This is a genomic window from Nocardia pseudobrasiliensis NBRC 108224, assembly GCF_001613105.1.
GTDB lineage: Bacteria > Actinomycetota > Actinomycetes > Mycobacteriales > Mycobacteriaceae > Nocardia > Nocardia pseudobrasiliensis.
Window position 1 is genome coordinate 1 of sequence record NZ_BDBS01000038.1, and the last position, 57,671, is coordinate 57,671.

General features: G+C 68.4%; 50 protein-coding genes (1 of these 50 running past the window's edge). 35 read left to right on the top strand and 15 right to left on the bottom strand.

Features of this window, described 5'->3' with window-relative positions:
• Positions 1-340: 340 nt before the first annotated feature.
• The 5 genes from NP4_RS27520 to NP4_RS27540 are packed head-to-tail and all read right to left on the bottom strand — an operon-like array spanning position 341 to position 7,554.
• Positions 341-1,402, bottom strand: a complete 1,062-nt coding sequence (locus tag NP4_RS27520; RefSeq protein ID WP_068003849.1) for an ABC transporter ATP-binding protein — start codon at positions 1,400-1,402, stop codon at positions 341-343.
• Positions 1,402-2,223: a carbohydrate ABC transporter permease gene (locus NP4_RS27525; protein ID WP_068003851.1), complete on the bottom strand. Its 822-nt coding sequence runs from the start codon at positions 2,221-2,223 to the stop codon at positions 1,402-1,404. Before NP4_RS27525 ends, NP4_RS27520 begins: the two co-directional genes overlap by 1 nt.
• A complete protein-coding gene (locus NP4_RS27530; RefSeq protein ID WP_245997597.1) occupies positions 2,220-3,104 on the bottom strand; it encodes a carbohydrate ABC transporter permease in 885 nt (294 codons plus the stop codon). Before NP4_RS27530 ends, NP4_RS27525 begins: the two co-directional genes overlap by 4 nt.
• Positions 3,091-4,503 carry an ABC transporter substrate-binding protein gene (locus NP4_RS27535; protein WP_068003856.1) on the bottom strand — a complete coding sequence of 471 codons (1,413 nt, stop codon included), beginning with the start codon at positions 4,501-4,503 and terminating at the stop codon, positions 3,091-3,093. Before NP4_RS27535 ends, NP4_RS27530 begins: the two co-directional genes overlap by 14 nt.
• Before the next feature lie 15 nt (positions 4,504-4,518).
• Positions 4,519-7,554 (bottom strand): alpha-mannosidase, encoded by a 3,036-nt coding sequence (locus NP4_RS27540; RefSeq protein ID WP_068003857.1) that lies wholly within the window; start codon positions 7,552-7,554, stop codon positions 4,519-4,521.
• Positions 7,555-7,608: 54 nt separating this feature from the next.
• On the opposite strand from NP4_RS27540, the gene NP4_RS27545 reads away from it, so the two are divergent.
• Positions 7,609-7,821: a hypothetical protein gene (locus NP4_RS27545; protein ID WP_068003861.1), complete on the top strand. Its 213-nt coding sequence runs from the start codon at positions 7,609-7,611 to the stop codon at positions 7,819-7,821.
• A gap of 4 nt (positions 7,822-7,825) precedes the next feature.
• On the opposite strand, the gene NP4_RS27550 is transcribed toward NP4_RS27545, so the two are convergent.
• Positions 7,826-8,575, bottom strand: coding sequence for a copper homeostasis protein CutC (locus tag NP4_RS27550; RefSeq protein WP_068003863.1), 750 nt, complete (start codon positions 8,573-8,575; stop codon positions 7,826-7,828).
• An 89-nt stretch (positions 8,576-8,664) separates the two neighbouring features.
• On the opposite strand from NP4_RS27550, the gene NP4_RS27555 reads away from it, so the two are divergent.
• Positions 8,665-10,110, top strand: a complete 1,446-nt coding sequence (locus NP4_RS27555; RefSeq protein ID WP_068004169.1) for an aldehyde dehydrogenase — start codon at positions 8,665-8,667, stop codon at positions 10,108-10,110.
• Here the strand turns inward: NP4_RS27555 and NP4_RS27560 are convergent.
• Positions 10,107-11,153, bottom strand: a complete 1,047-nt coding sequence (locus tag NP4_RS27560) for a GAF domain-containing protein (RefSeq protein WP_068003867.1) — start codon at positions 11,151-11,153, stop codon at positions 10,107-10,109. The two genes, NP4_RS27555 and NP4_RS27560, sit on opposite strands and share 4 nt — an antisense overlap.
• A 319-nt stretch (positions 11,154-11,472) precedes the next feature.
• Between NP4_RS27560 and NP4_RS27565 the strand changes: the two genes are divergently transcribed.
• The 10 genes from NP4_RS27565 (at position 11,473) to NP4_RS27610 (ending at position 21,373) form a co-directional block, all read left to right on the top strand.
• Entirely contained in the window at positions 11,473-12,243 is a 771-nt protein-coding gene (locus tag NP4_RS27565) for a helix-turn-helix domain-containing protein (protein ID WP_068003869.1), read from the top strand.
• A gap of 224 nt (positions 12,244-12,467) precedes the next feature.
• Positions 12,468-12,656 (top strand): hypothetical protein, encoded by a 189-nt coding sequence (locus NP4_RS42000; RefSeq protein ID WP_174556178.1) that lies wholly within the window; start codon positions 12,468-12,470, stop codon positions 12,654-12,656.
• Positions 12,657-12,789: 133 nt separating this feature from the next.
• Positions 12,790-13,701 (top strand): dihydrodipicolinate synthase family protein, encoded by a 912-nt coding sequence (locus NP4_RS27575; RefSeq protein WP_068003873.1) that lies wholly within the window; start codon positions 12,790-12,792, stop codon positions 13,699-13,701.
• A gap of 3 nt (positions 13,702-13,704) precedes the next feature.
• Complete coding sequence (locus NP4_RS27580) at positions 13,705-15,177, top strand: aldehyde dehydrogenase (NADP(+)) (RefSeq protein WP_068003877.1); 1,473 nt, start codon at positions 13,705-13,707, stop codon at positions 15,175-15,177.
• Complete coding sequence (locus NP4_RS27585) at positions 15,174-16,367, top strand: NAD(P)/FAD-dependent oxidoreductase (RefSeq protein ID WP_068003883.1); 1,194 nt, start codon at positions 15,174-15,176, stop codon at positions 16,365-16,367. Before NP4_RS27580 ends, NP4_RS27585 begins: the two co-directional genes overlap by 4 nt.
• A complete protein-coding gene (locus NP4_RS27590; protein ID WP_068003887.1) occupies positions 16,364-16,696 on the top strand; it encodes a (2Fe-2S)-binding protein in 333 nt (110 codons plus the stop codon). Before NP4_RS27585 ends, NP4_RS27590 begins: the two co-directional genes overlap by 4 nt.
• Positions 16,693-18,165, top strand: a complete 1,473-nt coding sequence (locus NP4_RS27595) for an NAD(P)/FAD-dependent oxidoreductase (protein ID WP_068003889.1) — start codon at positions 16,693-16,695, stop codon at positions 18,163-18,165. The genes NP4_RS27590 and NP4_RS27595 overlap by 4 nt, the downstream gene beginning before the upstream one ends.
• A 50-nt stretch (positions 18,166-18,215) precedes the next feature.
• A complete protein-coding gene (locus tag NP4_RS27600; protein WP_068003891.1) occupies positions 18,216-19,217 on the top strand; it encodes a proline racemase family protein in 1,002 nt (333 codons plus the stop codon).
• A gap of 17 nt (positions 19,218-19,234) precedes the next feature.
• Positions 19,235-20,659: an amino acid permease gene (locus NP4_RS27605; RefSeq protein ID WP_068003895.1), complete on the top strand. Its 1,425-nt coding sequence runs from the start codon at positions 19,235-19,237 to the stop codon at positions 20,657-20,659.
• A gap of 54 nt (positions 20,660-20,713) precedes the next feature.
• Positions 20,714-21,373 carry a GntR family transcriptional regulator gene (locus tag NP4_RS27610; protein WP_068003898.1) on the top strand — a complete coding sequence of 220 codons (660 nt, stop codon included), beginning with the start codon at positions 20,714-20,716 and terminating at the stop codon, positions 21,371-21,373.
• 29 nt (positions 21,374-21,402) lie between these two features.
• Here NP4_RS27610 and NP4_RS27615 read toward each other — a convergent pair whose 3' ends face one another.
• Positions 21,403-22,602: an acyl-CoA dehydrogenase family protein gene (locus NP4_RS27615; protein ID WP_068003900.1), complete on the bottom strand. Its 1,200-nt coding sequence runs from the start codon at positions 22,600-22,602 to the stop codon at positions 21,403-21,405.
• A gap of 180 nt (positions 22,603-22,782) precedes the next feature.
• On the opposite strand from NP4_RS27615, the gene NP4_RS27620 reads away from it, so the two are divergent.
• From NP4_RS27620 to NP4_RS27655, 8 genes are read left to right on the top strand one after another with little or no spacing between them, the layout of a single operon-like run.
• Positions 22,783-23,736 (top strand): pseudouridine-5'-phosphate glycosidase, encoded by a 954-nt coding sequence (locus NP4_RS27620; RefSeq protein ID WP_211335844.1) that lies wholly within the window; start codon positions 22,783-22,785, stop codon positions 23,734-23,736.
• Positions 23,726-24,415 carry an HAD family hydrolase gene (locus NP4_RS27625; RefSeq protein WP_068003902.1) on the top strand — a complete coding sequence of 230 codons (690 nt, stop codon included), beginning with the start codon at positions 23,726-23,728 and terminating at the stop codon, positions 24,413-24,415. Before NP4_RS27620 ends, NP4_RS27625 begins: the two co-directional genes overlap by 11 nt.
• Positions 24,416-24,424: 9 nt before the next feature.
• A complete protein-coding gene (upp, locus tag NP4_RS27630; protein WP_068003905.1) occupies positions 24,425-25,150 on the top strand; it encodes a uracil phosphoribosyltransferase in 726 nt (241 codons plus the stop codon).
• Positions 25,147-28,893, top strand: coding sequence for an amino acid adenylation domain-containing protein (locus NP4_RS27635; protein ID WP_068003912.1), 3,747 nt, complete (start codon positions 25,147-25,149; stop codon positions 28,891-28,893). The genes upp and NP4_RS27635 overlap by 4 nt, the downstream gene beginning before the upstream one ends.
• Before the next feature lies 1 nt (position 28,894).
• Complete coding sequence (locus NP4_RS27640) at positions 28,895-29,125, top strand: tautomerase family protein (RefSeq protein WP_068003915.1); 231 nt, start codon at positions 28,895-28,897, stop codon at positions 29,123-29,125.
• Entirely contained in the window at positions 29,125-30,438 is a 1,314-nt protein-coding gene (locus NP4_RS27645) for an MFS transporter (protein WP_068003919.1), read from the top strand. Before NP4_RS27640 ends, NP4_RS27645 begins: the two co-directional genes overlap by 1 nt.
• A gap of 2 nt (positions 30,439-30,440) precedes the next feature.
• The gene (locus NP4_RS27650) at positions 30,441-31,625 is read left to right on the top strand and encodes a questin oxidase family protein (RefSeq protein ID WP_068003935.1); all 1,185 of its coding nucleotides are present in this window, start codon (positions 30,441-30,443) and stop codon (positions 31,623-31,625) included.
• Between the two features lie 13 nt (positions 31,626-31,638).
• Positions 31,639-32,469, top strand: coding sequence for a nitroreductase family protein (locus NP4_RS27655; protein ID WP_169813815.1), 831 nt, complete (start codon positions 31,639-31,641; stop codon positions 32,467-32,469).
• Here the strand turns inward: NP4_RS27655 and NP4_RS27660 are convergent.
• Positions 32,466-34,097, bottom strand: coding sequence for an ABC transporter substrate-binding protein (locus NP4_RS27660; protein ID WP_068003945.1), 1,632 nt, complete (start codon positions 34,095-34,097; stop codon positions 32,466-32,468). The genes NP4_RS27655 and NP4_RS27660 overlap by 4 nt on opposite strands.
• A 182-nt stretch (positions 34,098-34,279) precedes the next feature.
• Between NP4_RS27660 and NP4_RS27665 the strand changes: the two genes are divergently transcribed.
• Positions 34,280-35,479, top strand: coding sequence for a cation:proton antiporter domain-containing protein (locus NP4_RS27665; protein ID WP_068004176.1), 1,200 nt, complete (start codon positions 34,280-34,282; stop codon positions 35,477-35,479).
• Here NP4_RS27665 and pcp read toward each other — a convergent pair whose 3' ends face one another.
• The 3 genes from pcp to NP4_RS27680 are packed head-to-tail and all read right to left on the bottom strand — an operon-like array spanning position 35,480 to position 37,754.
• Positions 35,480-36,094 carry a pyroglutamyl-peptidase I gene (gene pcp, locus NP4_RS27670; protein WP_068003948.1) on the bottom strand — a complete coding sequence of 205 codons (615 nt, stop codon included), beginning with the start codon at positions 36,092-36,094 and terminating at the stop codon, positions 35,480-35,482.
• Positions 36,094-37,110 (bottom strand): DUF979 domain-containing protein, encoded by a 1,017-nt coding sequence (locus NP4_RS27675; protein WP_245997594.1) that lies wholly within the window; start codon positions 37,108-37,110, stop codon positions 36,094-36,096. Before NP4_RS27675 ends, pcp begins: the two co-directional genes overlap by 1 nt.
• Positions 37,068-37,754: a DUF969 domain-containing protein gene (locus tag NP4_RS27680; RefSeq protein WP_068004198.1), complete on the bottom strand. Its 687-nt coding sequence runs from the start codon at positions 37,752-37,754 to the stop codon at positions 37,068-37,070. The genes NP4_RS27675 and NP4_RS27680 overlap by 43 nt, the downstream gene beginning before the upstream one ends.
• Positions 37,755-37,958: 204 nt before the next feature.
• Here NP4_RS27680 and NP4_RS27685 point away from each other — a divergent pair, with 204 nt between their 5' ends.
• The 5 genes from NP4_RS27685 (at position 37,959) to NP4_RS27705 (ending at position 42,441) form a co-directional block, all read left to right on the top strand.
• Positions 37,959-38,891: a family 2A encapsulin nanocompartment shell protein gene (locus NP4_RS27685; RefSeq protein WP_062512208.1), complete on the top strand. Its 933-nt coding sequence runs from the start codon at positions 37,959-37,961 to the stop codon at positions 38,889-38,891.
• On the top strand, positions 38,863-40,854 hold the full coding sequence (locus NP4_RS27690; protein WP_068003954.1) for a family 2A encapsulin nanocompartment cargo protein cysteine desulfurase: 1,992 nt from the start codon (positions 38,863-38,865) through the stop codon (positions 40,852-40,854). Before NP4_RS27685 ends, NP4_RS27690 begins: the two co-directional genes overlap by 29 nt.
• The gene (locus tag NP4_RS27695) at positions 40,851-41,270 is read left to right on the top strand and encodes a rhodanese-like domain-containing protein (protein ID WP_068003960.1); all 420 of its coding nucleotides are present in this window, start codon (positions 40,851-40,853) and stop codon (positions 41,268-41,270) included. Before NP4_RS27690 ends, NP4_RS27695 begins: the two co-directional genes overlap by 4 nt.
• Positions 41,271-41,363: 93 nt before the next feature.
• Positions 41,364-42,212: a hypothetical protein gene (locus tag NP4_RS27700; protein ID WP_147287915.1), complete on the top strand. Its 849-nt coding sequence runs from the start codon at positions 41,364-41,366 to the stop codon at positions 42,210-42,212.
• A 19-nt stretch (positions 42,213-42,231) separates the two neighbouring features.
• The gene (locus NP4_RS27705; protein WP_114755580.1) at positions 42,232-42,441 is read left to right on the top strand and encodes a hypothetical protein; all 210 of its coding nucleotides are present in this window, start codon (positions 42,232-42,234) and stop codon (positions 42,439-42,441) included.
• 48 nt (positions 42,442-42,489) lie between these two features.
• Here the strand turns inward: NP4_RS27705 and NP4_RS27710 are convergent, their stop codons facing one another.
• Both NP4_RS27710 and NP4_RS27715 read right to left on the bottom strand, forming a co-directional pair.
• Positions 42,490-43,023 (bottom strand): hypothetical protein, encoded by a 534-nt coding sequence (locus NP4_RS27710; RefSeq protein WP_068003970.1) that lies wholly within the window; start codon positions 43,021-43,023, stop codon positions 42,490-42,492.
• A 222-nt stretch (positions 43,024-43,245) separates the two neighbouring features.
• On the bottom strand, positions 43,246-43,977 hold the full coding sequence (locus NP4_RS27715; RefSeq protein ID WP_068003973.1) for a MerR family transcriptional regulator: 732 nt from the start codon (positions 43,975-43,977) through the stop codon (positions 43,246-43,248).
• A 225-nt stretch (positions 43,978-44,202) separates the two neighbouring features.
• Between NP4_RS27715 and NP4_RS27720 the strand changes: the two genes are divergently transcribed.
• From NP4_RS27720 to NP4_RS27760, 9 genes are all read left to right on the top strand, one after another.
• Positions 44,203-46,440: a SulP family inorganic anion transporter gene (locus NP4_RS27720; protein ID WP_068003974.1), complete on the top strand. Its 2,238-nt coding sequence runs from the start codon at positions 44,203-44,205 to the stop codon at positions 46,438-46,440.
• A gap of 299 nt (positions 46,441-46,739) precedes the next feature.
• On the top strand, positions 46,740-48,968 hold the full coding sequence (locus NP4_RS27725) for a SulP family inorganic anion transporter (protein ID WP_068003976.1): 2,229 nt from the start codon (positions 46,740-46,742) through the stop codon (positions 48,966-48,968).
• A 237-nt stretch (positions 48,969-49,205) separates the two neighbouring features.
• Positions 49,206-49,871 carry a (2Fe-2S)-binding protein gene (locus tag NP4_RS27730; RefSeq protein ID WP_068003979.1) on the top strand — a complete coding sequence of 222 codons (666 nt, stop codon included), beginning with the start codon at positions 49,206-49,208 and terminating at the stop codon, positions 49,869-49,871.
• A 183-nt stretch (positions 49,872-50,054) separates the two neighbouring features.
• Complete coding sequence (gene thrS, locus NP4_RS27735) at positions 50,055-52,094, top strand: threonine--tRNA ligase (RefSeq protein ID WP_174556179.1); 2,040 nt, start codon at positions 50,055-50,057, stop codon at positions 52,092-52,094.
• A complete protein-coding gene (locus NP4_RS27740; RefSeq protein WP_373863875.1) occupies positions 52,091-52,675 on the top strand; it encodes an ATP adenylyltransferase in 585 nt (194 codons plus the stop codon). The genes thrS and NP4_RS27740 overlap by 4 nt, the downstream gene beginning before the upstream one ends.
• A gap of 1 nt (position 52,676) precedes the next feature.
• Entirely contained in the window at positions 52,677-53,348 is a 672-nt protein-coding gene (gene pgsA / locus NP4_RS27745; protein WP_068003986.1) for a phosphatidylinositol phosphate synthase, read from the top strand.
• A 10-nt stretch (positions 53,349-53,358) separates the two neighbouring features.
• Positions 53,359-54,333: a phosphatidylinositol mannoside acyltransferase gene (locus NP4_RS27750; protein WP_068003995.1), complete on the top strand. Its 975-nt coding sequence runs from the start codon at positions 53,359-53,361 to the stop codon at positions 54,331-54,333.
• Entirely contained in the window at positions 54,330-55,454 is a 1,125-nt protein-coding gene (locus NP4_RS27755) for a glycosyltransferase family 4 protein (protein WP_068003999.1), read from the top strand. Before NP4_RS27750 ends, NP4_RS27755 begins: the two co-directional genes overlap by 4 nt.
• Positions 55,454-56,494 (top strand): NUDIX hydrolase, encoded by a 1,041-nt coding sequence (locus NP4_RS27760; protein WP_068004203.1) that lies wholly within the window; start codon positions 55,454-55,456, stop codon positions 56,492-56,494. The genes NP4_RS27755 and NP4_RS27760 overlap by 1 nt, the downstream gene beginning before the upstream one ends.
• 234 nt (positions 56,495-56,728) lie before the next feature.
• On the opposite strand, the gene NP4_RS27770 is transcribed toward NP4_RS27760, so the two are convergent.
• Positions 56,729-57,671 carry the 3' portion of an NAD(P)/FAD-dependent oxidoreductase gene (locus NP4_RS27770; RefSeq protein ID WP_068004006.1) on the bottom strand. Its footprint extends 284 nt past the window's final position, so the window shows 943 of its 1,227 coding nt (coding positions 285-1,227); its start codon lies beyond the right edge, outside the window; it ends in the stop codon at positions 56,729-56,731.

The window sequence follows — 57,671 nt, forward strand, 5'->3', positions numbered from 1 at the left end:
GTAGCCCAGGCGGTCGGCGACCTGTTCGACGGTCAGACCCGCGATCAGCAGTTCCTCGGCGAGCATGCCGATGGTCTCATTGGCGAGTTCGCGGAAGGTGGTGCCCTCGTCGGACAGTCGACGGCGCAGGGTGCGCACGCCGAGGCCGTGCGCGGATCTCGGCATTCGGATCGAGCAGTTGCTCCTCGCGAATACCGGTGTGCCGCAAGACATCCGGTATCACCAGGTCGCGTCCGGCCGCGTACTGCACCAGCAGGGCGGCGCTGGTGATGGATCGCAGGTCCACCCTGGGAATCGTCCCAGATCAGCGCGGGTCCGTCGGTGGTACCGGGCGGTAGCTTCACAGCAGCATCCCGGAGTCGGGATCGAACAGCAGCGTGCGGCCGGGCTCGGGAACCGCGGTGAGTTCGTCGCCGATACGGGGCTGATTCGCCTCGGGGACGGTCACGCCGAGATGGATGCCCTCGGCGCAGTCCAGTACGACCAGGGCTGTGACGCCGAGGTTTTCCACCACCGACACCCGGCCGCGAATGCCGTCCGGCGGTTCGCCGGGCCGCAGGCTCAGATACTCCGGACGGATTCCGACGGTGACCGCACTGCCCTCGGCCCGCTCGAGTGTCACCGGCAGGGTCGCGCCCGCGGCGGCCACGCCGCCCGCGACCACGCGGCCGGGAAACTGGTTCATGGGCGTGGATCCGATGAAATTCGCGACGAAGGTGTCGGCCGGGCGCTGGAAGACCGCGCGAGGCGTGCCGATCTGCCGGATGCGTCCGGCGTCCAGTACGGCGATGCGATCGGCGACCGCGAGCGCCTCGGCCTGATCATGGGTCACGAAGACCGTGGTCACCGCGAGTTCGCGCTGCAGGCGTTTGAGGAAGGTCCGTGTCTCCAAACGCAATCGGGCGTCCAGATTCGACAGCGGCTCGTCGAGCAGCAAAACATCCGCGCCCATGGCGATCGCCCGGGCCAGTGCGACCCGCTGCTGCTGGCCGCCGGACAGCTGGGCGGGACGGCGTTCGAGCAACCCGGCCAGGCCGAGTTCGGCGCCGGTTTCCGCCGCCACCGAGCGACGCCGCGCGCGGGGAGCGTGGCGCACGCGCAGCGGATAGCCGATGTTCTCGGCGACGGTCATATGCGGGAACAGCGCGTAATCCTGGAACACCATGGCGAGATTGCGCCGCGCCGGTTCGACGGTCGTCACATCCCGATCGCCCACGAGCACACTGCCGCCCTCGGCGCGCTCGAGACCGGCGAGGGTGCGCAGCAGGGTGGTCTTACCGCAGCCGGACGGACCGAGCAGGGCGAAGAACTCACCGTCGGCGATCGTCAGCGAGAGCTCGTCCACCGCGCGGACCCCGTTCGGGTACACCACCGACAGGCCGTGAATGTCGATGCCAGCCATCAGCCCTTGATACCTCCGTGGAAGCGGAATCCGTAGCGCCGGTTCACCAGCAGGAACAGCACTACCACGGGAATCGAGTACAGCAGCGAGAACATCGGCAGCGCACGCAGATCCGCGGCCCCGCCCTCGTTCTGCATGGTGTGGACGATCACCGCGGCCGGTTGTCTGCCGGTGTCCTGCAGCAGCAGGAACGGCAGCAGGAAGTTGCCCCAGGCGTTGACGAACGACCACACCAGGATCGTGGCCAGTCCTGGTCGGGCGATCGGCAGCACGACCTGGCCGAGCACTTGCCGCGCCGAGGCGCCGAAGACCCGGGCGGATTCCTCGTAGGACGAGGGGATCGAGTCGATGAAATCCTTGAGCATGAAGATCGCCGCGGGCAGCAGTCCGCCCGACAGCACGACAGCGGTGCCCAACCGCGAATTGATCAGTCCCAGTTGGTACATCATGAGAAAGATCGGCACCATCGCCGCGGTCCCGGTGACCACGCTCGACAGCAACAGCAGCACATACAGCACCGCCCCGCGTCCCGGAATCCGCACGCGCGCCAGCACGTACGCCGCCAGCGCCGCCAGCGCCACGGTGATCGCGGTGCTCACCCCGCACAGGATCAGCGAATTCGCCAGCGAGGGCAGCACATTCGGATTACGCAGGGTGGCGGTGAGATTGGCGGTCGTCCAGTGCGGCCAGCGCACCGTCAGTCCCGGATCACGATCGAACGGCGCGGACGCCAGCCACAACAGCGGCAGCGCGAAGAACACCATGACCACCGCGATCAGCGTGTAGAAACCGATCCGGCCGAGCACCCACCGCGGCGTCATGTCCGCCTCCTGAGCAGTCGCAGATACAGCACGGCGATCACCAGGTTGACCGCCAGCAGAATCGCCGAAACCGCGGCGGCGTAACCGAGTTGGTCGCCGACCAGCGCCTGGTCGTAGATGAAGACCGGCAGTACCTCCGAGGCGTGGTTGGGGCCACCGGCGGTGAGCAGATACGGCGTGAAGTCGTTGGCGGTCCACAGCGTGATCAGCAGCGTATTGGTCAGCACCTGGCCCCGGATATGCGGGAAGACAACATCTCCGAGCAGTCGCCATCCCCGAGCGCCGCACAGTCGCGCCATCTCCAACTGCGCGGGCGGCACCGTGGCCAGCGCGGAGCTGTAGAGCATCATCGAGAACGCCGTACCCCGCCAGGTGTTGAAGACGATCAGCGCGAGCATCGGAAAGCGGATCAGCCACGCCGTGGAGTGATTGCCCAGCAGGGCGTTCAGCGTGCCGGACTTCTGATCCAGCAGCGCGAACCAGAGGAACGCCACCACGGTGCTCGGCAGAATCCAGGCCAGCAGCACCAGCCCGTGTGTTCCGGTGCGCACCGCCTTCGGCGCCCGCGGCAGCGCCCACGCAAGTCCGAAGCCGAGCAGGTTCTGCCCGATCACGGCCGAGCCCGCCACATAGATCACGGTGAGCAGGAGCGCGTTGCGGAAGTCCGGATCGCCCAGCGCCTTGGTGACATTGCCGAATCCGACGGTGTTCGGATGCACCGAATTCGGCCCGGCGAGTTCGTAATTCGTCGCGCCGATGTACAGCGTCCACAGCGCCGGGAAGATCAGGAAGATCCCGATCACCAGTACGGCGGGCGCGAGCATGGCCAGCGCCCGCCGCGCGCCGAGTCCGGCGGAATCTCGTGCCTCAGTTGTCGACAACGTTATCCCTGCCCACGAGGTCGGCCAGTTTGCGCGAATAGGCCGCCGCCGCGGCGTCGGGCGTGCGACCGCCGATCACATCGGCGGTCGCCTGCTGGATCAGCGCGGAGACCCGGGTGTAGGCGCCCTCGGAGGGCCGGAAGTAGGTGTGCGGCAGGGCATTGGCGGCGATGTAGTTCATCAGCGGCTCCCGGGCCAGCAGCGCGTTGTTGACGTCGGTGCGCGGCATGATCTGTGACGAGCCGAGATAGTCGCGCTCGTAGGCTTCCATCGCCGGGGCCGAACTCATGAAGGTGAGCAGCGACCACGCCTGCTGCGGATAGGCGGTATTCGGATTGATCAGCCACACGGCCCCGCCGGAGAAGGTGAGATGGTCCACCCCGTTCACCCCCGCGCCGGGGCGCATCGCGGGAATCAGCGCGTAGCCGACGGCGCTGTCGCGGTTGGGCATCGGGTCGGCGCCGACCGTCGGCGACAGGATCGAGCGCCACATGTAGTCGCTCTCGGGATAGATGCCGATCCGCCCGGCGGCGAATTCGGCGAAGGACCGATCCCGTCCCTGGGCCTCGAGGTCGAAATTCGGATCGGTCAGGCGTCGGGTGAAGATCTGCTGATAGAAACCCAGCGCGGCGCGCATGGCCGCGGTATCGCCCTGCCATTTGCCGTCGGCGAAGATCAGCGCGCCCGCCCCGGCCAGCAGCGGCAGGAAACCGTTGATGGTGGTGGTCTCGGCCATGGCCGTACCGCCGGCCAGCTGGATCGGGGTGATACCGGGCAGCTTCGCCAGAGCCGTTGCGGCGGTGAGGATATCGTCCCAGCTGTGCGGCTGCCAGTCGGTCGGCAGGCCGGCCCGCGCGAACAAATCCCTGTTGTAGAACAGCACCCGGCCGTCGGTGCCCTTGGGTATGCCGTAGTCCTGACCGTGGAATCGGTCGAGTTGGCGCACCGACGGATAGATCTGACTCCAGCCGTCCCAGTTCGCGACCGTCTCCGCGCCGACCACCTCGGCGAGCGGTTTGATCAGATAGCTCTGGGCGAAATTGCCGACATCGGTGCCGTCGATATCGAGGATGTCACCGCCGCCCCCGGTGCGCAGCTGCAGGATCTGCTTCTGCTGGTACGCGCCGTCGCCCGCACCGCTGCCCTGGAACTTCAGCCGGACGGTGACGCCCCGCGCCCGCTGCTGCTCGACGAAGTGCGGGATGACGTAATCGGTGAGCCACTTGGCGATCGCGGCGTTCTTACCGCCCGCGATCGCATTGGAGGCGATGGTCAGGGTCACGCTCGTGGCATCGGCGTTGAGTCGCGGATCGCTGACCCGGGCCGGTCGGCCCAGGCAGGCGGTCAGCAGCAGACACGACGTGACCACGAGGGTCAGGAGTCCGGTTCGTCTTCGCACGGCAGGCCCCCATGATCACCGGGCGAGCCGTAGCGTGCGGATCTCGAAGGGGCGCAATGTCATATCGATACCGTTCTGCGTGATTTCGTAGTGCGTCGTCTCGTCCCAGGGCCGTTCCAGCAGATCGGTGGCCACGGCCGCGCGTATGGTGAAGCCCGTGGTCAGTCGCGCCGCGGCGCGGCCGCCGCCGGATTCGTAGAGCCGCACGATCACATCTCCGGAGCGGTCGTCGGCGAGTTTCACCGCTTCCACGACCACAGCGGGATTGTCGATCTCGATCAGCGGCGGCACCGCGGCATCCGCGCCGAGGATCTCCCGCACGGGCAGATTGATCCGATAACCCTCGCGCACCGCGGTATTCACCTCCGCGCCAGGGACCAGCGCGTGGCGGAATCGATGCACGCCGTGATCGGTATCGGGGTCGGGGAAGCGCGGCGCGCGCAGCAGCGAGGCTCGCACGATGGTGACGATGCCGCCGCCGTCGCGGGCCGCGCGGCCGACGTCGTGGCCGTAGGTTGCGTCATTGGTGAGGGCGATGCCGTAACCGGGTTCGGCCAGCAGCACCCAGCGGTGCGCGCAGATCTCGAAACGCGCCGCCTCCCAGCTGGTGTTGACGTGGGTCGCGCGGTGAATGTGTCCGAACTGGATCTCCGCGGTCGACCGATCGGCCTGAACGTCCAGGGGGAAGGCGAGTTTGAGGAATTTCTCGGTTTCGTGCCAGTCGACCTCGGTGTCGATCTCGACGCCGCGCCCGCCTGCGGTCAGGGCGAGCCGCTGGCGCACGGTCGAGGATCCGAAGCGGCGCACCAGGCGGACCGCGGCCCGATCCGGGCCGGATTCCTCGAGGACGATCTCGTCGACGCCGACCAGATCGGTGACGGTATTGCGGTAGAAGCGATCCACATCCCAGGCGTCCCACCGATTCGGCACATCCGGATGCAGTTGGAGCAGATTGCCGCGCAGGCCGGGCGCGATGACCTCGCGGTCGGCGGTGAGATCGCGCACCGAGCGCAGTAATCCATTGGCGTCCAGGACGATTCGCAACGCCTCATTGCTCAGTACGAAGCCGCCGTCGGCCGCCTCGGCGGTGACCGGGCCCGCCAGCGTGTGCGCCCGGGGGCCCGCGCCCATACCGGGAACGCCCTCGTGCGCGTGCGGGGCGGCGTTGAACACCACCGGTGTCGGGCCCGCTCCGGCCAGTCGGCGCTGGGCCCGGTCGATGATCTCGGTCAGCTCCGAAGCCACCGTGGCGTAGGCCAGTTCGGCGTCGCGATATACCCAGGCGATCGAGCTGCCCGGCAGAATATCGTGGAACTGGTTGAGCAGCACCGTCTTCCATATGCGGTCCAGCTGGTCGTAGGGGTACTCCTCGCCCAGACGCACCGCGGCGGTGGCGGCCCACAGCTCGGCCTCGCGCAGCAGATGTTCGCTACGCCGATTGCCCTGTTTGGTTCTGGCCTGGCTGGTGTAGGTGCCGCGGTGCAGTTCCAGATACAGCTCGCCGACCCATACCGGGGCGCTGGCGTACTCGGCCTCGGCGGTGCGGAAGAATTCGCCCGGCGATTCCACCGTGACCCGCGGCGAACCCTCCAGATCGGCCAGACGCGCCGCGCGGGAGAGCATTTCGCGCGTCGGCCCGCCGCCGCCGTCGCCGTAGCCGAACGGGACCATCGAGCGGGTCGCGACGCCCTTGTCGGCGAAATTGTGTTCCGCGTGGGCCAATTCGGCGCCGGAGAGCTCGGAGTTGTAGGTGTCCACCGGCGGGAAGTGGGTGAAGATCCGGGTCCCGTCCAGACCCTCCCACCAGAAGGTGTGATGCGGGAATTTATTGGTCTGGTTCCAGCAGATCTTCTGGGTGAGAAACCAGCGCGAGCCCGACTGCGCGATCAGCTGTGGCAGCGCGGCGGTGTAGCCGAAGGAGTCCGGTAACCACACCTCGCGGGTCTCGAGGCCGAATTCGTCGAGATAGAAACGCTTTCCGTGCACGAATTGGCGGGCCAGCGCCTCCGCGCCGGGCATATTGGTATCCGATTCCACCCACATGCCGCCGACCGGTACGAACCGGCCCGCCGCGACCTGTTCGCCGACCCTGGCGAACAGCGCGGGGGAGTGCTGTTTGATCCAGGCCAGCTGCTGGGCCTGCGACATCGCGAAGACGAAGTCCGGATGTTGGTCCATCAGCGCGGTGACATTGGCGACCGTCCGGGTGACCTTGCGGACGGTTTCGCGCAGCGGCCACAGCCAGGCCGAGTCGATATGCGCGTGTCCGATCGCCGAAACCCGGTGCGCGCCCGCGTGGGCGGGTCGCGACAGCGCCTCGGCGAGTTCGGCGCGCGCGGCCTTGGCGGTGGCGGGGATGTCGTGGACGTCGAGCGCGTCCATGGCGTGTTCGAGCGCGCGCAGCAGTTGCCATCGGCGCGAACCGGTCAGGGGTAATTCCCGCATGAGCTGGGTCGCGACCTCGATATCGGCGACCAGCTCGGCCACCTCGGTATCGAGTACGGCCAACTCGATCCGCCCGAGCCGATACAGCGGCCGGTCACCCGCGGTCGCCGGATCGCCCAGCGGCGTCGGACCGAACGGATGCGGGGAACGACCGTCCAGAATGACCGGATTCGCGGCCGCCTCCACATAGAGCTGAATCTGTTCGCCACCGGCGGCCGGTGCGGCGATCCGCACCCACGCATTGCGCGGGCTGAGCCCTTTGACGACCGTGCCGTCGGGTGTATAGACCAGGCCCTCGCATTGAAAGCCCGGTATCGCGCCGTCGAATCCGAGATCGATGACCGCCTCCACGGTCCGCCCGGCCCAGGCCGCGGGTACCTCCCCGGTGATCCGCAGCCAGGTCGTCGCCCAGGCCGGACCCCAGGGTTGCCCGCTGCGGGTCTCGCGATAGTCGGCGGCCAGGGCCTCGGCCACGGGCACCGGCTCGCCGGGTGCGTGCCACCATTCGACCCGCACCGGCGTCGTCACCGGGTACACCGCGGGCCGAATGCGCTCCACCAGCATCCGTTCGATTCGGTCCTCGACCAGCATCCGATCGTCATGCATCCGCGACTCCGAAGGTCAGCGTCGACAAACTCCGCAAAACCATGGAACCACAGGATGTTCCGCCGCGACGGTCACTTCGGCGCGGCGCAGATGATCGCGTGGGTGGTGGTTCGTCGGGCGGGTGAGCTCGGTGCGGCGGTGGTCGTGGACCTCGGAACCGAATACGAGGCCGAGGCGATCAGCGGTCGAGTGCGCCTTGGCGCGGTGGGTTTCGTCGTGGTCACAAGGTCGAATACTGCTCGGCGGCGACCGCGAGGGAACGAGTAGCGGACTACTCGAATCGGACGGTATCGCCCGATACGGCGGCGCGCAGATCGGCGACCCCACGGTCATCGGTATCGAAGTGATCGAAGCCGTCGGGTACGCCGACGCCCGAAAACGACACCGCACCGGACGCGGCCCCGCGCACCGGCGCGCGCACCGCTGCGTGGATATCCCCGACGCCGGTGGCGGCGATGACCGCACGGGCGTTGGCCGCCCGAATACCGCCGCAGGCCATGACGGCGATTCGTCCGGCCGCCCGGGCGACCAGCGCGGCGATGGCCGGTGCGCCGTCGACGGCCGACTGTCGTGCGCCGGAGGTGAGCACGCGGGTGAATCCCAGTTCGATGGCCTGATCCAGGACTCGGTCGGGGGAGGCGGAGGCATCGATGGCGCGGTGCAGGGTGACCTGTTCACCCTGGGCGGCCTCGATCATTGCCGCGCAGGCCGCGGTGTCGAGCAGGCCGTCCGCGTCGAGCGCGCCCACGACCACCCCGTGCGCGCCGGAGCCGATCGCGGTCCGGATATCGCGTGTCATGAGCTCGATCTCGCTCGCCGTGTAGTGGAAATCGCCGGGGCGCGGGCGAATCAGGGGGTGCACCTCGGTCGCGCCCGCCCGCTCGACCGCGAGTTCGAGCAATCCCGCACTCGGCGTCAGGCCGCCCTCGGCCAGGGCGCCGCACAACTCCACCCGATCCACTCCGTGGCGCGCCGCGATGTCCACGCCGGTGATCGTTTCGACACTGATCTCGATCCGCACCCACTACTGATAGCACCGGCTGTCTCGGTGACCGGGCGGATTTTCTGCAACACGTTACAGAAGTGCCCGAAATCAGTACCGTTGTCGCCATGGACCACGCGAAACTGTTCATCGGCGGCACCTGGGCCGAACCCTCCAGTTCCGAACGCCTGCAGGTGATTTCGCCTGCCACGGAGGAACAGGTGGGCAGCGTCCCGGTGGTGACCCGTGCCGATGTGGACGCCGCGGTGGCCGCGGCGCGGCGCGCGTTCGACTCCGGGCCGTGGCCCGCCACGCCGCCCGAGGAGCGGGCCGAGGTGCTCACCCGGATCGCGCGGGGGATCGAGGAGCGTTCGGCGGATCTGATCGCCGCGCTGTCGGCCGAAACCGGTGCGCCCGCCGCCACCGCGATCACGCTCAATCAGATTCCGGCCGTCGCCGCGCTGGATTCCTATGCCGCACTGGCCAAGTCGTACCCGTGGACGCAGACCCGCACCGGGCCGTTCGGCACCACGAGGGTCTCGCGCGAACCGCTGGGCGTCGTCGCCGCGGTCACGGCGTGGAATGTGCCGCTGTTCCTGGCGGCGAACAAATTGGCCCCGGCCCTGCTGGCCGGTTGCACGTTGGTGCTCAAGCCCGCGCCGCTGACGCCGTTGTCCACCAATCTGTTCGCCGAGATCTGCGCCGGGGCGGGGCTGCCCGAGGGCGTGCTGTCGGTGCTGCCCGCCGACGCCGAGGTCGCCGAATATCTGATCGGGCATCCGGACGTGGACAAGGTCACCTTCACCGGCAGCACCGCGGTCGGTCGGAAGGTCGGGGCGATTGCCACCGGGCAGCTCAAGCGGGTCTCGCTGGAATTGGGCGGCAAATCCGCGGCGATACTGCTGCCCGACGCGGATCTGGCCGCGACGATTCCCGGCCTCGCCTTCGCGGGTCTGATGAACAGTGGTCAGGCCTGCGTCGCTCAGACCCGGATCCTGGCCCCGCGCGGGCGGTACACCGAAATCGTCGACGCGCTGGGCGACCATGTGCGTTCGATGCGCGTCGGCTGTCCCGACGATCCGCAAACCCAACTGGGACCGCTCATCTCGCGTCGCCAGCGCGAACGGGTCGAGGGCTATATCGAGACCGGTAAGCGCGAGGGCGGGCGCGTGGTGACCGGCGGCGGCCGACCCGCGGATCTGGATCGCGGCTGGTTCGTCGAGCCGACCGTCTTCGCCGATGTCGACAACTCCGCGACCATCGCGCGCGAGGAGATCTTCGGCCCGGTGCTGGCGGTGATTCCGTACGACACCGAGGACGAGGCGGTGGCCCTGGCCAACGACTCCGAGTACGGCCTGGCGGGCTCGGTGTGGACCACCGATATCGAACGCGGTGCGGCGATCGCGGCCCGCGTGCGAACCGGTACCTACGCGATCAACTGGTACGCCTTCGACCCCGGTTCGCCGTTCGGCGGTTACAAGAACTCCGGTATCGGGCGCGAGAACGGCCCGGAGGGTCTGGATTCGTTCTGCGAACAGAAATCGCTGCTCATGCCGATGGGCTGGGCGCCCTAGCGGCGCTGTCGCCGTCGGGGCGCACGGCGTTCGGCCGCGGGCGGGCCGGATCGGGTGCGGGCCAGGGCCAGCATGGCCAGGCCCGCGTCGCGGGTGAGCATGTCCAGATCCTCGAGGACCCCGCCGACCGCCTCCCCGGCGGCCCGGATGTTCTCCGGCGCCGCCGCGGCCTGATCGAATACGGCCCGCAGCGTATGCAGCTGCAGGCCGATATCGAACAGGTGCCGGACCAGGCGATCGCTGGCGATCGCGAAGGCCGATTCGACCCCGAGTAGATCGCGCCCGGGATCGAACGAAAGCCGCTGCCGCGCCTCGGGATCGATCGCGAACGGCCCGGCACGGCCGGGACTCAGCAGGGCCGCCACCAGCGCGCGGCCGATCGGGTCGAAGCCGATATCGGAGGTGGCCCCGATACTGCGGGCGATGGCCTCACCGGCGAAATCGGCGTAGAGCCGCAGCAGGCGCAACTGCTCGTCGGCGGGCTGATGCGGATCGCGGAAATGGGTCGACACCATCCCGATGACCCGGCCGGAATAGTCCAGCAGCGGCGTGGACTGCACGCCCCGGAACCCCGCCGAGGCGGCGATATCGCGGTGCGGGGCGAAGCCGGGCTCCTCGGCGACGTCGAATACCGTTGTCTGACCGGCCTTGGCCGCGCTGCCGCATACCGAGCTCTCGTCCTCCACCACCGCGAAGTATTCCGAGAATTCGGAGTCGAACCCGTATTCGGTGATCAGCAGCAGGGCGCCGGTGGACGGGTCGACCAATTGGACGTCGCCGAAATCCGCGCCCGTCAAACCCAGTGCCGCGTCCAGGACCCTGGGCAGCAGCGCGCCGACGGAGGACACGTCACAGAGTTGTTCGGTCAGGCGGTGCAGTTCGCGCACCGCGTCGGGCCGATCCAGCGCGAAGCGCATCGCGGACGCGAAATGCTCTGCGCGCCAAGCCAATGTCGACGCATCCGCCACGGTGGGAGGCGGCAGATCACGATGGGCGTTCTCGATTCGTTCCAGCGCGTGCGCGGGATCCCAGCGCGAACCCATGGGCACAGCCCCCTATCCCTCGGGTGCATGGCTGGCCAGAGTGTACGACGACACATAGGCTCGAGACAGGGGCGCAAGGGCCCTGAACCTGGGAGCGGAGGCGATCTCACCGCTACCCGGGCGCCACGCCGTGCCGATCAGCCCCCTCCAAAGATCGGACCGGAGCGGCGCCCGGACGCGCCGCAGCGCGTTTGGGAACCGAAGTCTGCTCTGCCCTACTATCCAAACCGCGAGAATGGCTACCGCGCAATGATCTTCGGTGAAGTGTCAAAGTCCTTGGCCGCCGAGGCGGGGCGGGACGAGACGGGAGGAGAGGGCCGTGGCGCTGGAAATGCCCAGCTTGGCCGGGTGGCTGCGTAGTGTGCGCACCTTTCGGGGCCTCACCCGCGAGGCGGCCGCCCTACGCGCGCATGTCAGCGTCTCCTACATCCGGCGCATCGAGAACGAACAGCTGATCCCGGGACGGCAGATTCTCGATCATCTCATCTCCGCGTACGAACTGGACGACCCGCAGGCCCGTTTCACCCGCGAGCTGTGCGAGCCGCCCTATGAACTGCCCCCGCTCGAGGTGCTGCGCAAGCTGATCGCCACCCCCGATCGACTGGCCAATCTCGAACAGCTCGATCGCATCGGCATCCAGTCCATGTACATCGACCCGCTGCAGAACGTCCTCGCCTACAACAACTCCTACGCCGACGCCGTACCCGGCGTGATCGAGGAGGGCAGCGCGAATCTGCTGCTGTGGGCCTTCCCGCCGACCGGCGGCACCCCGGCGATGGACGAGCGGTATCCGGAACCGCATCTGAGCCTGGAGACCGTCATGCGGGTGGCCCTGGCCCGAGCGGCGTTCGGTCGGCACCGCGACGCCCCGCGAGCGGTCCATCTGTTCGAACTCTTGTGCCGCAACGACCGATTCGTGGCCGTCTGGGAGGGCGGTATCGACGTGGCCTACACCCGCGAGCCGGGGAATCTGCTGCAGCGCTTCGATCCCGACACCGGGAAGCCGTACACGGCCAGCGTCGAGGTCACCGAGATGCCGGGTTTGTACGGCGTGCGCCTGTTCACCTCGGTGCCGCGTCGTTCGCCCTGATCGGGCCGGTCGCATCTCCGACTCGAACGCGGCGGTCACCTGCTCGAGGATCGGGGCCGACCGGCGCAGCTGGGCTGGGTGCATATGGCTCAGCGCGCTCGACCGCATCCGGAACCCGGTTCACCAGACCGGATTCCACCGCGCGGTCGATCAGGCCCACCACGCTGTGGTGGCGCAGCCCCAGTTGATGCTGGGGCCGGTGTCAATCCGACCTCGTGCGCCTGTTGATCGAGGTCGCGGTGACGTCGCGGGTGTCGGCGATCAGGCCCGATGCGGGTGGAGATCGGTCCGTTCGAGCCGTTATTCGTGAACATCCGCGCGCGTGGAAGAACCTGCGCGCCATCATCGAACGGGCCACCGGCGCGCCGGTCGACACGCTGCCCATGGTGCGGGTTCGGCTCGAGGCGCGCTAGCTGCTCGAAAGCCGCTTTCCACCAACTTCTTTCGCTGTCAAGACCTTGTCGGGGGTGAGCTCGGCGAGTACTGTGCAATGTCACACATCACATATCACTCGTATTCGCGGCTCGTCCTTCGATGGAGGCTTGTATGTCCGAAACGATCTCCGCCGCCGAAACCCGGCCCTGGCACGGCGTTCTGGTCGCGACGGCTCTGCCGTTCGCCGACGACCACTCGGTCGATCACGACGCCTATGCCGAACATGTGCGCTGGTTGGCCGACAACGGATGTCACGGCATCAGCCCCAACGGTTCGCTGGGGGAGTATCAAACCCTCGACGACGACGAACGCGCGCGAGTGGTGTGCACCGCCGTCGCCGCGGCCCCGCCGGGCTTCACCGTGATGCCCGGGGTCGCCGCCTACGGCGCGCTGCAGGCCAGGGCCTGGGCCGAACAGGCCGGGGAAGCCGGGGCGCAGGCGGTGATGCTGTTGCCGCCCAATGCCTATCGCGGCGGGCGTGAGTCGATTCTGGAGCACTACCGGGCCGTCGCCGCGGTCGGCCTGCCGATCGTGGCCTACAACAATCCGATCGCCACCCGTATCGACCTGACACCCGAGATCCTGGCGGAGCTGTATGCCGAGGGGCTGATCGTCGCGGTGAAGGAGTTCACCGGCGACGTCCGGCGATTCTACGAAATCAAAGAGCTCGCAGCGGGATTGGATGTGCTGGTCGGCTCCGACGATGTGCTGCTGGAACTGGGCATCGCGGGCGCGGTCGGTTGGATCGCGGGCTTCACCAACGCGATTCCGCGCGTGACGGTCGAGCTGTACAACGCGGCGGTGAACCGGGATCTGGACAAGGCGCTGCCGCTGTATCGGGACCTGCATCGGCTGCTGCGGTGGGATTCGAAAACCGAATTCGTCCAGGCGGTCAAGCTTTCGATGGATGTGGCCGGTCGGCGCGGCGGCGGCTGCCGCCCACCGCGGGTCCCGCTGTCCCCACGCGATGCCGCCGCCGTCACCGAGGCCACCGAAGCGGTACTGGCCAAGGGTTATCGGTGAGCCATGACCGGCAGCGCGATCGAACCGATGGGTGATACGACGATCGAGGGCGTCGAGGCGGTGGTCGCGAGGGCGGCCGCCGCGGCGGCGCGGTGGGCGAGTCTGGACCTGGCCGATCGGGCGGCCGTGCTGCGCGGCATCGCCGATCGGCTCGACGCGTACGGACCCGAACTCGTCGCCCTGGCCATGGCCGAAACAGGTCTGGCCGCACCGAGATTGACCGGTGAGCTGCGGCGGACCAGTTTCCAGCTGCGTCTGTTCGCGGGGGTCGTGCTCGACCGCGGCTTCCTGGACCTGCGCATCGATCCGCCCGACCCGCAGTGGCCGATGGGCGCGCCGCGCCCGGATCTGCGGCGGATGAATGTGCCGCTGGGGCCGGTGCTGAACTTCGCGGCGAGCAACTTCCCGTTCGCGTTCTCCGTCGCCGGTGGCGATACCGCCTCGGCGTTGGCGGCGGGGTGTCCGGTGATCGTCAAGGCCAGCCCGGGCCATCCGCGGCTGTCTCGACGGGTCGGCGATCTGATCGGCGAGACGGTCGAGCAATTCGGAGCTCCGACAGGGACATTCGGGCTGCTGTTCGGTCGCGCGGCCGGGGTGCGGGCGCTCACCCATCCGGCCGTGGCCGCCGCGGCCTTCACCGGATCCACCGCGGGCGGGCGGGCGCTCTACGACATCGCCTGCGGGCGGCCGGTGCCGATTCCGTTCTTCGGGGAATTGGGTTCGATCAATCCGGTGTTCGTGACGGCCGAGGCCGCCTATGGGCGCGCGGCCGAGATCGCGGCGGGCCTGCTGGCCGCGGTGAGTGCGAGTGCCGGACAGCTGTGTACCAAGCCCGGCATGGTCGTAATACCTTTGGACGCACCGATATTCGACGAGATCATCGAACTCGCCAGGAACCGCCCGATGCCCACGGGTCCGATGCTCAACGAGGATATCGCCGCGACCTTCACCGACGCCGTCGACCGGATCCGCTCGCATCCGGATGTGCGGGTGCTGACCGGCGGCGGGCCCGGGGAGGCGCTGGTGCTGGCGACGACCGCGCGGGCGGTGCTGGTCGGACCCGACGCACTATTGCACGAGATGTTCGGTCCGGCAACGCTGCTGGTGGGCTATCGCGATACCGATGAGCTGCTGGAGCTGGCCCGGACCGTCGGCGGGCAGCTGACGGTATCGGTCTTCGCCGACCGCGCCGTCGACACCGCTCGCGCCCTGATCGCCGCCGCGACGGCCGCCGCCGGTCGGGTGCTGTGGAACGGCTGGCCCGTAGGCGTCTCGGTCACCCACGCCCAGCAGCACGGCGGTCCGTATCCGGCCACCACCGCCCCGGCCGCGACCTCGGTGGGCAGCGCGGCCGTCTCGCGATTCCTGCGGCCGGTGGTGTATCAGGAGGTGCCCGAGGAGCTGCTGCCGCCGGAACTGCGCTCGGACAACCCATCGGGCGCGCCCCGATCGATCGATGGGGCCCGGCCGCGATGAGCGAGGTGCTGATCATCGGTGCGGGCGTGATCGGATGCGCACTGGCGGAACGGATTTCGCGGGCAGGGGTATCGGTTCTGGTATGCGAACAGGGTGCGGTGGCGTCCGCGACGACCGCACACGGCGAGGGCAACGTCCTCGTCTCCGACAAGGGTCCGGGACCGGAACTCGAATTGGCGGGGCTGTCTCGGCGGTTGTGGCCCCAGATGCTCGACCGGCTCGCCGAGCGAGTGCCCGATGCGGCGGCCGCAGTGGAATGGGAGGCCAAGGGCGGCATCGTCGTCGCCACCACCCATGCCGGGGCCGTCGCGCTGCGAGAATTCGCCGCGACACAGCGTCGAGCCGGGGTGCGCGTGGCGGAGTTGGACGGGGATCGGCTGGCGGCGGCCGAGCCCTGGCTGACCCGCGACGTGTGCGCGGCGATGCACTATCCGGACGACGCTCAGGTGCAACCGACCGGTGCCGCAACGGCTTTGCTCACCGCGGCGATCCGATCCGGGGCGGCGGTCGAGACCGGATGCGCGGTGACCGGGCCGATCCTGAGCAATGGCCGGTTGGTCGGAGTGCGTACAACGCGGGGGCCGCGATACGGCGATGCGATCGTGCTCGCGGCGGGGCCGTGGTCCGGTGATGTGTCGCGCACGTTCGGGGCTCCGATCGCGGTGCGCCCGCGGCGCGGTGACGTGCTGATCACCGCGCCGATGCCGCCGACGGTGTTCCACAAGGTGTACGACGCGGACTATGTGGGTGCGGTGGAAAGTGACGACACCGGCCTGCGGGCGTCGGCGGTCGTCGAGGCCACCCGCGGCGGTCCGCTGCTGCTCGGCTCCTCGCGGCGGCGGTGCGGATTCGACGATCGTCTGCGCCTCGACAGTCTGTCGGCCATCGCCCGCAAGGCGATCCGGCTGTTCCCGACCCTGGCCGATGCCGCGATCATGCGCGCCTACGGTGGTTTTCGGCCGTATGTCGCCGATCATCTGCCGGTGATCGGTCCGGATGTTCGTCTTCCCGGTTTGTGGCATGCCACCGGTCACGAGGGCGCGGGTATCGGCTTGTCCCTGGCCACCGCCGAACTGCTCACCCAGATGTTGACCGGTCGACCGCCCGCGCTCGATCCCACGCCCTTCCGGATCGATCGTCCGGCGGTTCTCGCTCCGCTGGCCTCGACTGTCGACATGGTGGCCGGATGAGCGCGCATCTCATACCCGCGGACCGCGATCCGGTTGGTCGGTGCGATCGGCCGTTGGCGGTGACGGTCGACGGGATTCGGATTCCGGGAATCGCGGGGCAGACGCTGGCCTCGGTGCTGTTGGCCGCCGATCGGACGATGTGGCGGACCGCGCCGGGTGGGGGAGGACGCGGAGTGTTCTGCGGGATCGGGGTCTGCTTCGACTGCGTGGCCACGGTCAACGGCGTACCCGATATCCGGTTGTGCCGTCGGCCCGCGCGGGACGGGGATGTCGTGATCACCCAGTCTCGGGAAAACCGCTGTCCCGCAACCGATGGGGGTATGCGATGACTCGTCATGTGGTGGTGATCGGTGGTGGTCCGGCCGGTGCGGCCGCCGCCGATGCGGCGCTGCGGTACGGGGCGCGGGTGACCCTGGTCGATTCGAACGAGAGTCTCGGCGGGCAGTACAACCGGCGGATTCCGATGGCATACGGGGTTCGTCGTCCGTTGCGGATCGGGCACGGGTACGCGGCGGCCGATCTGCGGGCGCGGCGGCTCGCCGAGCATCCGCGGTGCGAATATCTGTCCTGGGCGTCGGTCTATCGCCTCGAACCGGCACCCGGGGGCGGGCCGCCGGTGGTCGGGCTGCTGCGGGGGATCGAGGGCGAACAGCGCACGGCTCACGAAATACGGGGTGACGCACTGATTCTCGCCACCGGAGCCTACGACCGGGTGTGTCCGTTTCCGGGGTGGGATCTGCCCGGCGTGTATACCGGCGGCGCGGCGCAGACCTTGGCGAAGACGCAGCGGCTGCTGGTGGGGCGGTCGGTGCTGGTGTCGGGAACCGGGCCGTTCCTGCTGCCGGTCGCGCGGGCGTTGGCCGACGGTGGCGCTCGGGTGCGGGCGGTGCTCGAGGCCAATGCGGGTCCGCGCCTGCTGCGGCAGTGGAGCGCTCGGCCCTGGCAATTGCGGCACAGCGCGGATAAGGCCGCGGAACTGGTCGAGTACCTCGCCTGCGGTGTGCGCCAACGTATTCCGCTGCGCGCCTCTCGCGCGGTGATCGCCGTAGCGGGGGATCGGCGGGTCGAGGAGGCCGTCGTCGCCCGGCTCGGCCCCGACTGGACGCCGATTCCCGGCAGCCGGGTGTCGGTGTCGGTGGACGCGGTCGTGGTCACCCACGGGTTCACCCCGCAGATCGAATTGGCGGTCGCGGCCGGGGCGGAGCTGAGCTCGGACGGATTCGTTCGCGTGGACCGCGCGCAGCGCACGACCGCCGAATCGGTCTGGGCCGCAGGGGAGATCACCGGTATCGGCGGCGCGCAGGTCGCCGCGATCGAGGGCGTTGTGGCGGGTATGGCGGCGGCCGGGGCCGATCCGAGCGCCGACCGCGCACTGCGCGCCCGCCAGCGCACGGCCCGCCAGTTCGTCACCCGCCTCGCCGCGGCGCATCCGATTCGATCGGGCGTGCTGAGCTGGTCGGCCCCCGACACCGTCATCTGCCGCTGCGAGGGCACCACCCGGGCCGCCCTCACCGACGCCTGGTCACGGTCCATCGGAAACGTCGACCGCCCGGTCAAACTCGCCACCCGCGCCGGTCTGGGGCCCTGTCAGGGTCGCCTGTGCGCGGCCGATGTCGAGGCCCTGCGCGACCACCTGCACCCCGACGAGATTCGAGCCGATCGAACGCTGCCCGGCCTGGCCGCGGCGGCCCCGGCGCATCGCCCCCTGGCGGCCCCCGTCCGCCTGCGCGAACTGGCCGCCCTCGACGGCGAGTGTCCCCGCACTGCCCAGCAGCCGACCGGCCCACGGGTGGATTGATCCGACCCGCCCGGGCGGCACGATCGTCGCGACCGCGAAAGGACTCCGTAATGCGCAGCAGCCGAATCATTTCCGCGATCGATACCCATACCGAGGGCATGCCGACCCGGGTGATCACCGGGGGCGTCGGTACGGTGCCGGGCAGGACGATGGCGGCGCGGCGAATGTATTTCGCCGAACATCTGGACGGACTGCGCAGGCTGCTGGTGAACGAGCCGCGCGGCCACGCGGCGATGAGCGGGGCGATCCTGCAGCCGCCCACCACCGACGACGGCCACTACGGTGTGCTGTTCATCGAAGTCAGTGGGCTGCTACCGATGTGCGGGCACGGGACGATGGGCGTGGCGACCGCGCTCGTCGAGGCGGGAATGGTGCCGGTCGTCGAGCCGGTGACCGAGATTCGCCTGGACACTCCGGCCGGGCGGGTGGTGGTCGCGGTGACAGTTGTTGGTGGGCACGCGAATTCGGTCACATTGCGCAACGTGCCCGCCTATTGTGAGAGCCTCGACAACGATCTCGACGTCCCAGGGCTCGGCATGGTGCGTTACGACATGGCCTACGGCGGCAACTTCTATGCCATCGTGGACCTCGGCAAACTCGGCCTGCCGTTCGATCGTGGCCATCAGGACCGCGTACTCGACGCCGGGCTGCGAATCATGGCCGCGATCAACGAGTTCCGCGCCCCGGTGCATCCGATGGACCGCCGCATCACCGGCTGCAAACACGTCCAGTTCCTCGATCCGGCCGCCGAACCCGCCCATACCCGCAATGCCATGGTCATCCATCCCGGCTGGTTCGACCGATCACCCTGCGGCACGGGGACGTCCGCGCTACTCGCCCGTCAGCATGCGCGCGGGCTGCTCTCGGGCGATCAGGTGCTGCGCAACGATTCGTTCATCGGCACCACCTTTCACGCCCGCGCGGTCGAAACGACCGTCGTGGGTGGATATCCCGCCATCGTTCCCGAGATCACCGGCCGCGCCTGGGTTACCGCGACGGCCAACTATCTGCTCGACCCCACCGATCCCTTTCCCGAGGGATTCGTCTTCTAGTACCGAGGAATACGCGCATGAAACCCGTCGACACCCGGGCGCCCCGGCCCCGACCGACCAGAAGCACCCTGCTGCGGCGGATGCCCGTAACGGTCGTCGACACCGGCGACTTCACCAAGAGTATGGGGCTGTGGCAACTGGTCGCGCTCAGTCTCGGCGGGCTCGTCGGCGCGGGGGTGTTCTCCCTGGCCGGGGTGGTCGCCCACGATATCGCCGGTCCGGCCGTGCTGGTCTCGTTCGCCATCGCGATTGTCGCCTCCGGGGCCGCGGGTCTGTGCTATGCGGAATTCGCGGGGATGGTGCCGCGCGCGGGCTCGGCCTACACCTACGCCTATGTCTCCCTCGGTGAGATCATCGGCTTCCTGATCGGCTGGGATCTGCTGCTGGAGTACACCGCCATCGTGTCGGTGGTGGCGATCGCGGTCTCCGGATACCTCAACTACATCACCCACTACTTCGGATTCGATCTGCCCGCCTGGGCGCTGGGCGCGCCGGGGACCGGATCCGGGCATCGGGTCGATCTGTTCGCGGTGCTGCTGTGTCTGCTGCTGGCCTTCCTGCTCTCGCGCGGCACCCGCGAATCCGCCCGGGTGCAAACCGGACTCGTGGCGTTGAAGATGGCGATCGTCGCGATCGTGGTGCTCGCCGGGGCGTTCCGCATCAAGACCGGCAATTACGATCCGTTCTTCCCGTTCGGACTCGGCGGCGCGGTCTCTGGTGCGGCCCTGGCCTTCTTCGCTGTCTACGGCTACGACGCCATGAGCGCCGCCGCCGAGGAATCCACCGACGGTAAACGGCTGCTGCCGAAGGCCATCATGATCAGCCTGGGCATCGCGTCGGTGGTGTATCTGCTGGTGTGTCTGGTGATCGTCGGGATGGTCAACTACACCGATATCGCCGTCTCCGCGCCCTTCTCCAGCGCCTTCGACAGCATCGGACTGGGCGTACTCGGCCTGGTGATCGCGGTCGGCGCGGTCGTCGGCGTCACCACCTCGGCCTTCGCCAATATGCTCGCCGTCACCCGGGTCGGATTCGCCATGAGCCGAGACGGATTGCTGCCCGGCTATTTCGGCGCGCCGAATCCGCGGCGACGCGTCCCGACCCGCGTGATCTGGCCGGTCGGCATCGTCTCGGCGCTGATCGCCGGATTCCTGCCGATCCGCGAGGCCGCCGAACTCACCAATGTCGGCATTCTGATGGCCTTCATCGTGGTCGCGCTGGGTGTGATGCGGCTGCGCCGGACGCGTCCGGAGGCCGAACGGCCCTTCCGTACGCCGTGGGTTCCGGTGGTGCCGCTGATCGGGATCGCGTTCTCGGTCTGGCTCATCGGCCACCTGACCTGGGTCACCTGGGTGCGGTTCGCGGTCTGGCTCGTCCTGGGCCTGGTGCTGTACTTCACCTTCGGCCACCGGCACTCCAAACTGAACGCCGGTGCGGCCTAACTATTCTGGAGGGGGACGGGGCGACGCGCCCACCAGGACGAATACGGAGTGCGGATGATCGAACGGCTGGACAGCGGCAGAAGGTCGACGCTACGCGACCACGTCTCGGACGCGCTGCGCGCCGCGATCATTTCCGGTGAACTCGAACCGGGTGAGCTGTACTCCGCGCCGAACCTGTCGGAACGGTTCGGGATTTCGGCGACCCCGGTGCGGGAGGCGATGCTCGATCTGGTCCGGCAGGGATTGGTGATCTCGGTGCCCAACAAGGGTTTCCGGGTCACCGAGACCTCCGAGGACGATCTGGACTCGATCGCGAAGATCCGCATGCTGCTGGAACCGCCGAGCGTACGCGGCATTGTCGGAACCATTCCCGCCGCCGACTTCCCCGGCCTGCGGGCCCAGGCCGAGAAGATCGTCGACGCCGCGCTGCGCGGCGATCTCGTCGAATACGTCGACGCCGACCGCCGATTCCACCTCATGCTCCTCGACTACTGCCGCAATCCGCGCCTGTCTCAGATCGTCAGCGACCTACGCGCCCAGACCCGCCTGTTCGGCCTGGCCGCACTGGTGGAACGCGGCGAACTGGAAAGCTCCGCCCGCGAACACCACACCATCCTCGACCTCATCGAATCCGAGCGCCCCGAGGAGCTCGAACAGTTCCTACGCCGCCACATCGGCCACGTCCGCGGTATCTGGGCGGCCGCGCAGGGCTGATTCGGATCAGCCGCGGTTCGGTCATGGGCTCATCGCGATTCGTCCGCGCGGGCCTGTGCGGCGCTGTTGAGGAAGCTGCGCGGGGCGCGGGCGTTGACGGCGTGATCGCCGATCAGCGACGCCTTGTAGGCGGCGGGATTGTGTGAGGACACCGTGCGGGCGTTGCGCCAGTGCCGGTCCAGGCCGAGACCGGATTTCACGGCGGTCGCACTGCCCGCGTCGAAGAACTGCCAGGCCGCAGCGCCGACCAATTCGGTATTGGCCACCTGCGTCGCCGCCGATTCCAGCAGGGCCTGCGCGGCGCGGCGCGCGGACGGTGCGGCCTGGAAGGCGTCGAGGGTGTCGGCCAGTTGCAGGACGTTCGCGCGGGCCGAGTACGCCTTGCTCCACACCGTTCCGACGATCTGCAGTACCTGCGGATCCGCCGCCGGTTCCTGCGTCGGCGCGAGCGGATAGGACCGGGTGCGGCCGCGCACGAGTGCGGCCAGATCGGTGGCGATGGCGCGCGCGATCCCGGCCTGGGTGGCCGAGTGTACGAACTGGTAGAACGCCTCCATATAGTCGTTGGCCAATGGATTGTGGTGGCGCAGTAGATAATCCGGATCGACCGGGACCGCCTCGAAGACCGCGGTGCCGCTGGCGGTCAGGCGCTGTCCGAAGCCGTCCCAGTCGTCGATGATGGTGACGCCCGCGCTGCGGCGCGGCACGATCGCGGAGACGAATTCGCCGTCGTCGAGGACCAGCACATTGAGCCAGTCGGCGTACAGGCTGCCGGTGGTGTAGTACTTGCGGCCCGAGAGCAGATACCGATCACCGTCGCGCACCAGGCCGGTCACCAGCGCGGTCAGATTCGGCGTCGCCAACTCCGCGCCCGCCGGGCCGAAGAACTCGCCGTCGGCGGCGGCACGGAGCAGACGCGTGCGGGCGACGCCCGCGGGTGCGAAGCGCAGGATCTCGGTGAGTCCGAGGTGTCCGCGAAAGATCTGGGCCACATTCGAATCCCCGGCGGCGATATCGATCAGTACCTCGGCGAGCACCCGAACCGAGGCGTCGTGCCCGCCGAATTCGACCGGTACGCGCAGCGCGCCGGCTCCGGCCTCGAGTAATCGCGACAGCTGATCCGAGGGCAGCTTGTGCTCGGCGTCTCGCGCCACCGCCTCCTCGCCGAGTCCGGCGATCACCTCCGCGATCGCGGCCAGGCGCTGCTGTAGACCGTCGACTGAACCCATCCACACCCCATTCGTCGTGACCTGTGCTGTCAAATATTCACTGGGCCAAGAGGTTTGCTGAAAGATATTCACTCACAGCGGTTCCAACCGTTTACACCACGTCCGAGCCGCCGCACGATGGCGGACGGATCAGGGGGTTTCGCTTCAACCCACGCACTTCTACGAACGGACGTCACTCACGTGCCCGAAGTCGCCAATTTGTCGCCGCTGTTTCGCTTCTCCGACGAGGTTGCCGAGACGCTCGCCCGCGGCGGACCCATCGTCGCCCTGGAATCGAATGTGGTGGCGCACGGCTTTCGCTATCCGGACAATGTCGCGATCGCCCTCGAGGTCGAGCAGGCGGTACGCGCGGCGGGCGCGGTGCCCGCGACCATTTCGATCGCAGACGGCCGGATCGTTGTCGGAGCGAGCGCCGACGAACTCGAAAGCCTCGCCACCGCCGCCGATGTCGCCAAGGTGACCAGCCGCGACATCGCCGTGACCCTGGCCCGCGGGGCGGCGGGCGCGACCTCGATCTCGGCCACCATGGCCATCGCCGACCGGGTGGGCATCACCACCGTCGCGTCGGCGGGACTCGGCGGGGTGCATCGCGGCGCGGAGGTTTCGATGGACATCTCCGCCGATCTCACCGAACTCGCTCGGACCCGGCTCATCGTCGTCTGCGCCGGGGTGAAGAAGATCCTCGACGCCGGCCTCACCCTGGAATTCCTGGAAACGCAGGGCACACCCGTGATCGGCTATCGGCACCTCGAGTTCCCGGCGTTCTACTGCCGCGACAGCGGCTTCCGCACCCAGACGCGGCTCGACGATCCCGCGCGGATCGCGCGGGTGGCCAGGCTGCACCTGGAGCTCGGCGGATCGGGTTCGGTGCTGATCACCCATCCGATCCCGGTCGAGGACGCGCTCGACGGCGAGCGGATCGAGGCGGCGATCCGCCAGGCGCTGGCCCGCGCCGAGGCCGAGCGGATCATCGGGCCCGCGGTCACCACCTTCGTGCTGCGCGCGGTCGACGCGGCCACCGGCGGCGATGCGGCCGCGGCCAATCGCGCCGTCTTGGTCAGTACCGCCCACGCGGCCGCCGAGATCGAGGCGGCCCGCAGCGTTGTCGAACAAGGAGTCTCCCATGCCGTTTGACCTCACCCGCTCGGCCCTGCTGTTCGATCTGGACGGGACGCTGCTCGATACGCCCCGCGCCATCGCCGAACAGTTCGCCCTCGCCGTCGAGGCGGTCACCGGCGACAATCCCGGACAGGAGCGGGCCCGCGCCCTGGTCGGCGCGCCGCTCGAGCGGATGGCCGCCCAGCTGTCGGGTACCGCACCGGATTCCGATATCGCACAGGCGATTTCGGCCGACTATCTGACCCGCTACCGGGAGATCATTGTGCCGAAGGCCACCGATCTGCTGTTCCCGGGTGTGCGCGAGGGCCTGGAACGGCTGGCGCGCAGCGGATTACGGCTGGCCGTGGTCACCAGTAAGAAACATCGCAGCGCCGAACTCATCCTCGACGCCGCCGGTATCGCCGAACATTTCGAGATCGTCGTGGGCGCGGATGACGTGGCCCATCCGAAGCCGCATCGCGACAGTGCCGACGCCGCCCTGGCGGCGCTGGGACTGTCCGAGGCCGGACCCGGCGGCGCCGTGATCGGCGATACCGCCGCCGATATCGGTCTGGGCAAGGCGATCGGAACCTACACCGTCGGTGTCGCCTACGGCGTGTCCACCGCGGACCAGATCACCGCGACGGCACCGGATCTCGTCGCCTTGCGCTTCGACGACGTCACCAGCGCGCTCGTCCATCGAATCGGAAAGTGAGCCCCGGCCATGACCACCTGGACCCGCCCGACGACCGACCCGGGCCAACTCGACGACTACCTCGGCGTGAATGTCTTTCCGCTACCGATCAACCCGAGCCTGATCGCGTTGCACACCGAGGCCCGCGACGCCCGGACCGGCCACGAGCGCTTCGTGCGCACGACCCAGCGCATCATCCGGCTGCTGCTGGAAACCGCGCTCTCGCATCTGGAGTACCGGCCCCGATCGGTCACCACCCCGACCGGCTTCGTCTACGAGGGCGTGGAGCCGGTCGAGCCCACGCTCTACGCCGTGTCCATCCCGCGCGCCGGTGACGCGCTCGAGGGCGGACTGCGCGAGATCCGGCCGGACGCCCGCTTCGGCAAGATCCTCGTACAGCGCGATCCGACCACCAAGAAGCCGACCCTGTACTACAGCAAGCTGCCGCCCGGAATCGCCGGCCGGCAGGTCTTGCTGCTCGACCCCACCATCGCCACCGGGGGCACGCTGCTCACCGCGATCAACGAATTGATCGCCGCCGGTGTGGAGGAGCGGGCGATCATCGTCGTCAATGTGCTCACCTGCCCCGAGGCGCTGGCCGCGGTGCTCACCCGGCGGCCCGATATCCGGATCATCACCTCGCATATCGACCGCACCCTCACCGATCAGGCATTCATGCTGCCGGGCATCGGAGATTTCGGTGACCGGTTCCACGGCACGGTCGCCGAGGTCCCAGCGGCGCGGGAGCAGAAGTGAATCTCCTGGACATGTTCGACGCGCAGGTCGGGTGCGCGCCGAATGACATTGCCTGTGAGTACGATTCGGCGACCATCGACTATGCCGAGCTGGCCCGACGCTCGCACGCGGCGGCGCGGGCCCTGCGCACCGCCGGGGTGGCGTCGGGGGATACCGTCGCGATCCTCGCGCAGCCGTCGATCGATCTGGTCGTCGCGGTGTGGGCCGTGCTGCGCGCCGGTGCGGCGTATCTGCCACTGGCGGTGGACTATCCGGCCGAGCGACTCGCCCACATGGTCGCCGACAGCTCGGTGGCACTGGTGCTCACCGATGCGGATACCGCCGAGTCGGCCCACCGGACGCTGTCCGGTTCGGTCCGGACCCTGCGGGTGACCGACCTGGTCGACACCGGATCGGAGCCGCCGCCGATTCCCGATGCCGCCGCCGCGTACACCGTCTACACCTCGGGCACCACCGGAAAACCCAAGGGCGTGATCGTCTCCCACACCGCGATCGCCAACCAGATGTCCTGGCTCGGTACCGAACTCGGGCTCGGACCCGGTGCGCGGATCCTGTTGAAAACGCCGGTCAGCTTCGACGCGGCCCAGTGGGAACTGCTGGCCAATGCCTGCGGCGCGACCGTCGTCATCGCACCGGCCGGAACCCATACCGCGCCCGAGCGCATCCTCGACCTGCTCGTGCGCGGATCGATCACGGTGCTGCAATGCGTTCCGACGATGTGGGCCGAATTGGCGGCCCTGCCCGGAATCGGTGCGGCCACCACCCTGCGGACGGCGGCCAGCGGCGGTGAGGCGCTTCCGGTGAATCTGGCCGAACGCCTGCGCGCCGCGCTGCCCGGCGCGCGCATGATCAACCTGTACGGTCCGACCGAAACCACCATCAACGCCACCTGGTTCGATTTCACCGACGCCGATCTGACCCACGCGGTCACCGTCCCGATCGGCCGTCCGGTCACCGGCTGCACCGCCACGATCGTCGACGAGTCCGGCCGGGTCGTGCGTGACGGTCGAATCGGCGAATTGCTCATCGGCGGAATCCAGCTCGCCGACGGTTATCGCGACCGGCCCGACGTCACGGCCGAACGCTTCATCGACTCGGTACTGCCGACCGGCGGCGTCGAACGTCGTTATCGCACCGGCGATCTGGTACGGCGACGGTCCGACGGAATACTGGAATTCGTCGGGCGCAATGACGAACAGGTCAAGGTGAACGGTCACCGGATCGAGTCCAACGAGGTCAGGGTCTGGATCGAGGCGCATCACTGGGTGCGTGCCGCCGCGGTGGTGCCCTGGGTATCCGAGCGGGGTGTGACCCGATTGGCCGGATTCATCGAACTGGATCCCGCCGAGGCCCCGCTGATGGATCAGGAGCGCGCGGGTCGCCACCATCGGTCCAAGACGAGCCGCACCCAGGTCACCGCCCAGCTGGCGGATCTGGGCCTGCGCGCGCTCACCACCGAGCCCGGGGTGGCATTGCCCGGATCCGAGGCGACGGCCGAGCAGCGGCGACGGGTATTCGCGCGCAAGACCTATCGCAGCTTCACCGATGAACCCGTCGAACCCGACGAGATCGCCGCACTGCTGCACACCCTGTCCGACCCGCCGCGCATCCGTCGCCGCCCGACCGCGCCGAGCGAACGGATACTGGGCGAACTGCTGCGCTGGTTCGGTCCGTTCCACAGCCCGGATCGGTTGCTGCCCAAGTACTCCTACGCCTCACCCGGCGCGCTCAACGCCACGCAGATCTATGTCGAGCTCGCCGGGATCGACGGTCTCGCGGCGGGTGTGTACTACTTCCATCCCGTCCGGCACGCGCTGTACCGGGTCGCCGTTTCCGCGCGCCCGGGGATCCGCCTGCATCTGGTCGGGCTGGCGCGGGTGATCGAGTCGGTGTATTCGACCAATGTGCGGGAGGTACTGCACTTCGAAGCCGGTCACATTCTCGGGGTGCTCGACGAGGTCGCCGCCGAGTACGGCTGGCGGATCCGCACGTTTCCGGCCGCCGCGGTGGCCGGAGTGGACGAGGGCGTGGTGACCGCGAGTGTGGAGCTGGACACGTCGGGCGGTGTCCCCGAACATCTTTCGCCGGAGGTGACGGCGTGGGCGCAGTTCCACGGCGCGAACACCCCGGCACTGCACGGGCTATACCGGTGCACTCCGACGGGACTCGAATTCGTGACCGAGGACAAGATCGAACGCCGCCACGTGATCGCCATCAATCAGCGCTCCTACGATCAGTCCTCCTTCGGCGTCGTCCTGGCCGCCGATCCCGCCGCCGGATGGGACGGTTTCACCGCGCTGGGCCGGGCGCTTGCCCGGCTGCAGCAGGTCGGCGCGGCGGCGCGGCTGGGATTGATGTCGGCCGGATACTCCTCGGCGACGGGACGCGATCTACCGTCGGCGCGGCGCTTCGACGAGATCGCGTCGACGCGGCGGCTGAGCTATTTCGCGCTGGCGGGACGGATTTCGGCCGAACAGGTGGCGGCTACGGATATGAGCGAGGACGCCGTCCACATGAAGGGTCCCGAGGAACTGCTCAAGGACGATCTGCGCGCGGTACTGCCGTCCTATATGGTTCCGGCCACCATTCAGGTGCTGGATCGGATCCCGCTGTCGCAGAACGGGAAACAGGATCGCGCCGCATTGTCGGCCCTGGCCGCCGCCCACAATGCCCGGCGCGGCCGCCGCCACGATCCGCCGCGCACCGAACGCGAGGCGTCGGTTGCCGCGGTGTGGTCGCGGGTGCTGGGCTACGAACCGGTGTATCGCGGCGACGACTTCTTCGCCCAGGGCGGCAATTCGCTGTCCGCGTTACGGCTGATCCGCGCCGTCGAGGACGAACTCGGCGTCGCGCTGCCCATGCAGACCATCTTCCGCGCCCCGACGCTGGCCGAATTGGCCGCGGCCACCGAACGATTCGGTGTCGCGGCGCGCGAGTCGCGGCTGCTGCGGCTGGCGGGGGAGGGTGACGCCGGAACCACGGTGCTGTGGCCGGGACTGGGCGGCTATCCGATGAGCCTGCGCGCGCTGGCCGGTGAACTGGCGCAGCACGGCCATGCCGTCTACGGCATGCGGGCGCGCGGACTAGACGCCGGTGAGACGCCGCACACCACCCTCGCCGCCCTGATCGCCGACGACCTCGACGAATTGCTGGAACTGCGACTGCCGCAACCGTTTCGCATCGTCGGCTACTCCTTCGGCGCCCGCGTCGCCGCCGAGGTGGCCCAGCGTCTGATCGCGACCGGATACGACGTCGAGGATCTGGTGCTGATCGCGCCGGGCTCACCGGTTATCGCGGGTATGCCCGACTCCGGTGAGGTCCGTTACGACAGTAGGTATTTCAAACGGGTGCTGGCCTCGGTGTTCAGCGGACGCGTCGATCCCGGCTACGCCGCGGAACTCGACGAACGGGTGCGCGATCGGGCCGGATTCATCGATCTGGTCGCCTCCGGCGAGCCCGGCTTCGCCCGCGAGACCGTGGAACGCATCGTGGCCGTCGTCGAGCACACGTACCGATTCCGCGACGCGCCCAACGGGATCGATCAGGACCTGCTGGATCGAAGCCTGTATCTGCGGGCCCGCGGCGACGGTCCCGCCTTCGCCGATATTCCCGTTCCGCCGCTGCGCCGCCGCCGCACCCCGGTGAGCAATCTGCCCTATCACCACTACGAGATCGTGACCGCCGGTGCGTTCGACATCGCCGCGGCGGTCCTGGAACAGAGTATGAACAGGGAGTTGGTCTGATATGCCGCACGTCGAGATCGCCCACTTTCCCGCGATCCTGTCACCGGAGGCCAGAGCGCGGCTCGAGGCCGCGATCGTCGCGGTGATCACCACCGAATTCGGCGTATCGACCGACGCGGTGTCGATCGGACTGGTCAGCGTCGACCCCGAGCGGTGGCAGGAGCGGATCTACGGTCCGCTGATCACCGAACGCCCCGCCGACAACCCGCTGCTGCGGGTCCCGAACTACTGATGGCGGCCCCGGCGCGCCTGCCGGTGCTGGTGGCGGTCGTCGCCGTCGTCGCGCTGAACCTGCGGCCCGGCGTCACCACGGTCGGGCCCGAATTGGACACCATTACAGCGCATTTCGGGGCGGGTTCGGTCGCGGGCGGAATCATCACCGCACTGCCGGTGATCGCCTTCGCGCTGGTGAGTACGGCGGCCCCGCTGCTGTTCGCGCGGATCTCGGTGCGCACGGGCCTGTGCGGCGCGCTGACGCTGATCGGGCTGAGCCTGGCGCTGCGGCCGTGGGGCGATCTCGCCGGATTCGTCGCGGGCACCTTCCTCGCCGCGCTGGGAATCGGTTTGCTCGCCGTATTGCTGCCGGTCGTGGTCCGCTCGGTCGGCAGTACAAGCGCGCTGGTGACGACCTTCACCACGGCGCTACAGGCCGGAGCCGCAATCGGATTCGCGGCGGTGGTGCCGCTGTCGCGCGCAGTGGGCGGCTGGCAGTGGGGTTCGGCGCTATGGGCAATCCTCGCCCCGATCGCAATCCTCGCGGTGCGGGCGGTCCCGGCGCTCGCAGCATCGCCGTCTGCTGTGTCGCCTGTGTCGCCGTCCGCTGGATCGCCTGCTGTGCCGCCGTCTGCTACGTCATCCGCTGGATCGCCTGCTGTGCCGCCGTCTGCTACGTCATCCGCCGGGTCGCCCGCTGTGTCGCCGTCCGCTGCGTCGCCCGCCGCGACATCTCCAACGTCGGTGCGGCCGATCGCGATTCTGCGGCGGACCGGGACCGTCGGGCTGGCGCTGTTCTTCGGATTGCAGGCGCTGGTGGCCTTCGTCGTAATCGGCTGGCTGCCTTCTATTCTCGAGGATGCCGGGGTGTCCGCGCAGGCCGCGGGCGGCTATCTGGGGATCCTGACCTTCCTGGGCGTGCCGATCAGTTTGATCGTGCCGCCGCTGGTGGCCCGATCCGCGCATCCATCGCGGTGGCTGGGCGGATTCAGTGCGTGCACGGTGCTCGGCGTGCTGGCGTTTCTGGTTGCGCCCGGGGCCGCGCCGCTGCTGTGGTCGCTGATCCTCGGCGTCGGGCTGTCGGTATTCTCGCTGGCGCTGACCGTGGTCACCCTGCGCGCCTCGGCCGAGAACGCGCTCGGGGTGTCGGGCGCGGTGCAGGGCGTCGGCTATCTCCTCGCGGCGATCGGTCCGTATGCGATCGGGCTGTTCCGCGATCTCAGCTCGGGCTGGACGCTGCCGCTGGCGGTGCTGCTGGTGACGGCCGTCGCCCAGCTGATCCTCGGCTTCGCCGTCGGCGATCCCGCTCCCTCCGTACAACGAAAGGCGTAGCCATGTCAGCGGAAACGACGCTGAAGGCGGTCCGGGATCTTCTCGACGACCGCGGCCACCACATCGAATTCAACGGACATCTCACCAATCACGTCAAACACGCGGTGGTCGCGCTGGCCGCGATCGGGGCTCCGGAGCGGCTCGTGCGCGAGTATTACGCCGACTACGCCGAACTCACCGCCTACGGCTTCCCGCTCGAGCCGCGACGCGAATCCGATCAGGTGATCGACGGCGGCAACTGGCGCGAATTCATCGGCCAGCGAGCGCATTTCACCGCCTACGTCGCCTTCTTCGACGCCGAGATCGAGCGGCTCGGCGCGGCGGGCGCGGTGGCCGCCTACGCTCCGGAATTGCTGCCGGGATGGATCGGCGCGTTCACCCACGCGACGATCCATCTCGGCTGGGCGATCTGGGCCGATCACCCGGGCATGACCGCGGAAGCGCTGGCGTATCTGGCCTTCTCGTTCGTCCGCGTACGCGGCGCGGACCGCGGGCACACCGTGGGCGCGGATCCGCTCGCGTCGCTGGTGGGATTGAGTCAGGCCTGGGCCGAGGACGCCGCGTTCCGCGCCGCGGTCGAATCGGTGATCAGCGATACCGACGCCTTCACCGAACTGCATCCGGAGCTCAACCGGTCCGGATTGCAGGCGCGGGTGGCGGGTGTGGCGCTCAGCGGAATTCCCGAATTGGCCGGGTCCCCGGACTGGCTCGACACGCTGACGGCGGACGAACGACGCGAGGCGGTCCGCCGGGCCGTGACCCTGCTGTACCTGGCGGTGCCCGGCGATTTCGTTGTGCTGCACCTGATCACATCCCTGTTCGCGCTCGAGGTGATCGCCTCGACCCTGGATGCCGAGGAGTCCACGGCCGCGATCTACGACCTGTACTGGGCGGGTGCCCGGATCATCGCCGCGGCCGAACGCAAGATCCCCCGGGCGGACAAGCTGCGCGAACTGGCGGCGCTGTACGCCGACCGCGGATCCGACCGAAATCCGCACGCCCTGGACGATTTCGAGGCCAGCGCCCGGCGCGCGTGGCTCGAGGACGAGGAACACAATCCCAAACTCGTCTTCGTCCTGCGTGCCTGGTGGGAGGACAACCCCTGGGCCGGTTACCGGCACGCCGCCGGACAGTTCACCCGAACCCCCGATCTACCACCCAGTTTCGACGAACCACCGACCGAATGAGATGAGAGACGCAGTGACCGAAGTGATTACGAACGCGCTACAGCGGCAGCTGGACAAGCGCTACGGCCCGGCCGCGCCCAGCGCCGACGGCATCGACAACGCGACGCTCGAGGTGCTGCTGGGACATCGCACCGTGCGGCGCTATCTGCCCGGACAGGTGAGCGAGCGCGAACTGGAGCTGATTCTCGCCGCGGCGCAATCGGCCTCGACCTCGGCCAATTTCCAATTCACCAGCGTGATCGTCGTCGACGATCCGGATCTGCGGGCCCGCCTCGCCGAGCTCGCGGGCGGGCAGCGACTGGTGACCGATGCGGCGGTCTTCCTCGTCTGGGTGGCGGACTGGTCGCGCAATATCGCACTGGCCCGCGCTCACGGGCACAGTATCGAGGCCACCTCCTACCTCGACAGCACGGTCTCGAGTATTGTCGACGTCACGCTGTCGGCCCAGAATGCCGCCGTGGCCGCCGAATCCCTCGGCTACGGCATCACATTCGTGGGGGCGTTGCGCAACAGCATCGATGCGGTGATCGAGGCGCTGGGGCTGCCGCAGTGGACCTTCCCGGTGTACGGATTGGCCATCGGCATCCCCGATCCGGCGGATCCGGCCGATATCAAACCCCGGTACGGGCAGAGCGTGGTGGTGCATCGCAACACCTACTCCGCCCCCACCGACGGCGATGTCGAGGACTATCTCGACCGCATCAACGCCTACTACCGCGAACAGGAACTGCCCGAGGACTGGGTGAAAAATCGCCTGGCGGGCCGCATTTCGACCCCGGAGAGTCTGCACGGCCGCCAGGGGATTCGAAACACCTTCCACCGACAGGGCTTCGAGCTGCGCTAGCCGCGCAGCCAGGCGTCGAAGAACTGCAACCGCGCCGACGCCTCGAATCTCAGATCCGACACCGCCGCCGACACCCCGATCGCCTGGGACAGCTCGATGGTGGGAATCCACAGCCCATTGTCGAGCACCTGCCCCTGGGCCGCGCCGATCAGCTGGGCGCGGGCGGCGGTGTCGGTGCTCTGCTGCTCCTCCGAGAGCACCCGATCCAGTTCCGGAAGCGGAGCGCGCACATTGAGATTCGCGCCGTCGAGTCCGAAGGTGGTGCGCAGGATGTCGCCGTCGGCGCGGGTCATGTTGTAGTACAGCGAGTCGAAGTTCTTTGCGGCCTGACGCGCCGAGTACTCGCCGTCGGAGGCGGGTTCCAGCCGCACCTCCACCCCGACCGAGCGCAGTTGCTGCTGAATCAGTTCCAGAATGGCCTGATTCCCGGCGAACGACCGCCCGAACAGAATCCCGAACGACAGCCGCGCGCCGTCCTTGACCCGGATCCCGTCACCACCCGGCCGCCACCCGGCCTGGTCCAGAATGCGGCGGGCCGCCTCGGGATCGTGTCCCAGTCGCGCCGAAAGATCCACGTAGGCGGGAGTTTTCGAGCCCACCGAGCTGGTGGCGGGCCGGAACTGCGGACCGAGCACCGTATCGATGAGCTCCTTGCGATCGATGGCCGGGAGCAGGGCGGCCCGCACGGCGGAATCACGCAGCGGGCCGCGCGTCAGATTCGGCTGAATACCGAAGGGGACGCCCGGATTCGAGGTGACCTGGACCCTGCCGCCGGCCGCCTCGATCTGCGGAACGTCCTGGGGCAGTGCGTCACTGACCGCGTCCAGCTGTCCCGAGCCCAGGCTGCCGGTGCGGACGCCGGACTCGGGCACCACGCGGAATTCGACGCGATCCAGATACGCCTCGCCGCGATGCCCGAAAACCGCGGAGCCCCAGTCGTATCCGGTCCGCTTGGCGAGGGTGACCGACGCGCCCTGGCGGTACTCCGTGTACACGAACGGCCCGCTGCCGATCACATCGCCGCCGCAGCGCTGATCGGCCGCCTTCGCCGTCGTGGCCTCGGCCAGGATGCCGAGCTGCGGGGTCGAAACCGCCTGCAGGAACTGCGCGTTCGGCCGGTCGAAGTCCACGCGCGCGGTTGTCGGGTCCAGCACCGCGGTGCCGGTGTAGCCGGTCAGATAGCTGGCCGCGAGCGAGGCCTTGGCACCGGTCAGGGTGTGCACGATGGCGTCGAAGTTCTGCCGCACCGACGCCGCGGTGAGCGGGGTGCCGTCGCTGAAGGTCACCCCCGGGCGCAGGTGGAAGGTGAAACTCCTGGCGTCCGGCGAGATCTCCCAGCTCTGCGCCAGCCACGGCTGAATGGCGCCGGTCGACGGATTCTGGTCGGTCAGCGAGTCGACGATCTGCCGGGTGACGTAGAGGGTCTGATTGGTTGTGGACTGCGCGGGATCCGCGCAGGTCGGGGCGAGGGACAGCCCGTAACGCAGGACGCCGCCGGGCCGGGGCGGCCCGCTCGGATCGCCGCCCCCGGCATCCCCGCCGCTACAGGCCGTGGCGAGCAGCGTCGTGGCGGCGGCGCTGGCGAACAATGCGAAGACACGCCGTCGACTGGTACGGGCGAAAGACATGGGGATTTTCCTCACCTCCGGAAAGGACCTCCGGTGCGCCCTGGAAACTCAGGGGCCGGAACAACTTTCGTGACGCTAGGCGAGTAGCGGGCCGCTGTCTGCCGTCCCGCTCGGCCTGAATCCAATGCTTGTCCTATTCGCCCGATCACGCCTTCCGGCCCGGATGCTGGCAGGATGCTCTCGTGATCAACTCGATCATTGTCGTGGCCGTGGTGGTGGTGTTGTGGGCGCTGTGTGCGGCGCGGATGCACGAGTGGCGGATCGCCGCGCCCGTGCTGGTCGTCTTCGCGGGGATCGCGATGGGGTTCACGACCCGTAACTCCATCGCCGAGACGCTCAATACCCAGGTCGCGCTGCGGGTCGCCGAGATCATCCTGGCGGTGCTGTTGTTCGTGGACGCCACCGAGGTGCGCGGGGGACTGCTCGGGCGCGATCCGAAGTCGGCGCTGCGCATCCTGTTCATCGCGCTGCCGCTGAGCCTGGCCTTCGCGGTGCTGCTCGGCGGTTGGTTACTGCCGGGGGCGTCCTGGGCGGTGCTGCTGGTGATCGCATGTGTGGTGGTGCCCACCGATTTCGCCCCGGCGGCGACGCTGGTGCGCGACGAACGGATTCCGGCGCGGGTGCGGGATCTGCTCACGGTGGAGAGCGGCTACAACGACGGGATCGTCTCGCCCATCTTCCTGGCCGCGCTCGTGCTGGCGGGCGATCACACCCATGCCGAATCCGTGGGCGGCGCGCTGCAGACCGCGGTCCCGTCGGCGGTCAAGGCGGTAGTGGCCGGACTGGTGGTCGGACTGGTGCTGGCGTATGCGATGAATATCGCCGAGCGACGGGAACTTTCGACCGAACAGTCCCAGCGCATCGCATTGGTCGCCGCGCCGCTGCTGTCGTATGCGGCGTCGGTGGCCGTGCACGGCAACGGCTTCGTCGCGGCGTTCGTCTGCGGGCTGGTGGTCAATGTGGTGCGGCAGTCCGCGGTGTATCGGCGGGAGCTGGAACTGCTGGACGATCTGGGCTTTCTGCTCACCGTCGGTATGTGGTTCGTCTTCGGCAGCGTCGCGGTCTACGCGATCGCCGAGGGACCCGACTGGCGCATGCCGCTGTTCTGCCTGGCCGCGCTTACCCTCGTGCGCATCGTCCCGGTGCTGCTGGCCATGATCGGCTCACGCTTCGGCCGCCGCGAACGCCTCCTGCTCGGAGTGCTCGGACCGCGCGGCACCACCTCGATCGTCTTCGGGCTGCTGGCCTTCAATGTGCTCGCGATCGAGGACGGTCTCACCGTGATCTCGGCGATGACGGTGACCGTCCTGGGCAGCGTGCTACTGCACGGCATCGGCGGACCGGTGGCTGCGCTGACCCGGCTTGTGCGGGCCGATCGCTGATCAGTGCAGCGTGCCCGCGGGCACGGCCAGATCGGTCTCGGTGTCCAGACAGATGCGCACGAGCTGAGTCAGTCCGTCCGCGAGCCGATCGATCGGCAGATTCGGCGGTACGTGCACGAATCCGCCACGCAGGCCGGGCCTTTCGGTCGCGATGAGATGGCACAGGCCGTAGAACACGTGATTGCAGACGAAGGTGCCCGCGGTGTAGGAGATCGCGGCGGGGACACCGGCCGCGGTCATGGCGGCCACCGCGGCCTTGAGCGGCAGATCGGCCAGATAGGCGGCCGGGCCGCCCGGGACGACCGGGCGATCGATCGGCTGTGCGCCCGCATTGTCCGGGATGCGGGCGTCGTCGAGATTGATCGCGACCCGCTCGGGGGTGATCTCGGTGCGCCCGCCCGCCAATCCGAGGCAGATCACCAGGGCCGGATCGGATTCGGCGATCGCCTGCCGAAGTACCGGCAGCGCGGTATCGAAGACACACGGCAGCCGCACGGCCGTGACCGCGACACCGTCCGGCGCGGGGCGGCGGGCCGATTCGGCGGCGACGTCCCAGGACGGATTGGCCTCGGCGCCGTCGAACGGTTCGAAACCGGTGATCAGTACTTGTCGCATCAGAACCCCCACAGATACATGATCGCGATATTGCAGACCAGGATCGCGACCGCGGTCGGAATCTGCGCCTTGATCGGGCCGTAGCGGTCCTTCATCTCCAGCAGGATCGCGGGCACGATATTGAAGTTCGCGGCCATCGGCGTACACAGCGTTCCGGTGAACCCGCACAGCATGCCCACCGCGAGAACGAGTGTCGCGTTGCCGTGGAACTGCGTGACCAGCACCGGCCACCCGATGGCCGCGGTCATGACCGGGAACGCGGCGAAGGCATTGCCCATCACGATCGTGAACACCGCCATGCCGACGCAGTACAGCAGCACCGCGGGCAACAGCGAATCGTGCGGCAGCACCGCGGTGAAGATCCGGCCCACCTGCCTGCCGACCCCGGCCTTGTCGAACAGCAGTCCGAGGACCGCGATGAGCTGGGGCAGCAGCAGCGCCCAGCCGATCGACTGCGCGAGCCGCGAACCCTCCCGCAACGCCAGACCCGGTCCGGTCGGTCCGGCCGGGCGCAGCAGCACCATCGCCACGGCAAGGGCGAACAGCACACCCGCGCCGAGTCCGGTCAGCGCGGGAGTTCCGGTGGCGAGCAAGGGTTTTCCGCCGATCTTCACCGAGGCCACCATGGTCGCGAAGACCAGCGCGACCACCGGGATGAGTACGGCCGGAACGAACAGCCTGTTACCGAGTTTCGTTGCGGCGGACTCACGTTCGGGCACGGTCGTGGTCGAGATCTCGGAGTTGCCTAGTGCCCCGAGACCGCCCAGCCCGCCCACGACCAGTACCGCGACGCCCAGCGGCCAGGCGGGTGCGACCTTGTCGACGACGAAAGTCGAATAGCAGAAACACAATCCGAGCAGACCCCAGAACGTCGCCGCGCCCGCGCGGCGCGGATTGTCGCGTTGCAACGCCGCGAAGACGGCATTCGCGGCGAAGAACAACCCCAGCGTCCAGTACAGCCATTCCGCGTTGATCATCGCGCCGCCACCACCGCCGCGCCGCGTCGGGCCAGCCACCGATCCAGCCAGATCAGCCGTCCGGCGTGAATCACGTACGCGCACACCGCGGTCGGCACCGCCCAGCGGGCCAGCTGCAGCGGATCGAGCTGTAGGCCGTAGGAGCTGTTGACGTATCCGGTGATCAGCAGGACGCTGCCGACGGCGATGAAGATGTCCTCGCCGAAGAACAGGCCGACATTGTCCGCACTGGCCGAGAACGCCTTGATCCGTTCGATCATCGGATCGGTGAGCGTGCCGAATCGCTGTTCGGCCGCGCCGAGGGCCATCGGCCCGATCAGCGGTCGCACGGTATGTGGCTGGCCGAAGATGCCGGTCAATCCGAGCGCCGCGGTGCCCTGCCGCAGCAGCATGTATCCGGCCAGCAGGCGACCGGTGGTGAGCACGCGCAGTTTCGCGATCAGTCGCCCGGCCTGCTGTTGCAGGCCGTATCGATCCAGTAGTCCGATGACCGGCAGCGTCACCACCCAGATCGTCACCGATCGGCTGCCCGCGAAGCCGTTGCCGATGCTGTCGAGCAGTTGTATCGGCGTCAGCCCGCCGAGCAGCGCCGTCACCACCCCCGAAACCAGCACCACGAGCATGGGATTGAGCCGAAGCGCGAACCCTGCGACCACCAGGGCCACACCCAATAGAACGAACACGAACACTCCACAGCGCCGGGGATATTGACGATGACCGTATGGTTGCCTCGCGATTACCGCAAACCGGACAGCGTCTCGACCCCGTCGCGCCGCCGGCGTACCGGACACGCCCACGCGAACGAACGATCGAAATTTCCGCGGAACCCTGTGGCTAGGATGGCCGCCACTGGTAGCGGTTGATTTGCCAATCGTGAAGGCGGTTCCATGACCAAAGCTGTACCGCAGCCCATGGCGCTCGGGGATGATGCTGCCCGGACCCTTGCGAATGCGACGAAATCCACTCCGCAGATGGAGTCCATCACCCCTCGGTGGCTGGTCCATCTGCTGGACTGGGTGCCCGTGGAAGCCGGTATCTACCGGCGCAACCGGGTGACACACGAGAACACGGTCGACATCAAATGCGATAACGCCGACGAGTCGCCACTGCCCGAGACCTTCATCGACTACGAGAAGGATCCGCGGGAGTACCGCCTCAAGGCGGTCAACACGATTCTCGATGTGCACACGCGGGTTTCGGATCTGTATTCGAGCCCGCACGATCAGATAGCTCAACAGTTGCGCCTGACGATCGAAGCGATCAAGGAGCATCAGGAGGGCGAGCTGATCAACAGCCCGACCTACGGGCTGATCGCCAATACCGCGGCGAAGCAGAAGATCTCGACGATCGCCGGGCCGCCGACGCCCGACGATCTGGACAATCTGATCACGAAGGTGTGGAAGGAGCCGGGCTTCTTCCTGACCCACCCGCAGGGCATCGCGGCGTTCGGCCGCGAGTGCACCCGGCGCGGTGTGCCGCCGGCAACGGTCAGCATGTTCGGCTCGCAGTTCATCACCTGGCGAGGCATTCCGATCATTCCGTCGGACAAGGTGCCGGTGGATCGCGGCAAGACCAAGTTCCTGCTGATCCGGCCGGGCGAGTCCCGACAGGGCGTGATCGGCCTCTACCAGCCAGGTCTGGCCGGTGAGCAGGGCATGGGGCTGTCGGTGAAGTTCATGGGTATCGATCGCAGCGCCATCGCGTCGTATCTGGTGTCGCTGTACTGCTCGTTGGCGATTCTGACCGACGATGCCGTGGCAGTGCTCGAGGGAGCCGAGGTGAACAAGTTCCATGACTACGCCCCGACCTATCGCAAGTAATGCGGACGGGGCGGCCCTGCCGGATGAGGCGTATCTGAATCGCCTTGCCGCGCAAATATTCTCGGCTCTGCCGTCGGGGGGATCTTCGATGACCTCGGAGATCCCCGCGGCGGCGACGCCGGGCGGGCCCGCCGCACAGTCCGCCAAGATCCCCTCGCAGACTCCGGCGACGATGCCGTCGGCCGAATCGGCTCCGATGTCTGTGGAGGTCCCCGCGACGATGCCGTCGGCCGGGTCGGTTCCGATGTCCGTGGTGGCCCCCGCGACAATGCCTTCGGCTGGGTCCGTTCCGACGTCCGTGGGGATTCCCGCGACGATGCCGTCGGCCGGGTCCGTTCCGACGTACTCGGGCGTTCCCGCGGCGCTGCCGCCCAGTGGGTCCGCCTCCCAGTCGGCGAAAATTCCCGAGGCCATGCCGCCCGGCGGTTCGCGCACGGTGCCGTCGGCTGCTTCCGGTGCGGTGCCGCCCGGCGGGCCGACGCCGGAACCCACTGTGCCGCAGTGGGGTTCGGAGGTGCCGATGAACGTTCCGGCCGGTACCGCATCCGCGCCGCACGTCGATCCGCTGCTGCCGGGGCTGCCGTCGTTGGATCTACCGCTCGCCCCCTCGCGGTTCGCCGCGGGGCCGGGCGCGGCAGCGCCCGCGTACTACTTCCTGGATCGGCCCGCGCCCGCGGCGGGCGGCGGGTCGCCGTACTACTTCCTGGATTCCGCCGACCACGGCATGGCCGCCGGGGCGCATCCGCCGTTCGATGTGCACGCCGTGCGGGGTGACTTCCCGATCCTGCGCGAGCAGGTGAACGGATATCCGCTGGTGTGGTTCGACAATGCCGCCACCACGCAGAAGCCGCGGTCGGTCATCGATCGACTGAGCTACTTCTACGAGCACGAGAACTCCAATATCCACCGTGCCGCACACGAATTGGCGGCGCGTTCCACCGACGCCTACGAGAAGGCGCGCGATGCGGTGGCGCGATTCCTGGGCGCCTCGTCGGCGGAGGAGATCGTATTCGTGCGCGGCGCGACCGAGGGCATCAATCTCATCGCGCAAACCTGGGGTCGCAGACATCTTCGGGAGGGCGATGAGATCGTCATCTCCCATCTCGAGCATCACGCGAATATCGTGCCTTGGCAGATGCTGGCCGCGGAGACCGGTGCGGTGCTGCGGGTGATCCCGGTCGACGAGCGCGGGCAGGTGCTGCTCGACGAATACGGTCGGTTGTTGTCGGACCGCACCAAACTCGTTGCGGTGACTCAGGTTTCGAATGCGCTGGGGACGATCACGCCGGTGCGCGAGATCGTGGCGCAGGCGCGGCGGGCCGGTGCGGTGACCGTCGTCGACGGCGCGCAGTCGGTACCGCATATGCGCGTGGATGTGCGGTCGCTGGATACCGATTTCTTCGTCTTCTCCGGTCACAAGTTGTTCGGGCCGACCGGAATCGGCGTGATGTACGGCAAATCCGAAGTGCTGCAGGATATGCCGCCGTGGCAGGGCGGCGGCAATATGATCAGCGATGTCACCCTGGAGCGGTCGCTGTTCCAGCCCGCGCCGGGGCGGTTCGAGGCGGGTACCGGCAATATCGCCGATGCGATCGGGCTGGGCGCGGCCATCGAATACGTCGAGACGCTCGGACTCGAGAATATCGAGCGCTACGAACACGAACTGCTCGCCTATGCCACGCCGCGACTGGCCGCGATCGCGGGTGTCCGCTTGATCGGCACCGCACCCGACAAGGCCAGTGTGCTGTCTTTCACCCTCGCCGGATACGAACCGGTCGAGGTCGGAAAGGCGTTGAACGAGAAGGGAATCGCCGTGCGCGCCGGACATCACTGCGCACAGCCGATCCTGCGCCGGTTCGGGGTCGAGGCGACGGTGCGTCCGTCGTTCGCGTTCTACAACACCCGCGCGGAGATCGATCGCATGCTCGCCGTCGTCGAAATCCTGGCCCGCGCGCGCAGGTGAACGCCGACCCGATCCACCCGGACGAATTGCCCGGGGCGCTGGCGCGCGGCGGGTGGGTGGTCGACATCCGCCCGCAGGCCGAACGCACCTGCGACGGTCCGCTGTTGGGCGCGTTGGCCATCGAGCGGCAACTGCTGGCCGATCGCCTCGATCCGCGCAGCGGCACGCGACTGTCGTGGGTGGGCGATCCGCACGTCGAATGGGTGCTCATGTGTTCGTCCGGGACGGACTCCGCCGGGGCCGCGCTATCGCTGCGCGCCCTCGGCCTGTCCCGGGCGACGAGCCTCAACGGCGGCTATCGAGCCCTGCGAACAGCCCGCATGCTCGACGTGGCGGGCAGCGCCGCGCACGTCGAGTGCAGCGTGGCGGCGGTGTTCGGCGGAATCCTGCCCGTACCAGCGCTCACGAACTGGTGACGGGACGGCGCGACGCGCAACCAGATGATTGGCACGACGCGCGCTTCGTCGTGTTGAGCAATTTTATGGTTATTTTCCGTCTAGGGTGCGGATGTGGACTTAGCGCTCGAATGGGACAGACACCCCGGCACGGGGTTGCGGCTGGCCTGTGAACTCGCCGGCATGGCGGGCGAGCCCGAGCTCGAGGACATCGCGCCCAATGGTCGGGACGCGCAGTTGATCGGGATCGTGGCGGCCCGGCGGGGCGGCGAACTCGCGGGCTGGGCCGAACTGCGCCACGACGGCGCGGGCCGGGGCTGGGCCGAGGTGCTGTACGCGGCCCGCTACGTGCGGCGAATTCGGCTGGGCCACTACGATTTCGAGGCCGCGACCGGTGAGGAGGAGTCGGTCGTGCGCACGCTGATCGCGGGCGCGGCCCAGCAGGCGCGGGTCGCGGGCCTGGAGATGCTGAGCTGGGAGGGCGCGGACGTCGGGCCGGAGGGATTGGCCGCGGTGGCCCTCGGCGCGCGGATGACCGGTGAATACGCGCGATTGTGGACCGCCGAGCCGCGCAGTTGGACGGTTCCCCAGCAGCTGCTGTCGGCGGGACCGCTGGACTGCGTCCTGCAGGCGCTGGCCGAATCCGCCGATCCGCTGGGCCAGGTGATGGTCGTGGCGCTGCCGGGCCCCACCCTGACCGATCCGATCGCCACGATCGCCACCTCGATCGTGGGCAGCGAGGCCTATATCAATGTGTGCGAGGGCTTCTCCTATCGCATCGGCGACGCCCGTACGCTCGCTTCCCTGATCGGCGCGCTGATCGGCGAACTGCACGACGAACTGCCGCATGTGCTGGTGCTGCGGGTGTTCGAATACGACGACACCGTGGCCCGTTCGGCCCTCGCGCTGGCGGGTCTGGACATAGCGGCCCGATTCCACCGCTACGAACTGCCGCTGAGCTGAAGACCGTGCGCTCGCCGCCGTGGTCGAGCAGCATATGGCCGATCTCGTGCAGTCCGGCGTGGATCGGGGTGGCCGCATTGCCCGGCCCGGCGCGATGATGTCGTGGTCGTCGCAGGTGAGCCACAGGCCGCACAGATCGATCGGCGCCGTGGGCGGTAACGGCAGTCGCACGATGCGTCGGCCCCGGCCGCGTGCGACCGTGGCGTGGAACTCCTCGATCGTCCAGTAGCGGGGTAGTTCGAGCCGATCTGCGTCACTTCGTCATTCGCGCCGCCGATCAGGTGTGATCGTCGCGCGCGGTTCGAGTTTGCAGGGCGTGCAGCAACTGGTCGATGCCCGCGCGCGGGAAGGTGAGCTGATAGCCGTCGTCGTGGCGGCGGGCTCGGCGCAATTCGATGCCGAGGCGGTCGAGTTCGGTCACCAGGTTGGCGACGGATCGGTGGTCGCGATGGAGTCGGCGCAGCGCGTCGACTCCGCTCTCCACCTCGTCGTGGGTGTCCGGACCGGACACTTCCGCGCGCGTCGGATCGAGCGCGCCGCCATGGTGGAGCGCGTCGGTCGCGCTGCCCGGCGGCAGACCCAGTGCCTCGAGGGCGCGATTGTATTTAGCCTCGGTGGTGGCGCTGATCGTGTCGACCTGACCGCTTTCGATCCGGGACTGGACATTGCGGGTCGGTCCGCCGAGCTCGTGGATCTGCTGATGAGTGAGCAGCCGGTCGGGCAGATCCCGTTGCCGAAAGGCCTTCATCTGTCTTCCGAATCGTTGTCCGGTCGATTCCGGCTGCCATTGCGATTCGAACTCCCCGTCCATGGGCGAATCATATCGCCTGCGCCTCGGGCGAGCACATTCATGCACATGAATGCACACGAATGTCTTGACTTGCCTACGCCCCGGCCGTAGATTTCTGCGCATGAGCCGATGATCGAATGTCGTTGGCTCCCAGAGGTACAGCGTCGTACCCGAGCGTGTTGTCGAGGGTGCGGCGAGTCGTGCCGAGGAGGGGAGGGTTCGGCGTTCCTTCGGCGACCGGGGTCAGCGGTGTCGCGAAAGGTATTGGTGCAGTTGGCCGGAACCGGCCAGCATCGCGAGGGAACGGTCGGTCAGTTCGGCGCGCCGCCGCGCGATCGCCGCGTTCAGGGCCGCGCTGCCGCCGGTGCGGCGCAGTTCGTCGAGGACCTGCCGAATGCGTTCGAACGGATGCTGTCCGCGGCGCAGCACGGTGACGACCCGGGCGTCGCGGACATCGACGGGATCGAAGACGCGATAGCGGGTTCCGGGCTCGCGGCGCGGTGTGAGTAAGCCCTCCGATTCCCACAGTCGCAGTGCGGAAGTGCGCACGCCGAGACGTTTGGCGACCTCGCCGATGCGCAGACCCGAGCGTTCGGCCGCTGCGGTCGGTTCGGCCGCGAGGGTTTCCAGTGCCTCGGCCGTGGCGTCCAGCGCGCGGCGTTGGTCGTGCAGCGCGGCGTGTGCGGCATCGACCAGAGCCAGTGCGGCCGAGCGATTTTCGTCGTGGACGGCCTGCATGATCTCGCGCGCGACGACCGGCCCGTAACCGGCGGCCAGGGCGCGGTAGGTGCGCAGGGCGGCCGCGTGTTCGTCGCCGAATCGGCGATAACCCGACGCGGTGCGGGCGACCGGGGGCAAGATGGCTGCGTCGACATAGTTGCGGACCTGTTGCGTGGAGATGCCCGCGAGGCGAGCCAGATCGATCGAACGCCACTCGGCCGCGGGGTGCTTGCTCCGATGCGCGGATTCGGTCACCGCTGCATGGTCTCCGATGGTGTCGAGGTCAGCGGGCCGGGTCTGCCCCTCTTGTGATGTAGATCACAATTTGATAGCTTCACTGAAGATCTTACTGCAAATGCTTTCCAAGATCTTTGCTCATTCTTTACGCTTGCAGCTGCTCGTCGCTGTACCCGCCCGCTCGATGCCAGTACATGTTCCACCGATGAACCGAACCGCTCGGCGTTTCGGCGAAGGAGAAATATGTCGACCGACACCGATCCGGCCCGACGGACCACGCCAACTGGTCTCGCCGTCGTGCTCCGACACGATCTACCCGCCTCCGTGGTGGTCTTTCTCGTCGCGCTACCACTATCGATAGGTATAGCCGTCGCGGCGGGCGCGCCCGTGGCGGCCGGATTGCTGGCCGCGGTCGTCGGCGGATTGGTGGCCGGACTGCTCGGGGGCTCGGCCCTGCAGGTCAGCGGTCCCACGGCCAGTCTCACCGTGGTGGTCGCCGAGAGCATCAACCAATTCGGCTGGGCCGCCACCTGTTTCATCACGCTCGGGGCGGGCGTACTGCAGATCCTGTTCGGATTCGGGCGGCTGGGCCGGGCCGCGCTGGCCATCGCGCCGGTGGTGGTGCACGGGATGCTGGCCGGACTCGGCGCGGTCATCGCGCTGCAGCAGTTGCATGTGCTGCTGGGCGGGAAGTCGCTGAGTTCGTCGTGGCAGAGCATCGTGCAGCTGCCGCATCAGCTGACCTCGGTCAGCCGCGGCGACGCGCTGGTCGGCGCGGTGGTCATCGTCGTCATGCTGGGCTGGCGGTATCTGCCCTCCGCGGTGCGCAGGGTGCCCGCGCCGCTGGCGGCGGTCGTACTCGCGACCGGACTGGCCATGGTGCTGCCCACCGACGTGGCGCGAATCGCGTTGCACGGCTCGCTGTTCGACGAACTGGCGCTGCCGCGCCTACCCGGCGGCGGCCCGCTGGCGGTCGGGCTGGCCATGGTGACGATCGCGCTCATCGCCAGCGTCGAAACCTTGCTCTCGGCGGTCGCGGTGGATCGGATGCGGCCCGAACGGCGTACCGATCTCGATCGCGAACTCGTCGGACAGGGTGTGGCGAATATGGTCTGTGGCCTGATCGGCGCGCTGCCGATCGCGGCGGTGATCGTCCGCAGCGTCACCAATGTCAACGCGGGGGCGCGCACCAAGGCCTCGACCATGCTGCACGGGGTCTGGGTGCTGATCTTCGCGGTGGCCCTGGTGGGCGTGGTGCAGCAGATACCCAAGGCGGCGCTGGCCGGACTGCTGATCGTGATCGGCATGGGGCTGGTCAAACTCGCCCACATTCGTTCGGCGCGCCGTACCGGCGATCTGATCGTCTATGCCGCAACGGTTCTGGTGGTGGTGTTCGCCAATCTGCTGCTGGGCATGCTGGTGGGTCTGGCGCTGTCGTTCGCGTTGCTGCTGTGGCGGGTCGTGCGGGTGGCGATCGCCGCGGCGCCGGTGCCCGGGACCGCCCGCTGGCTGGTCACCATCGACGGCACCTGCACCTTCCTGGCCCTGCCGCGCCTGAGCGCCGAACTCGCCCGGGTGCCCGCGACCGCCACGGTGACAGTCGAGATGACCGTGGACTTTCTCGATCACGCCGCCTCCGACGCGCTGCGCGAATGGGCGCAGCAGCACGAAACCGGCGGCGGGACGGTCGAATTCGTCGAGATGGGCGCGGTGCGCATCGCCGATCTGGCCAGTGGGCGGCCCACCCGCGGTCACGCCCGGCGGCTGCTCGACGACGCGTTGGGTCCGTGGCGGCGCACCGCGCGGGTGGATCCGGTCGTCGCCGGAGTGGCGGCCTATCACCGCGGGCACGCCCATGTCGTGCGCCCGCATCTGGGTGAGCTACGCGACGGTCAGAATCCGGACGCGCTGTTTCTCACCTGCGCCGATTCGCGGATCGTGCCGAATGTGATCACCAGCAGCGGGCCGGGGGATCTGTTCACCGTGCGCAATATCGGCAATCTGATTCCCGCCGACGGGCGCGACACCTCGGTCGAGGCGGCCCTGGTCTACGCGCTGGACGTGCTGCGGGTGCGTTCGGTGGTGGTGTGCGGACACTCCGGTTGCGGCGCGATGGGCGCGCTGTATCGCGGCGATGTCACCGGATCCGGTCTGGACGACTGGCTCGCGCACGGGCGGCCCACGCTGAAGCGGTTCCGCGGCGGACATCCGGTGGCGGCGGCCGCCGCGGCAGCCGGATTCGGCGAGATCGATCAGCTGGGCATGGTGAATGTGGCCGTGCAGCTCGAGACGCTGGCCCGGCATCCGCTGGTGTGCCGCGCCCTCGTCGAGCGGGGGGTTGTGCTGTCGGGACTGTTCTTCGACATCGCCACCGCGCGGGTCATCCGGATCAGGGTGGACGGGATATCGGAGATCGACGATGCGGGCCGCGCCTGCGGACCGGACGTCGCGAGCAGGCCGGTTACGGCACTGCCGGTCTAGGGGGACACCCGGCCGTGGGCGACGGCCGGGTGGCGGCAGGTCGGGCGACGCCCCGGGGATGAGCTCCCGGGGCGTCGCTATACGTGGGACGACTTGCCTGTGAGTACTCACACTTCGGCGTGTCGGAAGTAAGCATCGATAAATAAACTTTCCTCAGGCTTTGCTAAGTCTTTACTATTAATCTGACCCTCACTTCCGGGTGCCTACCGAGACAGTGCCGTCTCGGTGGTTGAGCTCGATGCCTGGAGAACATGTTCGACCCACCGGATCAGCCCCACCTGTTCCGGCGAAGGAGAAATATGTCCACCGACACCGACACGAGGCCGCGTCACGCCGCTCCGCCGGGGCCGTCGATATCCGACCGGTTGTCCTCGATCATGCGTCACGACTTACCCGCCTCCCTCGTGGTTTTTCTTGTCGCCCTACCGCTTTCGCTCGGCATCGCCGTCGCCTCCGATGCGCCCATCGCCGCGGGTCTGATCGCCGCCGCTGTCGGCGGCATCGTGGTCGGCATCTTCGGCGGCTCGCCGCTGCAGGTCAGCGGTCCGGCCGCCGGTCTGACGGTGGTGGTCGCCGAGACCATCCATCAGTTCGGCTGGAAGACAACGTGTTTCATCACGGTCGCGGCCGGCTTGCTGCAGCTGGTCTTCGGTCTGAGCAGGATCGCCCGCGCGGCCCTGGCCATCGCGCCGGTCGTGGTGCACGCCATGCTCGCCGGTATCGGCATCACCATCGCGCTGCAGCAGGCCCATGTCCTGCTGGGCGGATCCTCGCGCAGCTCGGCCTGGGCGAATCTGACCGGACTGCCCGAGCAGCTGCTGAATCTGCACGGCGACGACTTCCTGATCGGCGCCGTGGTCATCGCCATCATCCTGGGCTGGAAGTATGTGCCGCAACGACTTCGGCTGGTGCCGGGGCCGCTGGTGGCCGTGCTCGTCGGCACCGGCCTGGCCATCGTCGGCCCGGGCGATCCCGAACGCATCAAGATCGAGGGTTCGCTGTTCGACGCCATCGGGCTGCCCGAGATCCCCAGCGGCGGTTGGGGTGCGATCGCACTGGCGGTGTTGACCATCGCGCTGATCGCCAGCGTGGAATCGCTGCTGTCGGCGGTCTCGGTCGACAAACTGCACTCCGGTGAGCGCACCAACTTCGACCGCGAGCTGATGGCGCAGGGCGCGGCCAATATGACCTCCGGTCTGCTCGGTGGCCTGCCCGTCACCGGCGTGATCGTGCGCAGCTCCACCAATGTCGCGGCGGGCGCCAAATCCAAGGCCTCGGCGCTGCTGCACGGTGTGTGGATTCTGGTGTTCTCCGTCGCGCTCGTCGGTGTGGTGCAACAGATTCCGAAGTCGGCGCTGGCTGGTCTGCTCATCGTGGTGGGCGTGCAGCTGGTGAAGGTCGGACATATCAGGCTGGCGCGGCGCACCGGCGATCTGGCCGTGTACACGGTCACCGTGGCCGGTGTGGTGTTCCTCAATCTGCTCGAGGGCGTGCTCATCGGCTTGGCGCTGGCGTTCGCGCTGCTGCTGTGGCGGGTTGTGAAGGTTTCGGTGGTCGCGGGTCCGGTGACCGGTACCGATCGCTGGATCGTCAGCATCGATGGCACCTGCACCTTCCTCGCGCTGCCCAAGCTGTCGGCGCAGTTGGCCAAGGTGCCCGCGGGGACCGATGTGCTGGTGGAACTGACCGTCGACTTCCTCGACCATGCCGCCTACGAGGCCATCCACGACTGGGCGCGCCAGCACGAGAGCACCGGCTGCACAGTGGAATTCGTGGAGATCGGCACCGCTCGCATGGAGCACGCCGTCGCCGGTCCGCCGCAGCGCGGTCCCGCCCGCGGCATGCTCGACAGTGTGCTCGGCCCGTGGCCCGAGCGCGGCGAGAACGCGCTGGAGGACGGCGTGGCCGAATATCACCGCAGCCATGCACACGTGGTGCGCCCGCATCTGGACGAGCTGCGCGACCGGCAGGATCCGCATTCGTTGTTCCTCACCTGCGCCGATTCGCGCATCGTGCCGAATGTGATCACCAACAGCGGTCCCGGTGATCTGTTCACCGTCCGCAATGTGGGCAATCTGATTCCCGCCGACCGCTCCGACTCCTCGGTCGAGGCCGCGATCGCGTTCTCGCTGAAGAATTTGGACGTGCGAAATGTGGTGGTGTGCGGGCATTCCGGCTGTGGCGCCATGTCGGCGCTGAAGTCCGGCGGCCCGCTCGGGCCGGGTCTGGACGACTGGCTCGCCCACGCCCGGCCGACGCTGCAGCGCTTCCACGCGGGCCATCCGGTCGCGCGGGCCGCGGCCGCGGCGGGCTATGACGAGCTGGCCCAGTTGGCCATGGTCAATGTCGCGGTTCAGCTCGAGACGCTGTACAGCCACCCGGTCGTGCAGCAGGTCATGGCCGAGCGGGGCATCACCGTATCGGGTCTGTACTTCGATATCGGCACTGCCCGGGTACTCGAGGTAACCACCGACGGCATCGCCGAGATCACCGACGCGGGTGAGCGCGCGGTCGCGATCCACGCCTGATATCCGCGACGAGGCGCGAGTTCGGTTGTTCGGCAACCGGACTCGCGCCTCGTCGCGCTTTCGGCCCGCCTTGTTCGATTGCTCCATGGCGGCAGTCGGAGATACGGCCGGGCGTGCCTGCGGCGCGTGCGCGAGGACAGGACATACGCTGGGGCGCCGGTAAACCTACTGGTCACGGATGTCTGCTGGCCGCCCGGCCTGGGGCGTGTCAGGGTGGTAATCAGGGATCGGAGTCGGATGGAAATGGCTGCGGGGTCGGTGGTGACGGGCACGCTTGTACCGGGGACCATGCTGACCGAGTCGCGGTGGCTGGCCGAGCGGATCGCCGATATGGGGATCTCGTGGGGGACCGGTGATTCGCGGGTTTCGGGGACGCTGTGGTGGTGTATGGCCGCGTCCTCGCTCGTCGACCCGATCGCGAGCGCCTACGCGCGGGATCTGCCCGCGCCGAATCCCGAACTGGAACGGCTGCTGTGCGAGATCCGTCCCGATGGGGGCGTGGAGCGCGTCCTGCCGGTGCGATGGGATGAAGCGGCCGCTGCCGAGCCGATGCCGGATGGGGGCGTCGGGCCGGCGCTGCGGAAAACGCTGGGCCGCATAATCCCGGTCGTCGCGCAGGTGAGTGGCGCCGGAATCCCATCCCTGTGGGCCATCGTGGCCGACGCCATCGGCAACCGCGCCCTGGACGCCGGAAACCCCGAGGCCGGATCCCGCCTGGCCCACGAGGTGGCCGGCCGCCTCCCGGTACCCCGCTTCATGGACATAGCCGACCGCACCTTCGTCCGCCGCATCTCCTGCTGCCTGGTCTTCGAGGTCCCCGGCTGCCAAATGTGCACCAGCTGCCCCAAACGCCCCGCCGCCGAGCGGCACACCCTGCTGACCGAGTTGGCCACCCGAGAGTGAGGTAGCCCGGTCCATCGGCGCGCGGCCGGGGGTGTCCCGATAGCATGGTCGCGCCGGAGTACTCGTGCGACCGGCTCGGACGCACGTCCGGATCGCGGGAGGGAGCAGCCCGCACCTAGACATTGCGGGTGAGAGCCCGCCGAGTAAGCCAAGGAGAGCGCAGCCGTGACCACCTCAGCCCGCATGACCCCAGCCGCCCTCGTTCGGGTGCCGGCCGGGACGACGGCGGGTGCCGCGCTGCGCGAGGCGGACCTGCCGAACAAGGGGCCCGAAGCGGTGATCGTCGTGCGCGATCCGGAAGGCAATCTCAAGGATCTGTCCTGGGCGCCGGAGACCGATGTCGAGGTCGAGCCGGTGCGGGCCGATTCGCCCGACGGGCGCAATGTGATCCGGCATTCGGCCGCGCATGTGCTGGCCCAGGCCGTGCAGCAGGAGTTCCCGGGGGCCCGACTCGGCATCGGGCCCTACATCAAGGACGGCTTCTACTACGACTTCCAGGTCGAGCGCCCCTTCACGCCGGAGGATCTGGCCAAGCTGGAATCGCGGATGAAGAAGATCATCAAAGGCGCGCAGCGGTTTTCGCGCCGGGTGGTCGAGGTCGAGGACGCCCGGGTCGAATTGGCGAAGGAGCCGTTCAAGCTCGAGCTGATCTCCGACAAGTCCGGAATCGACGATCCGGAGGTCATGGAGGTCGGCGGCAACGAGCTGACCATCTACGACAACCTGGACCCGCGCACCGGGGAGAAGATCTGGGGCGATCTGTGCCGCGGCCCGCACTGCCCGACCACCAAATACATTCCGGCCTTCAAACTGACCCGCAGCTCGGCCGCGTACTGGCGCGGTGATCAGAACCGCGAGGATCTGCAGCGCATCTACGGCACCGCGTGGGAATCGCAGGAGGCCCAGGACGAGTACCTGCACCTGCTGGCCGAGGCGGAAAAGCGCGACCATCGCAAGCTCGGCCTGGAGCTGGACCTGTTCTCCTTCCCCGACGAACTCGGTTCGGGCCTGCCGGTGTTCCACCCCAAGGGCGGCATCATCCGCAAGGAGCTCGAGGAGTACTCGCGCCGCCGCCATGTCGACGCGGGCTACGAATTCGTCAACACCCCGCACATCACCAAGGGCCACCTGTTCGAGGTCTCCGGCCACCTGGACTGGTATCGCGACGGCATGTTCCCCGCGATGCATCTGGACGCGGAGTACAACGAGGACGGCAGCGTTCGCAAGCCCGGCCAGGACTACTACGTCAAGCCGATGAACTGCCCGATGCACAACCTGATCTTCCGCGCCCGCGGCCGGTCGTATCGGGAACTGCCGCTGCGGCTGTTCGAATTCGGCTCGGTCTACCGCTACGAGAAGTCCGGCGTGATCCACGGCCTGACCCGGGTGCGCGGTATGACCCAGGACGACGCGCACATCTACTGCACCAAGGAGCAGATGCACGCGGAGCTGACCAGCACGCTGAACTTCGTGCTGTCGCTGCTGAAGGATTACGGCCTCGAGGACTTCTACCTGGAGCTGTCGACCAAGGATCCGAAGAAGTTCGTCGGCTCGGACGAGATCTGGGAGGAGGCGACCGCGACCCTCGAAAAGGTCGCCCACGCCTCGGGTCTCGAGCTGGTCCCGGATCCGGGCGGGGCCGCGTTCTACGGCCCGAAGATCTCGGTGCAGGCCAAGGACGCGCTCGGGCGCACCTGGCAGATGTCGACCATTCAGCTCGACTTCAACCTGCCCGAGCGCTTCGAGCTGGAGTACACCTCCTCCGACGGCACCAAGCAGCGGCCGGTCATGATCCACCGCGCGCTGTTCGGTTCCATCGAGCGGTTCTTCGGTGTGCTCACCGAGCACTACGCGGGCGCGTTCCCGGTGTGGCTGTCGCCGGTGCAGGTGGTGGGCATCCCCGTCGCCGACACCTTCGCACCGCATCTGGACGAGGTGATCGAGCGGCTGCGCGATCACGGTGTGCGCGCCGAGGTCGACCGCAGCGACGATCGCATGCAGAAGAAGATCTTCAACCACACCGCGCAGAAGGTGCCGTTCATGCTGCTGGCCGGTGAGCGCGATGTGAACGCGGGCGCGGTGAGCTTCCGATTCCGCGACGGCACCCAGGTCAACGGGGTACCGGTCGCCGATGCCGTCGCCACCGTCGTGGACTGGATTCGGCGGCGTGAGAACGCCTCGCCCACCGCGGACGGTTTCGGTATCCGGACAGGTGGAGCATGAGCATCATGGATGAGGCTGTGTCCGACCAGGATTCGAGCGAGCAGATCGTCGATACGGGCGCCGGAGATCCGGATCGCCTGCAGCGGTTGTGGACTCCGTACCGGATGTCCTACATCACCGGTGCGGTCAAGGACCGTGAGGAGCCCAAGAAGGGCGGCCATCCGTTCACCGAGATCCCGAAGATGTCCGACGAGGACGGTTTGGTGATCGCGCGCGGGCAGTGGGTGTACGCGGTGCTGAATCTGTACCCCTACAACCCCGGTCACATGATGGTGGTGCCGTATCGGCGGGTGGCCAACCTCGAGGACCTCACCGTCGAGGAGAGCACCGAGCTGATGGCGTTCACCCAGCAGGCGATCCGGGTGATGAAGCGGGTGTCGCGGCCGGAGGGTTTCAATGTCGGCCTGAATCTCGGTGGGGTGGCGGGCGGCTCGCTCGCCGACCACCTGCATCAGCACATCGTGCCGCGCTGGGGTGGCGACGCGAATTTCATCACCGTCGTCGGCGGGGTGAAGGTGATGCCCCAGTTGTTGCGGGAGACGCGGGCGCTGCTCGCGGAGGCCTGGAAGGACATCGAGTAGCGTGCTCAGCTTCTTCGGACGTGAGACGTTCGCCAAAGCGACTGCGCCCCTGGGTAAAGCGCTGGTGAGTACCGGGCTCACGCCCGATGCGATGACGCTGATCGGCACCACGGCCTCGATCGCGGCCGCGGTGACGCTGTTCCCGACCGATCACCTGTTCTGGGGAACGATGGTGATCTGGTTGTTCGTCATGTTCGACATGCTCGACGGTGCGATGGCCCGCGCGCGCGGCGGCGGCACGAAATACGGTGCGGTACTGGACGCCACGTGCGACCGCGTCGCCGACGGGGCGATCTTCGGCGCGCTGGCGTGGTGGTCGGTCTACACCGAGCACAGCAAGCATCTGTTCCTCGCGACGCTCGTGGTGCTGGTGACCTCGCAGGTCATCTCGTATGCCAAGGCGCGGGCCGAGGCCAGCGGGCTCTCGGCCGACGGCGGCCTCATCGAGCGTCCGGACCGGCTGGTGATCGTGCTCGTGGGCGCGGGATTCACCGGTATCGGCGGATACTGGGGTATCGAATGGCTCAGCTATGCCGTCTATGTCGCCATGTACATCCTGGCCGTGCTGAGTATCGTCACCGTGTTCCAGCGGGTACTGGCGGTGCGCAATTCGGCCGGCGCCCGTGATGTGATCACCCCGGCGGGCCGGGCCGAGCCCGGCGCCACGAACTAGGGGACGCCGCATGACGGATCTGAAATCCGCTGTGTCCGACAAGGCATACGCGGCGGGCTGGCGGCTGGTCCGCGGTCTGCCCGAGGCGGCGGCGCGGCGGTGGTTCGACCGCGGCGGCGACTGGGCCGGGCGACGCGCCAATCGGGCCGCGCATCGCACCGGTGAGCCGAATCAGCTGCGCCGCAATCTGTCCCGGGTGCTCGGGGTCGAGCCGATGGACGTGCCCGACGAGCTGATTCGGGCGAGTATGCGCTCCTACGCGCGTTATTGGCGCGAGGCGTTCCGGCTGCCGACGATGGATCATGCCGCGTTGGTGAAATCGTCGCGGATGCCGCGCCCCCTGGGCATCGAGAATCTCGACGAGGCGCTGGCGCGAGGTCGCGGCGCGGTGCTCGTCCTGCCGCATTCCGGCAACTGGGATATGGCCGGGGTCTGGCTGGTGCAGCATTACGGCGCCTTCGCCACCGTCGCCGAACGGCTGCAACCGGAATCGCTGTTCGAGCGGTTCGTCGAATATCGGGAGAGTCTCGGCTTCGAGGTATTCCCGCTGACCGGCGGGGAGCAGCCGCCGTTCGGTCAGCTCGCGGATCGCCTGTCGCAGAACAAGGTCGTCTGTTTGATGGGCGAGCGCGATCTGACCGGTAAGGGCGTGCCGGTGACCTTCTTCGGCGAGCGCACCTGGATGCCCGCCGGCGCGGCGAAGCTCGCGAGCGAGACCGGCGCGGCCCTGTTGCCGGTGCACGTGTGGTTCACCGTCGACGAGCAGGACCGCGAGGGCTGGGGGATGAAGGTCGAAGCGCCGCTGGATATTTCGGCTGGCGTGACCCCCGCGACCCAGGCCCTGGCCGATCGGTTCGCCGCCAATATCGCCGAGCATCCGGCCGACTGGCATATGCTGCAACCGCTGTGGGAGAGCGATCTGTCGCAGGCTCGCCGTGACCGGATCGCCGCTGCCCAAGCGGTTCTGGGAGGCGAGGCCCGGTGAAGATCGGCATGGTCTGCCCGTACTCGTTCGATGTGCCGGGCGGGGTGCAGTCGCACGTCGTGGAGCTGGCGCAGGTGCTGATCGAGCGCGGGCACCGGGTCAGCGTGCTGGCCCCGGCCTCCGACGAGACGCCGCTGCCTGATTTCGTGGTGTCCGCGGGCAAGGCCGTGGCCATTCCCTACAACGGTTCGGTGGCGCGGTTGTCGTTCGGGCCCACCGCCTACAACCGGATTCGGCGCTGGATCACCGACAACGATTTCGATGTGCTGCACATCCACGAACCGAACGCCCCGAGTCTGTCGATGCTGGCGCTGAAGATCGCGGACGGTCCGATTGTGGCCACCTTCCACACCTCCACCACGAAGTCGTTGGTGCTCAGCACTTTTCAGGGGGTGCTGCGGCCGTATCACGAGAAGATCCAGGGCCGGATCGCGGTGTCGGAGCTGGCGCGGCGCTGGCAGGTCGAGGCGCTGGGCAGCGACGCGGTCGAAATCCCCAACGGCGTGGACGTGCCCGCCTTCGCACACGCCCCGCTGCTGGACGGCTATCCGCGCGCCGGGGGGACCGTGCTGTTTCTGGGCCGCTACGACGAACCGCGCAAGGGGATGGCGGTGCTGCTGGGCGCGCTGCCGGAACTGGTGCGGCGCAATCCGGAGGTACAGATCCTGATCGTCGGGCGCGGCGACGAGGAGCGGCTGCGCCGCGAGGCCGGTACGCACGCGGGGCATCTGCGATTCCTCGGGCAGGTCTCCGATACGGAGAAGGCCTCGGCCATGCGCAGTGCCGATGTGTACTGCGCGCCCAATCTCGGTGGCGAGAGTTTCGGCATCGTGCTGGTGGAGGCGATGGCCGCGGGCACCGCGGTGGTGGCCAGCGAATTGGACGCCTTCCGGCGGGTGCTGCGCGACGGCGTCGCGGGACGGCTGGTGCCCGTGGGTGATTCCGCGGCCCTGGCCCGCACGCTGAATGAACTGCTGGCCGATCCGCCGCAGCGCGCGGAGCTGGTGCGGGCCGCGAATCAGGTCGTCGGCGAATACGATTGGCCGGTGGTGGCCGAACAGATCCTGCGGGTCTACGAGACGGTGACCGTGGGCGACATCCGGGTGCGGGTCGCCGGATGATCACATTCTCCGCGACCACGATCCTGGTCCTCGCGCTCGTCGCGGCGCTCGTCGTCGCGGCCGGTGTGTGGGCCTACTCCACCGCCAACCGGCTCGACCGACTGCATGTGCGCGGCGATCAGGCCCGCCATGCCCTCGAGGCGGCGCTGGCGCGGCGGGCCGTGGTGGCGCGCTCGGTGGCGCTCACGGTGCGCGCGGCCGATCCCGCGTCCGCCGATCCCGCCAAACGCCTGCAGACCCTGGCCGATCGGGCCGAACGCACCGAATGGTCCGATCGCGAGACCGCCGAGAATCAACTCGCCGTGGCGCTGGCCGCGATCGATATCTCGCTGCTGCCACCGCAATTGGTGGCCGAACTGGCCGACGCCGAGGCCCGGGTGCTGATCGCCCGCCGCTTCCACAACGACGCCGTCCGCGACACCCTGGCCCTGCGCACCCGCCGCCCGGTGCGGCTGCTGCATCTGGGCGGCACCGCCCCGCTGCCCACCTATTTCGAGATCGCCGAGCGCGTCACCCCCGCCGCGAGCACCGGCCTCGAGGTCGACACCGTGCGCACCTCGGCGCGCGTGGTCCTGCTCGACGAGCAGGACCGCATCCTGCTCATGCGCGGCCACGACCCGCAGACCCCCGACATGCCGTTCTGGTTCACCGTGGGTGGCGGCGTGGAACCCGGCGAGGGCCTGCGCGCCGCTGCCGTGCGGGAGCTGTGGGAGGAGACCGGCTACGCGCTGGATTCGACCTATCTACGCGGCCCGATCTGGCGACGGGTCGCGGTCTTCCCCTTCGACGGCGAACTGATCCGCTCGGAGGAACTGTTCTTCGTCGCCCGCGCCAAGAAGTCCTTCGACCCCAAGGCCGCCGACCCCACGGTCTGGGAACGCCGCTGCGTCAGCGCCTACAAGTGGTGCACGCCCGAGGACATCGTGAAGTTGGACGCGAGCGGCGAGACGGTCTACCCGTATCACCTCGACCGCCTGCTCCCCGAAGCCGTCACGGCCACGGGCGGCGACGACGAGCCCGAGGTGCGCTCGATTCGGTAGGGCGAACTTGTCGGACCCTCGTGCCAAGCTTGGGATTGTCACAAGCCCTACGGCCGGAGGGGAACGATATGGCCGACGACGACCGTCCCACGATCAGGCTCGTCACCCATTGCCGTCGGTGTCACGGGTGGCTGGTGTCGCCGCAGTCGGTGGTGCAGGGCATCGGGCCCACGTGTGCGGTGCGTGAGAGCGCCGAACTGCGTTCGGCCGCACGGGAATTGACTCTGTTCGATATCACAGGCCGACCGGCGCGCGATGCGCCGGAGCGATAGCGGCCGCGTAGGCGCGCAGGTCGGTCGCTTCGTCGGCGCAGCGGTCGGGGTCGACGATCGCGTTGCGGGAGATCAGGTTTCGGGCCGCGCGGAATTCGGCGGGGCGGGCGAGGGTGGCGGCGGCGGTGACGCGGTCGTCGCGGATGGCCAGGACGGTGAAGTCGTGGGCTTCGGGGACGCCGCGCAGGATGATCGTGTCGTCGGGGTGGAAGTGTCCGGCGAATTGGAGGTTGCGGCCGTACTGGGTGGTCCAGCCCCACGGGGTTTCGCGTGGGGGAAGCGGTTGGCCGAGTATGGCTTTCGCGGCGGAGCTGCCCTGTTCCTGGGCGCTGTTCCAGTGTTCGGTGCGTTCGCCGAGGCGGTTGGCGACATCACCGGCGGCGAAGACGGCCGGGGCCGAGGTGCGGTGATGATCGTCGACGACGATGCCGTTGTCGACGGCCAGGCCCGCCGCCCGGGCCAGATCGGTATTCGGTTCGGAGCCGATGGCCACCAGGGCGGCGGTCGCGTCCCAGGTGTGACCGTCGGCCGCGGTCGCGGTGACGCCGTCCGCGGTGCCCGCGAGGCGCGTGAGGGTGATGTCGTCGTGGATGGCTACGCCATTGGCGGCGTGCAGGTTTCGGAAGTAGTCGCCCACGAGGGGCGGGGCGATCCGGTCCAGTGGCGCGCGTCCGGCGTGCACGATGGTCGCCTGCGCGCCGAGTACGCGGGCGGTGGCGGCGGTCTCGCAACCGAGCACTCCCGCTCCGATCACCAGCAGTGTGCCGCCGTCGCGGAGCTCGGCGCGCAGCGGCGCGATATCGCCGAGTTCGCGCAGGGTGTGGATATGCCGCTGCGGATTCGGCAGGCGGCGCGCACGGGCCCCGGTGGCCAGCAGCAGGGCGTCGTAGCCCAGGGTGGAACCG

Bases quoted from the DNA above. Each gene is read 5' to 3' on its own strand.
- NP4_RS27605 (WP_068003895.1), top strand. From the start codon at position 19,235: ATGAAACCCGTCGACACCCGGGCGCCCCGGCCCCGACCGACCAGAAGC.
- NP4_RS27600 (WP_068003891.1), top strand. From the start codon at position 18,216: ATGCGCAGCAGCCGAATCATTTCCGCGATCGATACCCATACCGAGGGC.
- NP4_RS27525 (WP_068003851.1), bottom strand. From the start codon at position 2,223: ATGACGCCGCGGTGGGTGCTCGGCCGGATCGGTTTCTACACGCTGATC.
- NP4_RS27645 (WP_068003919.1), top strand. From the start codon at position 29,125: ATGGCGGCCCCGGCGCGCCTGCCGGTGCTGGTGGCGGTCGTCGCCGTC.
- NP4_RS27610 (WP_068003898.1), top strand. From the start codon at position 20,714: ATGATCGAACGGCTGGACAGCGGCAGAAGGTCGACGCTACGCGACCAC.
- NP4_RS27540 (WP_068003857.1), bottom strand. From the start codon at position 7,554: ATGCATGACGATCGGATGCTGGTCGAGGACCGAATCGAACGGATGCTG.
- NP4_RS27520 (WP_068003849.1), bottom strand. From the start codon at position 1,402: ATGGCTGGCATCGACATTCACGGCCTGTCGGTGGTGTACCCGAACGGG.
- NP4_RS27580 (WP_068003877.1), top strand. From the start codon at position 13,705: ATGACCGGCAGCGCGATCGAACCGATGGGTGATACGACGATCGAGGGC.
- NP4_RS27545 (WP_068003861.1), top strand. From the start codon at position 7,609: ATGTTCCGCCGCGACGGTCACTTCGGCGCGGCGCAGATGATCGCGTGG.
- thrS (WP_174556179.1), top strand. From the start codon at position 50,055: ATGACCCCAGCCGCCCTCGTTCGGGTGCCGGCCGGGACGACGGCGGGT.
- NP4_RS27555 (WP_068004169.1), top strand. From the start codon at position 8,665: ATGGACCACGCGAAACTGTTCATCGGCGGCACCTGGGCCGAACCCTCC.
- NP4_RS27615 (WP_068003900.1), bottom strand. From the start codon at position 22,602: ATGGGTTCAGTCGACGGTCTACAGCAGCGCCTGGCCGCGATCGCGGAG.
- NP4_RS27750 (WP_068003995.1), top strand. From the start codon at position 53,359: ATGACGGATCTGAAATCCGCTGTGTCCGACAAGGCATACGCGGCGGGC.
- NP4_RS27690 (WP_068003954.1), top strand. From the start codon at position 38,863: ATGACTACGCCCCGACCTATCGCAAGTAATGCGGACGGGGCGGCCCTG.
- NP4_RS27590 (WP_068003887.1), top strand. From the start codon at position 16,364: ATGAGCGCGCATCTCATACCCGCGGACCGCGATCCGGTTGGTCGGTGC.
- NP4_RS27585 (WP_068003883.1), top strand. From the start codon at position 15,174: ATGAGCGAGGTGCTGATCATCGGTGCGGGCGTGATCGGATGCGCACTG.
- NP4_RS27650 (WP_068003935.1), top strand. From the start codon at position 30,441: ATGTCAGCGGAAACGACGCTGAAGGCGGTCCGGGATCTTCTCGACGAC.
- upp (WP_068003905.1), top strand. From the start codon at position 24,425: ATGACCACCTGGACCCGCCCGACGACCGACCCGGGCCAACTCGACGAC.
- NP4_RS27710 (WP_068003970.1), bottom strand. From the start codon at position 43,023: ATGGACGGGGAGTTCGAATCGCAATGGCAGCCGGAATCGACCGGACAA.
- NP4_RS27660 (WP_068003945.1), bottom strand. From the start codon at position 34,097: ATGTCTTTCGCCCGTACCAGTCGACGGCGTGTCTTCGCATTGTTCGCC.
- NP4_RS27725 (WP_068003976.1), top strand. From the start codon at position 46,740: ATGTCCACCGACACCGACACGAGGCCGCGTCACGCCGCTCCGCCGGGG.
- NP4_RS27730 (WP_068003979.1), top strand. From the start codon at position 49,206: ATGGAAATGGCTGCGGGGTCGGTGGTGACGGGCACGCTTGTACCGGGG.
- pcp (WP_068003948.1), bottom strand. From the start codon at position 36,094: ATGCGACAAGTACTGATCACCGGTTTCGAACCGTTCGACGGCGCCGAG.
- NP4_RS27740 (WP_373863875.1), top strand. From the start codon at position 52,091: ATGAGCATCATGGATGAGGCTGTGTCCGACCAGGATTCGAGCGAGCAG.
- NP4_RS27595 (WP_068003889.1), top strand. From the start codon at position 16,693: ATGACTCGTCATGTGGTGGTGATCGGTGGTGGTCCGGCCGGTGCGGCC.
- NP4_RS27720 (WP_068003974.1), top strand. From the start codon at position 44,203: ATGTCGACCGACACCGATCCGGCCCGACGGACCACGCCAACTGGTCTC.
- NP4_RS27560 (WP_068003867.1), bottom strand. From the start codon at position 11,153: ATGGGTTCGCGCTGGGATCCCGCGCACGCGCTGGAACGAATCGAGAAC.
- NP4_RS27640 (WP_068003915.1), top strand. From the start codon at position 28,895: ATGCCGCACGTCGAGATCGCCCACTTTCCCGCGATCCTGTCACCGGAG.
- NP4_RS27625 (WP_068003902.1), top strand. From the start codon at position 23,726: ATGCCGTTTGACCTCACCCGCTCGGCCCTGCTGTTCGATCTGGACGGG.
- NP4_RS27685 (WP_062512208.1), top strand. From the start codon at position 37,959: ATGACCAAAGCTGTACCGCAGCCCATGGCGCTCGGGGATGATGCTGCC.
- NP4_RS27575 (WP_068003873.1), top strand. From the start codon at position 12,790: ATGTCCGAAACGATCTCCGCCGCCGAAACCCGGCCCTGGCACGGCGTT.